The organism is Nocardia sp. MDA0666, from assembly GCF_003023875.1.
GTDB lineage: Bacteria > Actinomycetota > Actinomycetes > Mycobacteriales > Mycobacteriaceae > Nocardia > Nocardia aobensis.
In genome coordinates, this window is the sequence record NZ_PYHT01000004.1 from 287,159 (window position 1) to 344,429 (window position 57,271).

Annotated in this window: 52 protein-coding genes (1 of these 52 only partly in view); 27 read left to right on the plus strand and 25 right to left on the minus strand. The window is 69.6% G+C overall.

Translation table 11 applies throughout. The features are described from left to right. Positions 1-523 precede the first annotated feature (523 nt). Positions 524-757 carry a WhiB family transcriptional regulator gene (locus C8258_RS09495; protein WP_036504657.1) on the plus strand — a complete coding sequence of 78 codons (234 nt, stop codon included), beginning with the start codon at positions 524-526 and terminating at the stop codon, positions 755-757. A gap of 311 nt (positions 758-1,068) precedes the next feature. Here C8258_RS09495 and C8258_RS09500 read toward each other — a convergent pair whose 3' ends face one another. Further along, on the minus strand, positions 1,069-1,545 hold the full coding sequence (locus tag C8258_RS09500; protein WP_167331878.1) for a metallopeptidase family protein: 477 nt from the start codon (positions 1,543-1,545) through the stop codon (positions 1,069-1,071). Between the two features lie 149 nt (positions 1,546-1,694). Here C8258_RS09500 and C8258_RS09505 point away from each other — a divergent pair, with 149 nt between their 5' ends. From C8258_RS09505 to C8258_RS09525, 5 genes are all read left to right on the plus strand, one after another. Then, positions 1,695-2,084: a DUF3499 domain-containing protein gene (locus C8258_RS09505; protein ID WP_036504562.1), complete on the plus strand. Its 390-nt coding sequence runs from the start codon at positions 1,695-1,697 to the stop codon at positions 2,082-2,084. A 75-nt stretch (positions 2,085-2,159) separates the two neighbouring features. Then, positions 2,160-3,542, plus strand: a complete 1,383-nt coding sequence (locus C8258_RS09510; protein ID WP_106954914.1) for a phosphomannomutase/phosphoglucomutase — start codon at positions 2,160-2,162, stop codon at positions 3,540-3,542. Between the two features lie 92 nt (positions 3,543-3,634). Continuing rightward, a complete protein-coding gene (locus tag C8258_RS09515) occupies positions 3,635-4,834 on the plus strand; it encodes a tobH protein (protein WP_106954828.1) in 1,200 nt (399 codons plus the stop codon). Further along, on the plus strand, positions 4,834-6,069 hold the full coding sequence (gene manA, locus C8258_RS09520) for a mannose-6-phosphate isomerase, class I (protein WP_106954829.1): 1,236 nt from the start codon (positions 4,834-4,836) through the stop codon (positions 6,067-6,069). The genes C8258_RS09515 and manA overlap by 1 nt, the downstream gene beginning before the upstream one ends. Before the next feature lie 92 nt (positions 6,070-6,161). Next, complete coding sequence (locus tag C8258_RS09525; RefSeq protein WP_106954915.1) at positions 6,162-7,082, plus strand: cation diffusion facilitator family transporter; 921 nt, start codon at positions 6,162-6,164, stop codon at positions 7,080-7,082. 70 nt (positions 7,083-7,152) lie between these two features. On the opposite strand, the gene C8258_RS09530 is transcribed toward C8258_RS09525, so the two are convergent. Further along, on the minus strand, positions 7,153-8,604 hold the full coding sequence (locus tag C8258_RS09530; protein WP_106954916.1) for an NAD(P)/FAD-dependent oxidoreductase: 1,452 nt from the start codon (positions 8,602-8,604) through the stop codon (positions 7,153-7,155). Positions 8,605-8,645: 41 nt separating this feature from the next. Then, positions 8,646-9,218, minus strand: a complete 573-nt coding sequence (locus C8258_RS09535) for a TetR/AcrR family transcriptional regulator (protein ID WP_106954830.1) — start codon at positions 9,216-9,218, stop codon at positions 8,646-8,648. Between the two features lie 88 nt (positions 9,219-9,306). Here C8258_RS09535 and C8258_RS09540 point away from each other — a divergent pair, with 88 nt between their 5' ends. Further along, positions 9,307-9,747 (plus strand): DUF4267 domain-containing protein, encoded by a 441-nt coding sequence (locus tag C8258_RS09540; RefSeq protein ID WP_106954831.1) that lies wholly within the window; start codon positions 9,307-9,309, stop codon positions 9,745-9,747. Between the two features lie 134 nt (positions 9,748-9,881). On the opposite strand, the gene C8258_RS09545 is transcribed toward C8258_RS09540, so the two are convergent. The 3 genes from C8258_RS09545 to rfbD all read right to left on the minus strand — a co-directional run bounded on the left by C8258_RS09545 (position 9,882) and on the right by rfbD (position 12,923). After that, positions 9,882-10,955, minus strand: coding sequence for a sugar phosphate nucleotidyltransferase (locus C8258_RS09545; protein WP_062995279.1), 1,074 nt, complete (start codon positions 10,953-10,955; stop codon positions 9,882-9,884). A gap of 75 nt (positions 10,956-11,030) precedes the next feature. After that, complete coding sequence (locus C8258_RS09550; RefSeq protein ID WP_106954832.1) at positions 11,031-11,930, minus strand: glycosyltransferase family 2 protein; 900 nt, start codon at positions 11,928-11,930, stop codon at positions 11,031-11,033. Positions 11,931-12,059: 129 nt separating this feature from the next. Continuing rightward, positions 12,060-12,923: a dTDP-4-dehydrorhamnose reductase gene (gene rfbD, locus C8258_RS09555; protein ID WP_106954833.1), complete on the minus strand. Its 864-nt coding sequence runs from the start codon at positions 12,921-12,923 to the stop codon at positions 12,060-12,062. A gap of 275 nt (positions 12,924-13,198) precedes the next feature. Here rfbD and C8258_RS09560 point away from each other — a divergent pair, with 275 nt between their 5' ends. From C8258_RS09560 to C8258_RS09570, 3 genes are all read left to right on the plus strand, one after another. Next, positions 13,199-14,644, plus strand: coding sequence for an LCP family protein (locus C8258_RS09560; protein ID WP_199195648.1), 1,446 nt, complete (start codon positions 13,199-13,201; stop codon positions 14,642-14,644). Next, positions 14,632-15,348, plus strand: coding sequence for a TIGR03089 family protein (locus C8258_RS09565; RefSeq protein WP_106954918.1), 717 nt, complete (start codon positions 14,632-14,634; stop codon positions 15,346-15,348). The genes C8258_RS09560 and C8258_RS09565 overlap by 13 nt, the downstream gene beginning before the upstream one ends. A 106-nt stretch (positions 15,349-15,454) precedes the next feature. Beyond that, complete coding sequence (locus C8258_RS09570; RefSeq protein ID WP_106954919.1) at positions 15,455-16,753, plus strand: cytochrome P450; 1,299 nt, start codon at positions 15,455-15,457, stop codon at positions 16,751-16,753. Positions 16,754-16,759: 6 nt separating this feature from the next. On the opposite strand, the gene C8258_RS09575 is transcribed toward C8258_RS09570, so the two are convergent. The 5 genes from C8258_RS09575 to C8258_RS09595 all read right to left on the minus strand — a co-directional run bounded on the left by C8258_RS09575 (position 16,760) and on the right by C8258_RS09595 (position 22,050). Further along, on the minus strand, positions 16,760-18,328 hold the full coding sequence (locus tag C8258_RS09575) for a carboxylesterase/lipase family protein (RefSeq protein WP_106954834.1): 1,569 nt from the start codon (positions 18,326-18,328) through the stop codon (positions 16,760-16,762). A gap of 58 nt (positions 18,329-18,386) precedes the next feature. Beyond that, positions 18,387-18,659 (minus strand): SelT/SelW/SelH family protein, encoded by a 273-nt coding sequence (locus C8258_RS09580; protein WP_106954835.1) that lies wholly within the window; start codon positions 18,657-18,659, stop codon positions 18,387-18,389. 143 nt (positions 18,660-18,802) lie between these two features. After that, positions 18,803-19,216: a YchJ family protein gene (locus C8258_RS09585; RefSeq protein WP_106954836.1), complete on the minus strand. Its 414-nt coding sequence runs from the start codon at positions 19,214-19,216 to the stop codon at positions 18,803-18,805. Positions 19,217-19,240: 24 nt separating this feature from the next. Beyond that, positions 19,241-19,660: a hypothetical protein gene (locus C8258_RS09590; RefSeq protein ID WP_106954837.1), complete on the minus strand. Its 420-nt coding sequence runs from the start codon at positions 19,658-19,660 to the stop codon at positions 19,241-19,243. Further along, positions 19,645-22,050, minus strand: coding sequence for an AAA family ATPase (locus C8258_RS09595; RefSeq protein ID WP_233224969.1), 2,406 nt, complete (start codon positions 22,048-22,050; stop codon positions 19,645-19,647). The genes C8258_RS09590 and C8258_RS09595 overlap by 16 nt, the downstream gene beginning before the upstream one ends. A gap of 370 nt (positions 22,051-22,420) precedes the next feature. Here C8258_RS09595 and C8258_RS09600 point away from each other — a divergent pair, with 370 nt between their 5' ends. The 5 genes from C8258_RS09600 (at position 22,421) to C8258_RS09620 (ending at position 30,690) form a co-directional block, all read left to right on the plus strand. Further along, positions 22,421-25,285, plus strand: coding sequence for an SWIM zinc finger family protein (locus C8258_RS09600; RefSeq protein WP_106954838.1), 2,865 nt, complete (start codon positions 22,421-22,423; stop codon positions 25,283-25,285). Further along, positions 25,282-26,385, plus strand: a complete 1,104-nt coding sequence (locus tag C8258_RS09605; protein ID WP_106954839.1) for an AAA family ATPase — start codon at positions 25,282-25,284, stop codon at positions 26,383-26,385. The genes C8258_RS09600 and C8258_RS09605 overlap by 4 nt, the downstream gene beginning before the upstream one ends. Next, a complete protein-coding gene (locus C8258_RS09610) occupies positions 26,382-28,709 on the plus strand; it encodes a DUF5682 family protein (RefSeq protein WP_106954840.1) in 2,328 nt (775 codons plus the stop codon). The genes C8258_RS09605 and C8258_RS09610 overlap by 4 nt, the downstream gene beginning before the upstream one ends. Positions 28,710-28,731: 22 nt before the next feature. Then, positions 28,732-29,901: a VWA domain-containing protein gene (locus C8258_RS09615; RefSeq protein WP_106954841.1), complete on the plus strand. Its 1,170-nt coding sequence runs from the start codon at positions 28,732-28,734 to the stop codon at positions 29,899-29,901. 246 nt (positions 29,902-30,147) lie between these two features. Then, on the plus strand, positions 30,148-30,690 hold the full coding sequence (locus C8258_RS09620) for a hypothetical protein (protein ID WP_063065676.1): 543 nt from the start codon (positions 30,148-30,150) through the stop codon (positions 30,688-30,690). Between the two features lie 67 nt (positions 30,691-30,757). Here the strand turns inward: C8258_RS09620 and C8258_RS09625 are convergent, their stop codons facing one another. Together C8258_RS09625 and C8258_RS09630 are read right to left on the minus strand one after the other, a co-directional pair. After that, entirely contained in the window at positions 30,758-33,277 is a 2,520-nt protein-coding gene (locus C8258_RS09625; RefSeq protein WP_106954842.1) for an ABC transporter permease, read from the minus strand. Positions 33,278-33,280: 3 nt separating this feature from the next. Then, complete coding sequence (locus tag C8258_RS09630) at positions 33,281-34,045, minus strand: ABC transporter ATP-binding protein (RefSeq protein WP_106954843.1); 765 nt, start codon at positions 34,043-34,045, stop codon at positions 33,281-33,283. Between the two features lie 124 nt (positions 34,046-34,169). Between C8258_RS09630 and C8258_RS09635 the strand changes: the two genes are divergently transcribed. Continuing rightward, on the plus strand, positions 34,170-34,928 hold the full coding sequence (locus tag C8258_RS09635) for a phosphatase PAP2 family protein (RefSeq protein ID WP_158271240.1): 759 nt from the start codon (positions 34,170-34,172) through the stop codon (positions 34,926-34,928). On the opposite strand, the gene C8258_RS09640 is transcribed toward C8258_RS09635, so the two are convergent. Then, positions 34,864-36,105 carry a serine/threonine-protein kinase gene (locus C8258_RS09640; RefSeq protein WP_106954845.1) on the minus strand — a complete coding sequence of 414 codons (1,242 nt, stop codon included), beginning with the start codon at positions 36,103-36,105 and terminating at the stop codon, positions 34,864-34,866. The genes C8258_RS09635 and C8258_RS09640 overlap by 65 nt on opposite strands. A gap of 151 nt (positions 36,106-36,256) precedes the next feature. Between C8258_RS09640 and C8258_RS09645 the strand changes: the two genes are divergently transcribed. The 4 genes from C8258_RS09645 to C8258_RS09660 all read left to right on the plus strand — a co-directional run bounded on the left by C8258_RS09645 (position 36,257) and on the right by C8258_RS09660 (position 40,329). Then, positions 36,257-37,027, plus strand: a complete 771-nt coding sequence (locus C8258_RS09645; protein WP_039780394.1) for a deoxyribonuclease IV — start codon at positions 36,257-36,259, stop codon at positions 37,025-37,027. Between the two features lie 121 nt (positions 37,028-37,148). Beyond that, the gene (locus C8258_RS09650; protein WP_106954846.1) at positions 37,149-38,078 is read left to right on the plus strand and encodes a TauD/TfdA family dioxygenase; all 930 of its coding nucleotides are present in this window, start codon (positions 37,149-37,151) and stop codon (positions 38,076-38,078) included. Between the two features lie 33 nt (positions 38,079-38,111). Continuing rightward, a complete protein-coding gene (locus tag C8258_RS09655) occupies positions 38,112-39,320 on the plus strand; it encodes a CaiB/BaiF CoA-transferase family protein (RefSeq protein ID WP_106954847.1) in 1,209 nt (402 codons plus the stop codon). 70 nt (positions 39,321-39,390) lie between these two features. Next, positions 39,391-40,329, plus strand: a complete 939-nt coding sequence (locus tag C8258_RS09660) for a hydroxymethylglutaryl-CoA lyase (RefSeq protein ID WP_106954848.1) — start codon at positions 39,391-39,393, stop codon at positions 40,327-40,329. 16 nt (positions 40,330-40,345) lie between these two features. On the opposite strand, the gene C8258_RS09665 is transcribed toward C8258_RS09660, so the two are convergent. Then, positions 40,346-41,095, minus strand: a complete 750-nt coding sequence (locus tag C8258_RS09665; protein ID WP_233224970.1) for a TetR/AcrR family transcriptional regulator — start codon at positions 41,093-41,095, stop codon at positions 40,346-40,348. Between the two features lie 48 nt (positions 41,096-41,143). Here C8258_RS09665 and C8258_RS09670 point away from each other — a divergent pair, with 48 nt between their 5' ends. Together C8258_RS09670 and C8258_RS09675 are read left to right on the plus strand one after the other, a co-directional pair. Beyond that, positions 41,144-42,712, plus strand: a complete 1,569-nt coding sequence (locus C8258_RS09670) for an FAD-dependent monooxygenase (protein ID WP_233224971.1) — start codon at positions 41,144-41,146, stop codon at positions 42,710-42,712. Positions 42,713-42,766: 54 nt separating this feature from the next. Continuing rightward, a complete protein-coding gene (locus C8258_RS09675; RefSeq protein ID WP_036504610.1) occupies positions 42,767-43,201 on the plus strand; it encodes an SgcJ/EcaC family oxidoreductase in 435 nt (144 codons plus the stop codon). A 5-nt stretch (positions 43,202-43,206) separates the two neighbouring features. Here C8258_RS09675 and C8258_RS09680 read toward each other — a convergent pair whose 3' ends face one another. Next, entirely contained in the window at positions 43,207-44,031 is an 825-nt protein-coding gene (locus C8258_RS09680; protein WP_146161203.1) for a GNAT family N-acetyltransferase, read from the minus strand. Positions 44,032-44,093: 62 nt separating this feature from the next. Then, on the minus strand, positions 44,094-44,345 hold the full coding sequence (locus tag C8258_RS09685) for a hypothetical protein (RefSeq protein WP_146161204.1): 252 nt from the start codon (positions 44,343-44,345) through the stop codon (positions 44,094-44,096). A 285-nt stretch (positions 44,346-44,630) separates the two neighbouring features. Here C8258_RS09685 and C8258_RS09690 point away from each other — a divergent pair, with 285 nt between their 5' ends. Next, the gene (locus C8258_RS09690; RefSeq protein WP_106954851.1) at positions 44,631-45,170 is read left to right on the plus strand and encodes a hypothetical protein; all 540 of its coding nucleotides are present in this window, start codon (positions 44,631-44,633) and stop codon (positions 45,168-45,170) included. A 75-nt stretch (positions 45,171-45,245) separates the two neighbouring features. Here the strand turns inward: C8258_RS09690 and C8258_RS09695 are convergent, their stop codons facing one another. Beyond that, entirely contained in the window at positions 45,246-46,379 is a 1,134-nt protein-coding gene (locus tag C8258_RS09695; RefSeq protein WP_106954852.1) for an acyl-CoA dehydrogenase family protein, read from the minus strand. 9 nt (positions 46,380-46,388) lie between these two features. Further along, positions 46,389-47,561, minus strand: coding sequence for an acyl-CoA dehydrogenase family protein (locus C8258_RS09700; protein WP_106954853.1), 1,173 nt, complete (start codon positions 47,559-47,561; stop codon positions 46,389-46,391). A 373-nt stretch (positions 47,562-47,934) separates the two neighbouring features. Here C8258_RS09700 and C8258_RS09705 point away from each other — a divergent pair, with 373 nt between their 5' ends. Further along, positions 47,935-48,585 (plus strand): bifunctional 2-polyprenyl-6-hydroxyphenol methylase/3-demethylubiquinol 3-O-methyltransferase UbiG, encoded by a 651-nt coding sequence (locus tag C8258_RS09705; protein WP_106954854.1) that lies wholly within the window; start codon positions 47,935-47,937, stop codon positions 48,583-48,585. On the opposite strand, the gene C8258_RS09710 is transcribed toward C8258_RS09705, so the two are convergent. Beyond that, positions 48,582-50,432, minus strand: a complete 1,851-nt coding sequence (locus C8258_RS09710) for a DEAD/DEAH box helicase (protein WP_106954855.1) — start codon at positions 50,430-50,432, stop codon at positions 48,582-48,584. The genes C8258_RS09705 and C8258_RS09710 overlap by 4 nt on opposite strands. Before the next feature lie 391 nt (positions 50,433-50,823). Between C8258_RS09710 and C8258_RS09715 the strand changes: the two genes are divergently transcribed. Continuing rightward, complete coding sequence (locus C8258_RS09715) at positions 50,824-51,615, plus strand: carbon-nitrogen hydrolase family protein (RefSeq protein ID WP_233224984.1); 792 nt, start codon at positions 50,824-50,826, stop codon at positions 51,613-51,615. A 12-nt stretch (positions 51,616-51,627) separates the two neighbouring features. Further along, a complete protein-coding gene (locus tag C8258_RS09720) occupies positions 51,628-52,272 on the plus strand; it encodes a phosphoribosyltransferase (protein ID WP_106954856.1) in 645 nt (214 codons plus the stop codon). Positions 52,273-52,291: 19 nt separating this feature from the next. Here the strand turns inward: C8258_RS09720 and C8258_RS09725 are convergent, their stop codons facing one another. Genes C8258_RS09725 through C8258_RS09745 form a run of 5 tightly spaced genes read right to left on the minus strand, consistent with a single transcriptional unit; the run spans position 52,292 to position 56,081 of the window. Beyond that, the gene (locus C8258_RS09725; protein WP_036504621.1) at positions 52,292-52,831 is read right to left on the minus strand and encodes a gamma carbonic anhydrase family protein; all 540 of its coding nucleotides are present in this window, start codon (positions 52,829-52,831) and stop codon (positions 52,292-52,294) included. A gap of 6 nt (positions 52,832-52,837) precedes the next feature. After that, positions 52,838-53,593, minus strand: coding sequence for an ESX secretion-associated protein EspG (locus C8258_RS09730; protein WP_106954857.1), 756 nt, complete (start codon positions 53,591-53,593; stop codon positions 52,838-52,840). A 39-nt stretch (positions 53,594-53,632) separates the two neighbouring features. Further along, a complete protein-coding gene (locus C8258_RS09735; protein WP_106954858.1) occupies positions 53,633-54,994 on the minus strand; it encodes a WXG100 family type VII secretion target in 1,362 nt (453 codons plus the stop codon). Further along, entirely contained in the window at positions 54,987-55,421 is a 435-nt protein-coding gene (locus C8258_RS09740; RefSeq protein WP_106954859.1) for a hypothetical protein, read from the minus strand. The genes C8258_RS09735 and C8258_RS09740 overlap by 8 nt, the downstream gene beginning before the upstream one ends. A gap of 15 nt (positions 55,422-55,436) precedes the next feature. Then, positions 55,437-56,081 carry an alpha/beta hydrolase gene (locus C8258_RS09745; RefSeq protein WP_106954860.1) on the minus strand — a complete coding sequence of 215 codons (645 nt, stop codon included), beginning with the start codon at positions 56,079-56,081 and terminating at the stop codon, positions 55,437-55,439. Between the two features lie 204 nt (positions 56,082-56,285). On the opposite strand from C8258_RS09745, the gene C8258_RS09750 reads away from it, so the two are divergent. Beyond that, positions 56,286-57,271: the start of a bifunctional RecB family nuclease/DEAD/DEAH box helicase gene (locus C8258_RS09750; RefSeq protein WP_233224972.1), read on the plus strand. 2,350 nt of this gene lie beyond the right edge of the window; only the first 986 of its 3,336 coding nucleotides appear in the window; the start codon lies at positions 56,286-56,288; the stop codon falls past the right edge of the window.

Sequence of the window (57,271 nt, forward strand, 5' to 3'; positions counted from 1 at the left end):
TTGCTACTTCGAGGTTACCGAACCGCGTCGAAGGCGGCCTCGGATAGTAACGGAATTGTGTCGGCAGCTTGACCATCGACGCGTCCGGCGTGTCTAATCACAGACATGTCATTCCGGGTCCGCGCGAGAGCCTTTGGCGGAGACCGCGTTTCGAACGCATGTTCGCATCGGAACGACAAGCTCGGGGATGTCCGCGGGACTACGTCGCGGTGTGGGACCGTCGGTGGGCACGTCCGGTCCGACGGAAAAATCATTCTGCGCTAACACACAGTGAGGAGGCGGAGCGATGGCCGAGGAGCTGGCCCCGTCGGGCATTCCGGGCGGTGTATCGCAAACCGATTCCACAGCATGCGCAGCACCAAGCGACTGCGCTGACAGCCGGAACGACGAACGAGAGGGGGGCAGCACGGTGAACAACGAATCGGGATCGCTCGACAGAACTCCGCAGGGAGGGCAGTGGGCGCGCACTCAGCGCAAACCCGAACCACCGCAGCTGAGTCTCATCGTCACCGACTTCGATGCGATGTTCGACACCATCGAAGAACAGTGGCAGGAACGGGCGCTGTGCGCCCAAACCGATCCGGAAGCCTTCTTCCCCGAAAAAGGCGGCTCCACAAGGGAAGCCAAACGGATCTGCCTGGGCTGCGAGGTCCGCGACGAGTGCCTGGAATACGCACTCGCCCACGACGAGCGGTTCGGTATCTGGGGCGGTCTGTCCGAACGCGAACGCCGCCGCCTCAAGCGCGGCATCTCGTAGCCGCCTCGCTCCCCCGCCTCTCCGGGAATCTTGCGTGCCGTGAGAGCCGGGTGAGTGTCGCTTCGGGCCGGCGGTCGCGGGGCTGGTCGGGTTCTGGGCGTACCCGGTGAGTTACCCATGTGCTCGCGAAATCTGTTGTTCGGGTTCCCCGTTCGCCTCGCTTCGCTTCGGCGGGGCGGGGCGGGCGACGGAAAGCGGGTCGCCCGGCACTAGTTCATGGCCGCTTGGCACTCGTTCTTGGTTACCCGTTGTTCATGGTCGCCCGCGTTCGTCTTCACCGGCGAACGCGGTGACCGGCAGTTCTTGCGCGCCTACTCCCCTGTCGGGTCGATGATCTCCGGGTCTACGCCCAAGTAGGTGGCTATCTGCTGGACCAAAACTTCACGCAACAGGTCCAGGAGGTCTTCCGGGTCGTGGGCGCGGAGTTCGAGGGGTTTGCGGAACAGGACCACTCGGGCTCGGGTGGCTACGTTGTGGCGGTCGACTCCGGCCGGGATCAGGCGGGAGAGCGGGACCGGGCCGTCGGCGACCACCTCGTCGGGCCAGGTGACCGAATCCGGATGCAGCGGACGGATCTTGGGGACGTCGTCGACCGCGATGTCGAGTTTGGTCAGGCGATCGTGCCAGCGGGCGTCCAGTGGGGCGAACGCCTCCAGCACCAGGCGGTCGAACTGCTGGCCGCGGGTGCGGCGCGCGGGCGCCGACGGCGGCAGCATCGGTCCGCGCACGCCGCGGCCGCGGCGAACCACCGAACGGGTCGTCACCGGCCGCCTCTTCGATCGGGTCATACCTTGCGACAGTAGTCACCGCGCCGGCGGCGGGGCCACGTGATCTCCCCGGAGCCGGAGCCCCGCGCGACCCGAAGTGGCCGGGGACCGGCCCGCGTGTCTGTCTGCGACACACGGCGTGGGGGGTTAGTCTGCTGGATGTGATTCCCATGCGTCGTTGCTGCCGCCCAGGCTGCAAGAATCCGGCCGTCGCGACGCTCACCTATGTCTACTCGGACTCCACCGCAGTCGTCGGCCCCCTCGCCACCGTCGCCGAACCGCACTCCTGGGATCTGTGCGAAACCCACGGCTCCCGCATCACCGCCCCCAAGGGCTGGGAACTGGTCCGGCACGAAGGTGGATTCTCCTCCAGCACACCGGACGACGACGACCTGACCGCACTGGCCGAGGCCGTCCGAGAAGCCGGGATGCGACGCCGCGCACCGGAACCCGAACAGCGCGGCTACAGCGAGTACGCCCCGCCCCCGGCGCGACCCCAGCGGCCCGGCCGCACCGGCCGTCGCGGCCATCTACGGGTGCTACCCGATCCCCCGAACTGAGCCCGCACCACGCGCCGCACACGCGCGACCGGCCTGAAGCCCGGACGGGCCGGCGGCCCTATTAGGGTGTTGGTCATGACAGTCGCCCGGTCTGCCGAGTCCGTTCACGCAGTTGTCAAGGCATACGACGTTCGCGGGGTTGTCGGGGAGCAGATCGACGCGGAATTCGTCCGCGATGTCGGCGCGGCCTTCGCCCGGCTGATGCGCACCGACGCCGCCCCCGCCACGCGCATCGTCATCGGTCACGATATGCGCGACTCCTCCCCGGAACTGGCCGCCGCCTTCGCCGACGGCGTCCTCGATCAGGGCCTCGACGTGGTTCACATCGGGCTCGCCTCCACCGACGAGCTCTACTTCGCCTCCGGCCATCTGCGGTGCCCCGGGGCCATGTTCACCGCCAGCCACAACCCCGCGCGCTACAACGGCATCAAGCTGTGCCGGGCCAACGCGCTGCCGGTCGGCCAGGAGACCGGGCTCGCGATCATCGCCGAGGAACTCGTCGAGGGCGTGCCGGCCGGACCGGGCACCCGCGGCACCGCGACCGAACAGAACTTGCTCGAGGCCTATGCCGAATACCTGCGCGGGCTGGTCGATCTCGGCGCGATCCGGCCGCTGAAGATCGCCGTGGACGCCGGTAACGGGATGGGCGGCTATACGGTCCCCGCCGTGCTCGGTGCGGTGCCGCAGCTGACCATCGCCCCGCTCTACTTCGAACTCGACGGATCGTTCCCCAATCACGAGGCGAACCCGCTGGACCCGAAGAATCTGGTCGACCTGCAGAAGTACGTCCGCGAGACCGGCGCCGACATCGGCCTGGCGTTCGACGGTGACGCCGACCGCTGCTTCGTCGTCGACGAGCGCGGCGAACCGGTCTCCCCCTCGGCGATCACCGCATTGGTCGCGGAGCGCGAACTGGCGAAAGAGCCGGGCGCCACGATCATTCACAACCTGATCACCTCGCAGGCCGTGCCCGAACTGGTCACCGAACTCGGCGGCACGCCCGTGCGCACCCGCGTCGGCCATTCCTTCATCAAGCAGCAGATGGCCTCGACCGGCGCGATCTTCGGCGGCGAGCATTCCGCCCACTACTACTTCCGCGACTTCTGGGGTGCCGACTCCGGTATGCTGGCCGCTCTGCACGTACTGGCTGCCCTGGGCGAGAAGGACCGGCCGATGTCGGAGCTCGCGTCCTCGTACGCGACGTACGCGGCCTCCGGGGAGATCAACTCCACAGTAGCGGATGCGCAGGAGCGAACCCTGGCGGTGGTCACCGCATTCGAAGGGCGCGCGCAATCGGTGGACCGGCTCGACGGCGTGACCGTGCGACTGCCCGGCCAGGCGTGGTTCAATCTGCGCGCATCCAACACCGAGCCGTTGTTGCGACTCAACGTCGAGGCCCGTTCGCAGGAGGAAGTAGACGCACTCGTGACCGAGATTCTGAGCATCGTGCGCGGCTGACTGGAATAGTGGAATCACAGGGCTTGGATTCGCCCGGGGACAACGACATCCCCCGGCGTGGTGACCCGATTGAGGGGAGGTGGCAACGCCCGATGATCGCAGGGACACCCGTACTCGACCTCGATGACGTCGCCTCGTTGGAGGCCGCGGATTCCGGGGGAATTTTGCGTTCGGCCGCCTCCGGGGGCGCCCAGGTGCGTGCCACCGCGGCCGCCGTCGCCGAAAACGCGCTCGGCCGGCTCGAGGGTCTGCGGCCGCGAAGTCTGGTGCTGGTCTCCGGCACCGGGCGCGCGGCCCGCGCGGCCACTCTGCTGCAGGCCGCGTTCGGCGACCGCGCGGGGCTGCCCATCATCAGCGCCACCACGATTCCGCAGTGGGTCGGCTCGCTGGACGTGGTGGTCGTCGCCGGTGACGACTCGGCCGATCCGCGCCTGACCGGCGCCGTCGACCGGGCGCTGCGCCGCGGCGCCGAAGTCGTGGTCGCCGCGCCCGACGAGGGCCCGATGCGAGCCGCGGCCGCCGGACGGGCGGCCATGCTGCCGCCGCGGATCCGGGTGCTCGACCACAACCGGATGCTGCGATTCGTCGCCGTCGGCATCGCGGTGCTGCAGGCCGTCGATCCGATGCATATCGGACCGCTGGTCCCGAACCTCGACGAACTCGCCGATGTGCTCGATGCCGAGGCACTGCGCGACGGCCCGCACCACGAGGTCTTCCACAACCCCGCCAAAACCCTCGCCGCGCGGATGCGGGAACGGCGGCTGGTGCTGACCGGCGATTCCCCCGCTGCCGCGGTGGTGGCCGAGCACGGCGCCGAGGTGCTGTTGCAGACCGCGGGACAGATCGCGGCCGCCGTCGACCTCACCGAGGCCGTGGCCGCGAACGCGCGGCTGATCGAATCCGCGGAGGTGACCGCGCCCGGTTACGATCCGCTGTTCCACGACGAGCAACTGGACGGACCGGCCCCGGTCGATCGGGCCCGGGTGTTCGTGGTGAGCGCCGACGGCGATCAGGTCGCGGCCCGGCGCCGGCTGGCCGTCTTCGGCGCGGGCGCGGGCATCGTCGACGCCGATCTGGTCAACGTCGACATCGAGCTGATGCGCACCGAGGCGAGTGTGCCGCGCGATACCGGTGCGGGCGAATCCCAGGCGCCGGCGGCCGGTCGCGGCAGCGAGCTCGAACAACTGGCGGTGCTGGTGCTGCGGCTGGAAATGGCCGCCGCCTATCTGCGTCTGCTCGGCGGCCCCCCAGCCGCGAGCCGTCCCGCCCACTACGACGGGGGCCACTACTAGTGCACGAACTCGTTGGTGCGTTGCGTTCCTATGCCTGGGGATCTCGCACCGCACTCGCTCAGCTGTGCGGCCGGGAGGTTCCCTCCCCCCATCCCGAGGCCGAATTGTGGTTCGGCGCCCACCCCGCCGACCCGGCGAAGGTCCTCGCCGACGGCGCCGGCCGCTCGCTGCTGGAACTGCTGGAGGCCGAGCCGAACCGGGAGTTGGGCGCGGTCGCATCGGCGTTCGGTGGCCGCCTGCCGTTCCTGCTGAAGATCCTGGCCGCCGAGGAACCGCTGTCGCTGCAGGCGCATCCCAGCGCCGATCAGGCCCGCTACGGATTCGAACGGGAGAACCACACGCGGGTGCCGCTGGATTCCCCCATGCGCAACTACCGCGACGACTCCCACAAGCCCGAGCTGGTGGTGGCACTCGACCGCTTCGAGGCGCTGGCCGGTTTCCGCGACCCGCTGCGCACCGTCGACCTGCTGAACTCGCTGGCGGTGCCGGAACTGGTGCAGTACACCGAACTGCTTGCCGCCCAGCCGGATTCGGGCGGCCTGCGCACCCTGTTCACCACCTGGATCACCCTGCCGCAGGCCATGCTGGGTACCCTGCTGCCGAAGGTCCTCGACGGATGTGTGCGCTACCTCAAACAGGTCGACCCGCTCGAATATCCCAGGCAGGCCAAGGAATTCGCGGCCGAAGCGCGCACCACCCTGGAGCTGGCCGAGGCGTACCCCGGTGATGCCGGGGTGCTGGCGGCTCTGCTGCTGAACCGGTTGACGCTGGAACCCGGACAGGGCCTGTTCCTGGCCGCCGGCAGCCTGCACGCCTATCTGCGCGGTATGGGCGTCGAGATCATGGCCAATTCGGACAATGTGCTGCGCGGCGGGCTCACTCCCAAGCACGTCGACGTGCCCGAGCTGCTGCGGGTGCTGGATTTCGAACCGCTGCGCACGCCGATCATCGATCCCGAACCGGTCGATGAGAACTCGTTCCGGTACCCCACGCCCGCCCCGGAATTCGCGCTGCGACGCTTCGAATTGACCGAGGACGCCGCCGCGGTCGACATTCCGCGGGTCGGACCCGGCATCATGCTGGTGACGGCCGGCACCGTGGCGCTGTCGCAGGCCGGGAACGAATTGCCGATCGCCGCCGGCAGCGCCGCGTGGATCTCGGCCACCGATACCGATATCCGGGCGCGAGCTCTCGGCGGCCCCGCGCAGCTGTTCTGCGCGTGTGTGGGCGAGTGAGCGCACGGCCGATTCGGCCGCTTTAGTAGATTGATCGAACAAATCGGACATCTACCGGCGTGCGCCGGGGACGAAAGGACCGGGGCTGCACCATGTCTGCTGGTGGCGGGAAGAAGGCGATCTTCGCGGCGTTGAGCGCGAATGCCGGTATCGCGGTGGCGAAATTCGTCGGCGCCGCGATCACCGGTTCCGGATCGATGCTGGCCGAGGCCGTGCACTCGGTGGCCGACACCGGTAATCAGGGTTTGCTGTTGCTCGGGCAGAAGCGTGCCGAGCAGGAGGCCGATGATCTGCATCCGTTCGGCTACGGACGTAACCGCTACTTCTACTCGTTCGTCGTGGCGCTGGTGCTGTTCTCCCTCGGCTCGATGTACGCGATCTACGAAGGTGTGCACAAGATCCAGCATCCGGAGGAATTGACCTCCCCCCTGGTGGCGATCGTGATCCTGGCCATCGCGGCGGCGCTCGAGGGCTACAGCTTCATGACCGCGATGCGGGAGTCCGCACCGCTGCGCGAGGGTGCGAGCTGGTGGCGGTTCATCCGCAACTCGCGCAGCCCGGAACTGCCCGTGGTGCTGCTCGAGGACACCGGCGCCCTCATCGGTCTGCTGATCGCGCTGGCCGCGGTGGTTCTGACGGTGGTGACCGACAACGCCATCTGGGACGGCATCGGCACCCTCGGCATCGGCCTGCTGCTCGGTGCCATCGCGGTCGTGCTGATCGTGGAGATGAAGAGCCTGCTGATCGGTGAGGGCGCGACCCCCGCACAGGACGCGGCGATCCGCGCGAAGCTGGTCGACGGCGAGCGCATCGACCGGGTCATCCACCTGCGCACCGAATACCTCGGCCCGGAGGAGATGCTCGTGGCGGCGAAGGTGTCGATCGTGCCCGGACTGGAGATCGCCGATATCGCCGCCGCGATCGACGACGCCGAAGCCCGGGTGCGGGCGGCCGTCCCCGCCGCCCGGGTCATGTACATCGAGCCTGATTTGTACCGCACCCAGCCGGTGTAGACCGCGGCGGCGGATGCCCGAGCACTGAGGATCGCCGCTCCGGTCCGATGGCGGCGCGCGGGATTCCGGTTCAGGACAGCGCGCCGAGCAGGACGGCCGGGTCGATGCGGATGCCGAACTGCTCGCGCAGGGCACGGGTCGCGGCGTGCATGCCGCACATGCCGTGCACGCCGGGACCCGGCGGCGTCGCCGCGGAGCACAGGTACACACCGGGAATCGGGGTGGCATAAGGGTTCCAGCGCGGAGTCGGGCGGAAGATCGTCTGCGCCAGGGTCATCGCACCGGCCGCGATATCGCCGCCGACGTAGTTGGCGTTGTGCGCGGGCATGCGTGCTGCCGGACGCAGGTGGGTGGCCTGGATCAGATCGCGGAAGCCGGGGGCGAAGCGTTCGAGTTGCGCGATGACGTCGGGACTCACGTCGCGGCCGGACCCGTTGGGTACGTGGGCATAGGCGTAGAGCGTATGGTTGCCGCCGGGAGCCCGGGACGAGTCGACGACGCCCGGCTGGATCACCAGAACGTACGGCCGCTCGGCGTGCCGGCCCGACGCGACGACACGTTCGACGGCCATCGCCTCGGCTCGCGTGCCGACGACATGTACGGTGCCCGCGGCCGCCAGCTCCGTCGCCTGCCACGGCACCGGGCCGGACAGAGCGAAATCCACCTTGCATGCCGCGCCGCCGAATCGATAGCGCTGCAACCGGTTTCGATACGCCGTGGGCACTCGCGCGATCCGCAGCAGTTCCGTGGGCGCGGTGTCGAGCAGAACCGTTCGCACACCGGCGAATTCGTCCAGTGAATCGACGCGGTGCCCGGTGTGGACTTGCCCGCCGTGGCTTTCCAGATCGGCGATCAGCGCATCGACGATCGCCTGCGAGCCGCCACGCGGAATCGGCCAGCCACCCACATGGCCGAGGGTGCCCAGCAGCAACGCCACACCAGCCGCCGAGAACTGCCGCGGCGGCATGATGGCGTGCGCGCTCACCCCGGTGAACAGTGCCGCCGCACGTTCCTCGCGAAAACGCAGGTCCCACAGCGGAGATGCCTGCTCGAGCAGTCGGCGGCCGAAGCGCAGCGCGGACAACGGATCACGAGGAATACGGCGCAGGTCCGACATTCCCAGCTCCACCACCGCCTCCCACTCTCGCACCAGCGGGGCGAACAGGCGCCGCCACGTCGCACCGTCGCGGCCCAGCCCCTCAGCCGTCCGGTCCAGATCCCGCCAGGCCGACGCGGCCACCCCGCCGTCGAGCGGATGTCCGTAGGAGATCGCGGGAGTCGCCAATTCGACGCCGTGCGCACCGAGATCGAAGGCGCGGAAGAACGGGGATGCCAGCGCCATCGGATGCGCGCCCGCGCACACGTCGTGGTGATATCCGGGCAGGGTGAGCTCCGCGGTACGGCAGCCGCCCCCGGCGCTATCCGCGGCTTCGAACACCTCCACCTCGAGTCCCGCGCGGGCCAGTAGCACCGCCGCGGCCAGACCGTTGGGCCCGGAGCCGACCACCACCGCATCCGCCATGATCACCACTGTAGGGTCCGAAAACCGAGGGGCTCAGGGCATCAACTCCGGGTGGCCCAGCGGATGAGCACGTCCATGCGCTGTTCCCACAGGTCCGGGCGGAGGCGATGACTGCGGTCCAGCGCCGCCATCCCGTGCAGCGTGCTCCAGAACACCTCGGTGTAGGCCCCGGTGTCGGCTTCGGGGACCAGCGGGCGGAACAACCGCTCGAGCTCCTCGAAGCAGTCGCGCAGGGTCTGGGGTGCGTCGAGACCGAAGGGCAGTTCGGTGTCGAGGACGAACATGGCGTCGTAGAGGGCGGCGTTGTCGGCCGCGAAATTCAGATAGGCCCGGGCGACCGCCTCCATCGCGGCACCGGGGCCGTCGGCCTGCTCGTGGGCGGCGCGGAGCACATCCCGCAACTGGCCGATCCCCTCCTCGGCCACGGCCGAGACGATTGCCCGTTTTCCCGAGAAGTGGCTGTAGAGCACGGGCTGGCTGTATTCGATGCGCTCGGCGAGCCGGCGCACGGTCACCGCATCCCAGCCGTCGGATTCGGCCAGTTCACGCGCACTGTCGATGATCGCCTGCCGGCGCTGGGCGCGTTCGCGTTCCTTGCGTTCCTGAACCGTCATACCTAAATTCTAGCAACGCTAGACAAGTTAGCGATTGCCGCTTACGCTTATCTCATCGGTTAGCAACGCTAGATTTTGGAGCAAGACAATGACGCGCACTCGCCTCGCCACCGCCCTCGTCCTGATCGGCGTCGCCTTCATCCTGTACATCGGCCTCGGCTACGTCCTCACACCGAACTCCATGGCACCCGGCTTCGGGCTTCCGGCCTGGCCGCAGGGAGAGTCGGCGGCCTTCATGACACTGAAGGGGGTCCGCGATATCAGCTCCGGCGTGGTGCTCCTGGCGCTGCTGCTGACGCGGCAGCGCTTCGCGCTCGGCGTCGCGATGCTCGCCACCGCGGTGACCCCGGTCGGCGACATGCTCACGGTGTTGAACAATCACGGCTCGGTGACCACCGCGCTGAGTGTGCACGGTCTGACCGCAGCCCTGGTCGCCGCGACCGGTGTGCTGCTCATCCGCGAGCGTTCGGCGGCGACGGCGTCCCGGAACGCCGTGGCAACGGTCCCGGCCGCCGCCGTCCCGCAATAGTCAGCGGTACCAGTGTTCGACATCCTTCCGGCAGCTACGACAAGGCCGCCCGCGCGAATGCACGGGCGGCCTTGTCGATCCACAGCACAGGCCGATTCACAGCACGGGCCGGCAGCGTCCGGCGATCGCCGGGCCTAGACGTCGGTGGAGAAGCGGATCCCGCCGTCGGGCAGATCCACGCCCGGCCAGATGCGGGCACCACGCAGCAGCTCACAGCGGGCGCCGACGCTGGCGCCGTCACCGATCACCGCATCGCGGACCAGCGCCCGCGGCCCGATGCGCGCACCGAATCCGATGATCGAGCGCTCCACGGTGGCGCCGGCCTCGACCCGGGCGCCGTCGAACAGCACCGCACCGTCGAGTCGCGCACCGGCGCCGACCTCGGCGCCGCGTCCCACGACCGTGCCGCCGATCAGCAGCGCACCCGGCGCGACACCGGCACCGGGGTGGACCAGCGATTCCCCGCGCTGACCCGGCAGCGCCGGCGAGGGGGCGATCCCGCGCACCAGATCGGCGGACCCGCGCACGAAGTCCTCCGGCGTTCCCATATCCCGCCAGTACGAGGCGTCGACATGCCCCTGGATGTGGGCGCCCTCGGCCAGCAGCGACGGGAACACCTCGCGCTCGACCGAGACCGGGCGGCCACTCGGGATCTTCTCGATGTACTCGCGACGGAAGACGTAGCAGCCGGCGTTGATCTGGTCGGTCGGCGGATCCTGGGTCTTCTCCAGGAAGGCGGTGACCCGGCCGGTCTCGTCGGTGGGCACGCATCCGAAGGCGCGCGGATCACCGACGCGGACCAGATGCAGCGTCACATCGGCGCGGGTCGAGGCGTGCGTGTCGAGGACGGCCCCCAGATCGGCGCCGCCGAGGACGTCACCGTTGAAGACCATCACGTTGTCGGCGCGCAGCTTCGGCAGCACGTTGCGGATACCGCCGCCGGTCCCCAGCGGTTCGGTCTCGGTGACGTATTCGAGGTCGAGGCCGAGTTCGGCGCCGTCGCCGAAATGTTCCTCGAAGACCTCCGCCTTGAACGATGTGCCCAGCACCACATGGGTGATGCCGGCATCGGCGATCCGGGCCAGCAGGTGGTGCAGGAACGGCAGACCGGCGACCGGCAGCATGGGTTTCGGCGCCGAGAGCGTCAGTGGGCGCAGCCGCGTGCCCTGGCCACCGACCAGGATCACGGCGTCAGTTGCGGTGTCCACGCCCGCGCTCCCTCCCGAATTGTCCGGCATCAGTCTTCCCCTTTTTCAGGTTCGGTCCACGCGTTATCGCTGCGCTTAGCGGTCGCGCTCGCGCAGCGCAGATCGAACCGCAAGTTTGCAGCGAATCGCAAGTCCGGCCCGCAACGCCCATCGCAGCGGGGCCTGCCACCAGTGCGGATGGCGGTCGGCCTGGAAACGATAGGCGGAGGCGTGATGGGCGGGCAACATGGTCTCCGGATGCCGCCCGGCCGCGTGGCCCTTGGCATGGGTGACCTCGGCGGTCGGCACGAAGACGTTGTGCCAGCCGGCCTTGCCCATCCGGTCGCCGAAGTCGACATCCTCCATGTACATGAAGTAGCGCGAGTCGAAGCCGTCGATGCTGTCGAACGCGTCGCGCCGGACCAGCAGGCACGAGCCCGACAACCAGCCGACAGTGCGCTCGGCGATCTCCTCGTTCTCCTGCCGGTACCGCCGGGTCCAGGGGTTACCCGGCCAGATCGTGCCGAGGATCGCGTGGCCGGCGCCGTCGAGCAGGCCGGGCACCCGGCGCGCGGAGGGATAGATACTGCCGTCCGGCTCGTGGATCAGCGGCCCGAGCGCACCCGCGCGCGGCCAGCGCCGGGCAGCGGCCAGCAGGTGATCGATGGAATCGGTGCCCCAGCGCACGTCCGGATTGGCGATGATCACGTATTCGATATCGGGATCGAGTTCGGCGACCGCCCGGTTCACCGCGCCGCCGTAGCCGATGTTGCCACCGGTGCGCAGCAGTGTGACGTGTTCGTTGGACTCCGCGGCCAGCTCGGGAGCGCCGTCGGTCGAGCCGTTGTCGGCGAGGATCACCTGCGGTTTCTCCGCGGTGGCGGTCGCGAGTGTGCTGATGAAGTGGTCGAGATGCTCGCCCGGCGAATAGGTTACGGTGACCACCGCCAGCTGAGGGGTACGGTCCGCGGAAGGGGCTGAATCCGAAGCGCTCACGGAAGGCCAGCCTAATGGGTGAGAGGCCGGAGTAGGCACCCGAGCACAACCACCCACAGGGCCTTATCAGTCTGACGGCCGGCGTCGCGGCTCACGGGCGCCGGTTCACGCGGCGGCGAGCAGCAACGATCACGGTTGCGTCCGATCCGACAGGCGAGTCAGCGCATCGGCCAACGCCGCCCGCCATTCCCGCAACGGCGTGAGACCGGCCTGCGCCCATGCTCGATTCGACAGCACCGAATATGCCGGGCGCCGCGCAGGACTCGAGAAGTCGGCGGTACCGCACGGCCGCACCCGCTCGGGATCGGCCCCGAGTTCGGCGAACACCGCCCGCGCCAGCCCGAAGCGGCTGACCGCGCCCGCATTACTCGCGTGCAGCACCCCCGGAATCGGCTGCCGCGCAACGAGTTCCAGCAGGCCACGCGCCAGATCGGGTGCGTAGGTGGGCGATCCGATCTGGTCGTCGACGACCGATATCGTCTCGCGTTCGGCCTCGAGCCGTCGCATCGTCGCCACGAAGTCGCCGCGGTCGCCGGTGTACACCCATGCCGTGCGGACGATCGTGGCCTGCGGATATTCGCCGAGCACGGCCTGCTCACCGGCCAGTTTGGTACGGCCGTACACACTTGCCGGGCCGGTCGGATCGTCCGGCTCGTACGGATCCGACGCGGTGCCGTCGAAGACGTAATCGGTGGAGATGTGGATCAGGCGCGCGCCGGCCACGCGGCAGGCGGCCGCGAGTACCGCGGGCCCGGTGACATTGCCCGCGTACGCCGCGTCGTGCTCGGACTCGGCGGCGTCGACGGCGGTATAGGCGGCACAGTTGAGCACCACATCGCCCGGGCGAACGACGGCGCGCACGGCTTCGGGATCGGTGATGTCGAGATCGGCACGGCCCAGGGCGAGTGCCGCAGGCGCCGCCGTGCGCAGCGCCCGGCCGAGCTGTCCGCCGGCGCCGGTGATCACGAGCCGGGACTGGGAATCGGGACTCATCCGGCAAGTCTGGCACGCCACGCCAACAGCGGTTCAGCGGTGCGGGCGCACTGGTTGGATAGCCTCGAATCCGGGAACTCCCCGGTACGCCACCGGTATCGGAGGCGGTGGGCTACGCGGGCAGATTCTCGAACGGGGGTCGATCGAGCGTGGAAAAGGAATACGGAGTGCCGCAGAACAGAAGTGCGTCGTCGCCGCCCCGCGGCGCCGGAGCACCACTGCCCGGCGGCCGCATCCCGCGAGCTCGCGGCGTCCGCCCGAGTTCGAGCCCCGGGGTGAATCGTCCCGGGCGGCTGCTCGCCGTGGCCGCGGCGGCGGTGGTGTTCATCGTCACCGGCTTCGGCTGGCACAGCGTGGATTCCCTGATCTCCGGCATCGAGCGGATCGGCAACCTGGGACTCGGCGGCGGCCACGACGGTGCGGTCGACATCCTCATGGTCGGTATCGATAGCCGCACCGACGCGCACGGCAATCCGCTCAGCGATCAGGAACGGGCGATGTTGCACGCCGGCGACGAGGTGGGCACCAACACCGACACCATCGTGCTGGTCCGGGTGCCCAACGACGGCCGGTCGGCGACCGCGATCTCGATTCCCCGCGACTCCTATGTCGACATCCCCGGTATCGGCAAGGGCAAGATCAACTCCGCCTACGGCGCGACCAAGGAGAACGCGCGGCAGAAATTCGCCGCGCAGGGCCTCTCGGATTCCCAGATCGAGCAGAAGTCCACCCAGGCCGGCCGGCAGGCACTCATCAAATCGGTCGCCAATCTCACCGGAGTCACCGTCGACCATTACGCCGAGGTGGGCCTGCTCGGATTCGTGCTGCTCACCAATGCCGTCGGCGGGGTGGACGTCTGCCTGAACAACGCGGTCGACGAACCGCTCTCGGGTGCGGATTTCCCCGCCGGACAGCAACGGCTCGACGGGGCGCAGGCATTGAGTTTCGTGCGTCAGCGCCACGATCTGCCACGCGGCGACCTGGATCGCATCGTGCGCCAGCAGGTGTTCATGGCCTCGCTGGTGAACAAGGCCCTCAACGCCCGAATCCTCGCCAATCCCGGGAAGTTGCGCGAACTCGCCGATGCCGTCGGGCGCACGATCGTGCTCGACGAGGACTGGGATGTGGTGGCGTTCATGCATCAGCTGCAGGATCTGTCCGGCGGAAAGGTGAATTTCGAGACCGTTCCGGTGCAGGATCTCGACGGAACCACCGCCGACGGCGAATCGGTGGTGAAGGTCGACCCGAAATCGGTGAAGTCCTACGTCGCGGCGGCGGTCGGCGCCACCACCGACGATCACGACGACGACCGCGCGGCGGCGCCGAGTTCGGTCACCGCCGACGTCTACAACGCCGGCAGCACCGGCGGTCTGGCCGGTCAGGTCGCACAGGCGCTGACCGGGAAGGGTTTTCACACCGGAACCGTCGGGAACTGGCCGGGTGCGCCGGTGCGCAGCAGCCGGGTGCTCGCCGCCGCGAGTTCCGACCCCAAGGCCAAGGCGGTCGCCGAGGCACTCGGCGGCCTGACCGTGGTCGCCGAACAGGATGTGCCCGAGGGTGCGGTGCGCGTGGTGCTCGCCGATGACTACTCTGGTCCGGGCTCGGCGGCCGGCAGTCTGTTCGACATGTCCGGAACCTCGCCGGCCTCGGGCACCGCGACACCGGTGCCGCCCGCGCCTCCCATCGACGCCGGCCAGAACGGACCGAAATGCGTGAACTGAACGACACTCTCACCGATGCCCTGCTCGGCCCGATCCTCGCCCGCGACGCCGCGGCGCCGCGGATCACCCACTACGACGACAGCACCGGCGCCCGCATCGAACTGTCCGGGCTGACGCTGGCGAACTGGGCGGCCAAGACCGCCAATATGATTCGCGACGAATTCGGCCTCGCCCCGGGCGCGCGGGTATCGGTGTTGCTGCCCGCGCACTGGCAGACGGCCGCGGTCCTGCTGGGCTGCTGGTGGGCCGGCACCGAGGTGGTGCTGCGACCGGACACCGACGCCGAACTCGCGCTGGTCTCGGCCGCGCGCATCGACGAGGCCGGCGATATCGCCGAGGTGGCCGCGCTGTCGCTGGATCCGATGGGTATGCCGGTCGCCGATCTGCCGGTCGGCATCACCGACTACGCCACGTCGGTGCGTGGGCACGGTGACCAGTTCCACCCGGCGGGCGCGGGCGCCGCCCTCGACGGCGCCACGGTCGCCGAGACCGTGACAGCGGCCCGGGCCTCGGCCGAACGGCAGGGATTCGGCGCGAGCGACCGGGTGCTGTCGACCACCGACTGGGACACCACCGCCCACCTGATCGACGGGCTGCTCGCGGTATACGCGGCCGGAGCCTCACTGGTGCAGGTGACCGCCCCCGATCCGGCTCGGCTCGAGCACCGGATCGGCACCGAACGCGTCACCGTGCGCCGGTCCTGATCTCCTACCCCGGTAGGGCACGGCGATCCACCCGCAGTCCGTTTTCGGGACGCCCGCCACTCCGTAGTGTGGGTGTCAGCGAACCGGACGACGAACGGGGATGGCGATGAAGCCGCAGTACTGGTTTCGGTGGTTGGTGGTACAGGGCACGCCCCGGCTGGCCTTGAAGACCTATGCCCGCCGCGGCGAGACCCTGGCGAAACTGATGTCGAGCCCCGAGGCGCTCCAGGATCCGATACCGCTGCTGGAATCCCTGCGCGCCCAGGGACGGCTGGTGCACTCTCCCTTGGGCTGGGCAACCGCCGACTACGAGCTGGTCCGTACCGTACTGCGCGACACCACGTTCAAGGTCGCGGCGGCCGAGGGTTTCGTGCCCGGACCGCTGCGGCCGCTGATGGATCTGGCGACGCTGCCACCCAATCCGGTGCAGCCGCCGTCGATGCTGGTGATCGACCCGCCCGACCACACCCGGATGCGTAAACCGGTGGCCTCGGCATTCACGCCGCGCGCGATCGCCCGGCTGCGCGACCGCGTCGAATCGGTGACCACGGAACTGCTCGACGCCCTGCCCTCCGGCGGTTCGGCGGATCTGGTGGCCGACTTCGCCTCGCAGGTGCCGATCGCGATCATCTCCGAGATGCTGGGCTTCCCCGATGCCGACCGCGACCGCTTCCTGGCCTGGGGTGACGCCGTCTCGCCGATGCTCGATATCGGCATCAGCTGGCGCACCACCCGCGGCGCGTCGGCGGCGATCGTGGAGATGGACCACTACCTCGACCAGCACATCGCGCGGCTACGCCGCGAGCCGGGCGAGGACATCCTGTCCGGTCTGGTGAGCTCCGGCACGCTGGACGACACCGAACTGAAGGCCTCCGCGACACTGCTGATGGGCGCCGGATTCGAGACCACGGTCAATCTGATCAGCAACGGCATCGTCCAGCTCGTGACCCATCGCGATCAGCTGGACCGGCTGCGCGAGGATCCGCAGCTGTGGCCCAACGCGATCGAGGAGATTCTGCGCTTCGACGCACCGGTGCAGAACACCGGCCGCATCGCCGGGCGCGAGGTGGAGCTGGCCGGTATCACGGTGCACGAGGGCAGCACCGTGGTGTTGTCGCTGTCCGGCGCCAATCGCGACCCGAAGGTGTTCGCCGAACCGCACCGCTTCGACGTCACGCGCGCCAACGCCAAGGATCACCTGACGTTCTCCAGCGGTATCCACGCCTGCCTGGGCGCCAGCCTGGCCCGGATGGAGGGCACCTACGCGCTGCGGTCGCTGTTCGAACGTTTCCCGAATCTCGTGCTGGCCGGTCGCCCGCAGCGTCGGCCGCTGTTCACCCTGCACGGCTACAGCCGGTTGCCGGTGCTGCTCGGTCAGCGCGCCGAACAGCCCAGCGGCGTCTGAGCCGGCTCAGCTGAAGCCGACCGCCTGGTCACCCCAGGCGGTGTGCAGATCGTGGTCGGGATCGTCGAGCACCCGGTCCGCGGCGTCGACGACCAGTGTCGTGCGGGTGGATTCGCGGTAGGGCGGCCAATGTTTCGAGCCGTCCAGCGCCGCGGGCACCCCGTGTTCGGCGAAGGCCAGCCAGCGCCGCATCATCCGGCCCGACACCTCGCTCGCGACCTTGCGACCGCCCAGCCAGAAGGTCGGATCGTGATCGAAGGAGCCGAAATTGCCGAAGATGTACGGCAATTCGGTGGCGTGACCCGCGCCGACGCGCGCCGCCTTCAGCATCGGCGTGGCCTGATCGAAGCGATACATCCAGGTGCGGCTGTGCCGGGAATGCGCGTCGGCGACCCAGTGCGCCGGCATCCGGAACGCCGCATCGGTCGACATCGCCAGCGCACCGCGCGTCTTGGCCAGATCCGGGTAGGCGGAGGTGATCTCGGCGATGCGCTCGTGCGAGAGCCCGGGATGTTCTCCGGCGACCGCATTGAGCATCGCGTTCACCGCATCGGGTGTCACCGGCATGATCGGCGAGCGGAACAGGCGGAACAGCGACGCCTCGTCCTTGTTGGTGCCGATGATCAGCGGTACGCGATGCGAGCGGCCCTGCTGGAAGCGGTCGGTCGGATAGGTGGGCAGCAGATCGCCGTCCACCACCGGCGCCGCGGCCAGCCGTCCCGGCGACTGCAGGGGCACCTCGTCGAGCAGGACACCGGCCGCGTCCACGATCCGCTCGATGGGGCATTCCAGCAGTTCCCGGGCACGTTCGGGCGGCAGGTCCATCAATTCCAGGAAGCGGCTCGCCACCCCGGCGGCCCGGTCGGGACCGAAGACGGTGGTGGCCGGCGGACTCTGCGCGATGGCGCGGTGGAACAGGCCCGCGGCCCGCGGCGAAGTCAGCAGCGCCGTCACGCATCCCGCGCCGGAGGATTCGCCGAAGACGGTGACGTTACCCGGATCACCACCGAAGGCGGCGGCATTGTCGCGCACCCATTCCAGTGCCGCGATCTGGTCGTGCAGGCCGAGATTGGCGACGAACCCGTCGCCCAGTGAGGACAGATCGAGGAAGCCGAGCGCGCCGAGCCGATAGTTGACCGCGACGATCACCACGTCGCCCGTCTCGACCATCCGGCGGCCGTCGTAGATCGCCTGCGCGGCCGTGCCCAGACAGTAGGCGCCGCCGTGCAACCAGACCATCACCGGACGCGGCTGCACCGGTTCGGCGGCCGGTGCCCAGACATTGACCCACAGGCAGTCCTCACCCATGCGCAGCCCCGAGTCCACGGGCACCATATCGCCCATGGTCTGCGGTGCGATCTCGCCGAATTCGGTGCAGTCACGCACTCCCGACCAGGCTTCGGGCGGTTCCGGCCGCGCGAACCGCTTCGGGCCCGCCGGCGCCGCGGCATACGGGATGCTGCGCCACACGTGAACGGATCCCGTACGCAATCCGCGGACCGCACCGCTGGTCGTGTGGGCGACGGGTCCGGCAGTGTCCTCGACCGGAGTCGCCTCGAAGAATTGAGTGCTCATCTCGCACCTCCTCGTACTCCCTGTAACCGAGAGTACGTCCGAGATCATTCGTACCGCGTCAGCCTCGATCGATGTGGCCGAGGTCGCGGTCGGGATCGATGCGGTCGCGCACGCGCTGTTTCAGTCCGGCGATATCCGGGAAGCCACCGTCGGCTCTGCGCTCCCAGATCTGCTCACCGTCGACGGTGATCCGGAAGACTCCGCCGCTTCCGGGGATCAGTGCCACCTCGTCGAGGTCGGTGCCGAAGGTGTTCAGCAACTCCTGAGCCATCCATCCGGCCCGCAGTAACCACCGGCATTGCGTGCAATATTCGATCGCGATTCGTGCCATGCGGTGACCCTAGTGAGGGACCGGGTTCCCGGTAGTCACCGCGCGGCCGTCCACTTTGAGGCAACTCCTTCGCTATCTGTTCTAATCGGAAATGTATTGCCGTAATGGTAGTAGGAGAGCACTGGCGACTCTTTACGAGCCGATTACGATTCGATATCTCCATCGACGTAGACCCACTGACCGTCGACACGAGCAAATCTGCTGCACTCGGAAAGTACGCCGCGCCTGCCGTCGTATCGATAGGTGGCGCGGAACTCGACCACTCCGGCGTCGTCGAACAGGCCACCCGCCTCGGTGCCGAAGACCTGCAGCGATATCCAGCGCTGCGCCGGATCCAGGGCCAGGCGCCGCGGCCGGGTCCGTGGATGCCACGTCCGCAGCAGATAGTCGCGATCGCCGACGGCGAAGGCGGTATAGCGCGACCGCATCAGCGCTTCGGCGGTCGGCGCCGGGCGGGTGCCGTCCAGGCGCGGGCCGCAGCACTGCCCGAACTGTTCGCCGCTGCCGCACGGACAGCGGTCGGTGTCGTCCGGGCGCTCAGGAAAGGTGTCGGCCATCGCACGATTATCGCCGCCCGGAATTCACCGGTTCCGGCCGCGGCCGAACACGGCGGGTACATCCGCGCGGCCGATGCGGTCGAGTTCCTCGGCCAGCCGGGTGGTTTCGTCGTACCAGTCGCGCAGTTCGTGCAGGGTCGGCGCGGGTTCGGAGTCGAGGTGATGACCGGCCCGCGACAGCGTCGCCCACAGTCCGCCGACGCGGCCCGCGAGTTCGGGACCGGCGCAGCTGTCCAGCGCCAGCAGTTGCGCACGCATGCTGCATCGGGCCAGCGGCGGAGACACCCGCGCCCACAGCCGGTCCACCGACTGTTCCAGCGCGATCCGCAGGATCCACACCGTCGCCCGGGACCACAGGCCACCCGCATCGGTGACCGTGCCGTCGAGCAGTTCCGCGGCCGCCGCCAAGCGCTGTGCCACGGTCGGCCTCACGGATTCAGCCATGTCACGAATCTCTTCGTCCCCGAGATCAGATCGCCCGAGCGGCGCTGGATGCGGATGTGCGCACCGGCCGTGGCATCACGCACCACCGCGCGGGCCCACGGCGCCTCCCGATCGAGATAGTCGTTCAGATCGTCGACCCGGTCCGGTACACCGAAGACCGCCAGGGCGACCGTCTCCCACGTGGTGCGTGCCCGATCGACGCGGCGCTGCACCTCGCGATGGTCGATGCCGGCGGCCAGCAGTTCACGCCGGGCGCGGGCCAATGCGGCCGCCTCGATCGCCGATCGGCAGCAGGTGATGACCAGTTCGGTCGCGATCGCCTTCGGCAGCTGCCTGGTGCGCAGCAGGGCCCGCGCGTCGCCGAGGTAGCGCTGCACCGGATCCTCGACCGCGCGCACCTCCACCCGCGAATGCTCGCGCCGCTGTACCTCGAGAACCGTTGCGTCCAAACGCAATCGGCGCACCGCCTCGGCCAGCCGCTCGTCGTGGGTGAACACGATCACCTGGCGTCCGCTGCGCGCCACCGCCGCCAGCACCCGGGCGAGTCCGTCGACCTTCGCCGGATCCATCGCCTGCACCGGGTCGTCGATCATGACGAATCCGAACGGGCTTTCGGCCACCGTGGCTCGCGGCAGGAACAGGGCCAGGCCCAGCGCATGCAATTCGCCCTGACTCATCACTCCGAGAGCGGCGGCGCCCGAGTCGTCCACGGTGACGTCGAGCAGCACCTTGCGACTGGCTCCGGCGTTGCCCTGCAAGCGAATCGCGCCGAGATCCACATTGCTGCGCTGACGCAACCCGCCCCAGATGCGCCGGGCGTGCTCGGCCAGCGGGGCGAGGCGTTCGTCGCGCAGGCCGGCCGCGGCCGACTTCAGCCAGTCCTCGGCGCGGCGGACGGTACGCAGCTCGGCCTCGGCCGCGGCGACCAGCCGGGCCTCGTGCAGCCAGGTCGCGATGCGCGGGACCAGCGGCGTCCAGACCGCGTCGATGCGATCGAGTTCCTTGTGCACGGCCCGCTGCAACACCTCCAGCCGCACCGCGAGTTCGGCGTGCGCGCCGCGCATCCGGGCGGCCAGGGTGGCGCCCGCTTCGACCTCGAGCAGGGCGGACCAGCTCGACCAGGCTCGACGGGTGTCCGCGGGATCGATATTGGGCGCGGCGATGGTCGATTCCAGTTCCGGCGGAACGGGTTCGATCAGCGACCGGGCCGCGGCGATCGCCTCACCCAGCGCCGCCCGGGCGGTGGTGAGCACTGCGGCGCGCCGCTCGACGGCCTCGATCCGGGCTGTCGCCTCGCGCTGCCATCGCACGTCGAGACGACCGTGGCCGCAGACCGGGCACGGACATTCACCGCCCTCCGCGTGTTCACGAGCGCCACGCAGCAGGTCGACCACGCGGAGTTCGGCGTCCAGATCTCCGGTCGCCAGCTCCAGCAGTTCGGCGGTGCCGCGCTCGACCGCCTCGGTGGCCGACTCGACCTGCGCGGAAGCCGGTATGCGCAGGCGTGCGACAGCCTGCAGTGCCGCGACACCGCCGGGGTCGTGGCGGGCGCCGGCGAGTTCGCGGGCGACCGCGGACAGATCCGGCGCGGGCGCGCGCAACATCTCGGCGACGCGCTCGGCACGCTCGTCGGCGACGGTGAGCAGTTCGTCCAGCAGGGCCTGCCGGCCGTCCCGGGACTGTTTCGCGGCGCGTTCCAATTCGATTCGGCGCGTGCGGGTCCGATCCAGTGCGGCGCTGATGTCGTCGAGCCCGAGCAGCCGGTGAAGGGCGTCGAACAGATCGCTGGGACGGCCGTCGACCACCGCGCCGAGTTCGCTGTAGGACAGGAACGGCCGATACAGCTCCAGAGCCCGGGCCCAGTCCTCGGGGCGGAATTCGGCACTGTCGCTGTCGTTTTCGCGCTCCGTCCAGCTACCGGCCGAGAGTTCGTCGCCCTCGGCCCACGTACGCGTGATCGTGAACGGGCCTCGTTCCTGTGCGACGAGGTCGACGGCGATCCGAGGGGTCTCGTCGCAGTGCAAATTTCGCCAGCCGTCGCGCCAGACCGCGGATCTGCCTTCCCAGCGCCGATTGACGCCGGTGAGTGCCAGTTCCGCGGCCTCGGCGAAACTCGACTTGCCCGACCCGTTGCGACCGACCACGAGCGTCAGACCGGGACCGGGCGCGATCCGCAGGACCGCCTCGCCGCCGATCCCGCGGAAGCCGCGAACACGGATGGCGCTCAGGAACACTCCGGACCGCGGCCCGGCGTCGCTCTCCTCGGCGGACTCCCCCAACGCCGCCAGCACCGTCTGCGCTACCTCCGGGCTCACCGCCGGATCTGCCTGCAGCCGTGCCGAAACCAGTTCACGCAGGCGTGGCGCGACCTCCCCCTGCTCTTGCCCCACTGCCCCTCCCGGCCCTCGCGCACGACTCGTCGTGGCGAACGCTACCGGAGAACCGGCCCGGGCGGGACGCATGGCCATCGAACGGTCGAACCGCCCGATGGCCACCCCTCGGCCGTCCCGGCCGGGCAGTTCCACGGGTTACACCCCTCACGGGTGGCTCGGTTCAACCGAACAGATCAGAATGCCAGAGATCACGATCAACCACAACAGTGCTTGATTCTGCAATGACATTCCGCGCCAGGGGAATTCGTTCGCAACCGACGAGCGAACCCGGGCGCCGTCGTTCGGCCGATGGCCCGGAAGAGCGCCCGCGCGATCTTGTCGGTGGGCTCGGGTACAAATCCGGGGTACCGAACGAACGGGGGAACACGTGACGACCTCTCCGGCCGCGACCTACGCCGTCACCGCCGACAATGTGCTGGCCCTGGCGCCCGACACCGCATCGGTGAGCGCCGCGCGCAAGCTCACCGCCGCGTGGGTGGGCACCGGCACCCACGGCGGTGCGCTGTGGGGGCGGTGCAAGGGCAGCGGCGCCACGCCGTACCAGACGATCGTCGACCTGTCGGGCCCCGCCTACCGCTGTTCGTGCCCCAGCCGGAAATTTCCCTGCAAACATGCGTTGTCGCTGTTGCTGCTGTGGTCGCAGGGCACGGTCCCGGCGGCCGACACGCCCGCCGACTTCGCGGCCGAATGGCTGGCGAGCCGGGTCGCGCGCGCCGCGAAACCGGCCGAACCGGCGGCCCGCGGCACGAAACAGGCGACGCTCGACCAGCGGCGGGCGCGGGTCACCACCGGACTCGACGATCTCGACATCTGGCTCGGCGACCAGATCCGCACCGGCCTGGCCCAGGCCGACCATTCCGCCGCGGCGCTGGAGGCGGTGGCCGCCCGGATGGTCGACTCCCAAGCGCCGGGGGTGGCGGCAGCCCTGCGGCAACTGCCGCGCCGCATGCTCGGCGTCGAACAGTGGCCGGCGATTCTGCTCAGCGAATACGCCCGGTTGCACCTGCTGATCGGCGCGCACCGGCGGCTCGACGAACTGCCGCCCGCGCTGGCCGCCGGGGTGCGCGCCCATATCGGCTATCCGGCCAAGGCCGAGGAGGTCCGCGGCGGCGAGCCCGCGATCCGCGACCGGTGGATGGTGCTGGGGGTGCGCATCACCGAGGAGGAACGGGTCTTCACCCGCCGCACTCTGCTGCTCGGGCGAGCCACCCAACGCTGGGCGCATGTGCTCGATCACAGCTTCGGCAGTGCGAGTTTCCCGGGCGAGCTGCCGATTCCCGGCACCATGGTCGAGGCGGACCTGCACTTCTATCCGGGGGCGATGCCGCTGCGCGCGGTCCGGGGCATCCGCCACGGCGAACCCGAACCATTCACCACCATCGTGTCGGAATCGGCGTCCATCGCCGGCCAACTCGAGGCCCACGCGCGGGCGCTGGGCGCCGACCCGTGGCTGCGGGGATGGCCGATGCTGCTGGCGGATGTGGTCCCCAGCCCGGGTTCGGCCGGCTGGTTTCTCGCCGAACCGGACGGCACGGCGGTGCCGCTCGCCGCGACCGCCGAGGTGCCGTGGCAGTTGATCGGCTTGTCGGGCGGTCATCCCGTGACGGTGGTCGGTGAGTGGACCGCGGCCGGATTGATCCCCGTCTCCGCGCTGGTGGCCGGCGAGCTCGTCGGAGTCGAGACGGAATCGCTCACCGATGTGCCGACCCCCGGCACCGCGGTCCCGGCATCGTCGGAGACGGTGGTGCCGGTCGCGCTGCTGGGCACCGCCCGACGCACCCTCGATCCCGCCGGCCTGGCCGATGCGGTGACCGCGGCCGCTCGCGCCGACACTCCGGAACACGCCGTGCTGGGTGCGGTAGCGCTCCAGGAGCTGTACCACCGCGGCGGGGTGCGACCGGCCCGCACCGAGTTGCTCGCCCCGGCCGCCGACGACGATCGCGACCGGTTGCCGCGGGCGGCGGCGCAGCGGCTGCGACATCTGCTGGCGGACGGCTCGCCGATGCTCGCGGAATGGTTCGAGGCCGCACTGCCCGGCGATCCGCGCGCGCCCGACGCACTCTGCGCCACACTGCTCGAGACCGCGAGAAGCCAAGCCGCTCTCCGAGGTCCGTTGCTGCGCCTGGCGGGCGCCCGGGGTCGCTGGCTGGCGGCGCTGCATCCACGCTGGCGACCGCTGCTGCGGACCGGCGACGACGATCCCGAGGTGTGGACGCACGGCCGGCCCGCCGAACGCCGGAGCTGGCTGGCCGCCCTGCGCGCCCGCGACGCCGCGGCGGCCCGGCGAGCTCTGGCCGACACCTGGAGCCGGGAACCGGCACGCGGCCGAGCCGAACTGCTGGCGGTCCTGGCCGCCGGAGTCGGGCCCGACGACGAGCCACTGCTCGAATCCGCCCTCGACGACGCGCGGCCCGAGGTTCGCCGTACCGCCGCCGATCTCCTTGCGCACCTGCCGGATTCGGCCTTCGCGGAACGGATGCGCGAACGCGCGAGCCGGTGGCTGATCATCCGCTCCGGCGCGCTCGAGGCGCACCTGCCGCACGATCTCGACGACGCGGCCCGCCGCGACGGACTCGGCGACCGGCTCGACCCGGTGGCCTACCGCCGCGACGGCGGGGCCGACGTGGATGCCGAACGGCTGCGCCGCCTGATGGCCGCCACCCCGCTGCGCCATTGGGAACAACTGTGCGGCTCTGCGGAGGCGGCCACCGCGCTGCGGCTGCCCGACGACATCCTCGGACCGGTCGCCGCAGGCTGGTCGGAAGCGGCTCTCGCACAAGGTGATTCCCGCTGGGCGACGCCGCTGTTCGAGGTGCTGACCACCACGCCGACCCTGGGCGCGGATCCGCGGTTGCGGCAGCAGTTGTTCGCGCTGCTGCCGGTCGACCGGCGCGTACGGTACCTGTGCGGTCTGGACAGCAGTTGGCTGGCCGAACTGGAACTGCTGGTCTCGGCGTTACCGCGGCCGTGGCCCCAGCCGCTGGCCGAACATCTGGTCCGGCTGCTGCTCGATCGGGCCCATCTGGCCGCCGCCCGTCCCGGAGCGGCCGGGCTGTCGCCCGCCTCCTATCGCACGCTGCTGCGCAGTGCCGCGATCAATTTCCCGGTCCGCGCGGTCGCGGCGGTGTCCGTCGCCGCCCGCCGCTGCGCGGACCCATCCTGGCAGAGCGCCTTCGACCGCCTCGCCGACGATCTGACCCAACGCACCCTGATGCTCGAGGAGCTGGCATGACCACGACCCAGAACCCGCCCGCCGACCTGCTGCGCCCCCATGCCGAACAGGCCTACGCCGACGAACTGCGAGCCCTCGCCGCCGTCGACGACCGTCCGCGTCCACCGTCATGGCGCCTGTCGCCCTGGGCGGTGGTCACCTACCTGCTCGGCGGCACCCTGCCCGACGGCACGGTGATCACCCCGAAGTACGTCGGGCCGCGACGCCTGATGGAGGTGGCGGTGGCGACGCTGGCGACCGATCGCGCGCTGCTGCTGCTCGGCGTACCGGGCACCGCGAAAACCTGGGTGTCGGAACATCTTTCGGCGGCAGTCAGCGGCGCATCCACGCTGTTGGTGCAGGGCACGTCCGGAACCGCCGAAGAGGCGATCCGATACGGCTGGAACTATGCGCGCCTGCTCGCGGAAGGACCCAGCGACGGCGCGCTGGTGCCCTCGCCGGTCATGACCGCGATGCGCACCGGTGCGATCGCCCGGGTCGAGGAGCTCACCCGCATTCCCTCCGATGTGCAGGACGCACTGATCACCGTGCTGTCGGAGAAGACGCTGCCGGTACCGGAACTCGGTATCGAGGTGCAGGCGGCCAAGGGCTTCAACGTCATCGCGACCGCGAACGACCGCGACCGCGGCGTCAACGAACTCTCCTCCGCGCTGCGCCGCCGGTTCAACACCGTGGTGCTGCCGCTGCCCGCCGGCGAGGACGACGAGGTCGCGATCGTCACCCGGCGGGTCGAACAACTCGGCGCCGCACTGCAATTGCCGCCGATTCCGGCCGCCGCCGAGGAAGTGCGGCGCGTGGTGCGGGTCTTCCGTGAACTGCGTTCCGGCATCACCGAGGACGGCCGGACCAAATTGAAGTCGCCGTCGGGCACATTGTCTACGGCGGAAGCGATTTCGGTGCTCACCAACGGCATCGCGCTCGCCGCTCATTTCGGGGACGGGGTGCTGCGCGCGAGCGATGTCGCCGGCGCGGTACTCGGCGCGGTGATCAAGGATCCGGTCGCCGACGCCGTCGTGTGGACCGAGTACCTCGAGGCCGTGGTCCGCGAACGCCCGGAGTGGTCCGATTTCTACCGCGCCTGCCGTGAGGTGCACGGATGAGCGGCGAAGCCGTCGCGCTCGACGAGCCGCGAACGCAGATCTTCGGGATCCGCCATCACGGCCCCGGGTCGGCGCGCTCGCTGTCGTGGGCGCTGGAGCGTTTCCGTCCGGATGCGATCCTGATCGAAGGCCCGGCCGACGCCGATCCGCTGGTCGCGTACGTCGCCGCCGAGGGAATGGCACCACCGGTGGCACTGCTGGCCTATGCTCCGAACGAGCCGTCGCGGGCGGCGTTCTGGCCGTTCGCGGTGTTCTCCCCGGAATGGCAGGCGCTACGGTACGCGTCCGAACACGCTGTGCCCGTGAGCTTCTGTGATCTCCCGGCCGCCACCACCCTCGCCCTCGACACCGAACCGGGTGACAGCGGTGATCCGCTGGCCGCGCTGGCCGCCGCGGGCGGATACGACGATCCGGAGCGGTGGTGGGACGCCGTCATCGAATCGTCGTCGACTCCCACCGGGGACGGCACCGAGATCTTCGATGCCATCACCGAGGCCATGGCCGCACTCCGGGCAGCCGAGGCGCCCGCACCGTCCACCCCGGATCGGGACGACGCAGGCACGATCGACGACGCGGGAGATGCTGCGCCACAACAGGATTCATTCACACGGGCCGAGCTCCTGCCCGGCGGTATCGACCTGCGTACCCTGCAGCGCGAGGCGTACATGCGACAGGTCATCCGCCGGACGCTCAAGAGCGGTGCGCGCCGGATCGCGGTGGTCTGCGGGGCATGGCATGCCCCGGCGTTGGCGGGCAAACTCGGTCCGGCGGCGGCCGATTCCCGTCTGCTCAAGGGCCTGCCGAAGGTGAAGGCCACACTGACCTGGGTACCGTGGACCCACTCCCGGCTGGCCGGCTCGTCCGGATACGGCGCCGGTATCACCTCACCCGGCTGGTATCACCACCTGTTCACCCGGACCGACGAACCGATCGCGCGCTGGTTCACCCGGGTGGCCGGTGCGCTGCGTGCCCGCGACCTGCCGGTGTCCAGTGCGCACATCATCGAATCGGTACGACTGGCCGAGACGCTGGCCGCATTGCGCGGGCGCCCCGCACCGGGATTGTCCGAGGTCACCGATGCCACGCGGTCGGTGCTCTGCGAAGGCGACGAGTCGATGCTGCGGTTCGTCAGCAGCGAACTGGTCGTCGGCGAGGCGCTCGGTTCGGTGCCCGAGAGCACGCCGACCGTCCCGCTGGATGCCGACCTGCGCGCGCAGTCGCGCACCCTCCGGCTCAAACAGCAGGCCTTGGCCCAGCAGGTGGACCTGGATCTGCGCAAGGACCGCGATGTGGCACGGTCGCATCTGCTGCATCGGCTGCGACTGCTCGGAATCGACTGGGGCACACCGATGACCGGCGAGGTGCGCAATACCGGCACCTTCCGCGAATCCTGGGCGCTGCGGTGGGAACCCGGCCTCTCGGTCGCGGTCATCGAGGCGTCGCGCTGGGGTACCACCATCCGCACCGCGGCCGAGGCGAAGATCCTCGACCGAGCCGGCGCCGCCGACGCCACGGTCGCCGATATCAGCGCGGCCCTGGAAACCGCGCTGCTGGCCGACCTCGGCGGCGCGGTGGACGGTCTGGTCGCTCGCCTGGAAGCGGTGGCCGCGCTGGATCACGACGTCACCCACCTGCTCGCCGCGCTGCCCGGGTTGATCCGCGCACTGCGCTACGGCGACGTCCGCAGCACCGATGTGGGCGCACTGGCGCGGGTAGCCGACGGCCTGCTCCTGCGCATCTGTGCCGGATTGCCCGGCGCCGTCACCGGTCTCGACACCGATGCCGCCACGCAGCTGCGCGGCCTGATCGATGCCACCCACGTCGCCATCGCGACCCGCGACGAGGCGCACGCCACCCGGTCCTGGCTCGCGGCACTGGGCCTGCTGGCCGACCGCGACGATGTGCACGGGGCGCTGGTGGGTCGCGCGGTCCGATTGCTCTGCGACGCGGGAATCATCGCCGATGCCGAGGCCGCGCGCCGGCTGTCGGCGGCGCTGTCGATCGGCCACAGCCCGGCGGAGAAGGCCGCGTGGATCGACGGTTTCCTGGGCGGACGCGGCCTGCTGCTCGTCCACGACCGAGACCTGTTGCGGCGCATCGACTCCTGGCTGCGGGAGCTGGACGAGGAGCAGTTCGTCGCGACGCTGCCGCTGTTGCGGCGGACCTTCGGCGCCTTCGAGGCGGGAGAACGCCAGGCCATCGCCCGCGCCGTCCGGGACGGGACGCCGGTGGCCGCACCGCAGCGCGACCGCCCCGGGCCGGACGCCGCTCGCGGCATCCTGGCTCTGCACGCGGCGACCGAAATCCTGGTAGGCGCACGATGATTCGAGCGAAGAGGAGCCGACGATGACACGGATCGAATCGGACGAGGCGCAGGCCCGGCGCTGGCGGCTGGTTCTCGGCGCTCCCGCCGAGGAAGGGCTCGGCGGGCTCGCCGCGGCCGAGGACGCGGCGATGGACCGGGCGTTGTCGGCGCTCTACAACGGCGACGAACACACCCCGTCGGACAAGCGCGCCGCCGGCCTGGGCGGTTCGGCGCCGAAGGTCGCCAGGTGGCTGGGTGATATCCGCACCTACTTCCCGTCGACGGTGGTCGAGGTCATGCAGCGCGACGCCATCGACCGTCTGCAACTCACACAACTGCTGCTCGAGCCCGAACTGCTCGAGGCGGTCGAACCCGACGTCCAGCTCGTCGGCACCCTGCTCAGCCTGAACCGCATGATGCCCGAAACCACCCGCGCCACAGCACGAGTCGTGGTGGAGAAGGTGGTGCGCGATATCGAACGCCGGCTCGCCGCGCGCACCGTCGCGGCGGTGTCCGGTGCGCTCAACCGCGCGGCCCGGGTGTCTCGTCCTCGGCTGCGCGATATCGACTGGAACCGGACCATCCGCCGCAACCTCGCCCACTACCTGCCCGAACACCGCACGGTGGTGCCGCAGCAGCTGGTCGGTTACGGGCGTAAGGCGCAGGCGGTGCGGCGGGAGGTGGTGCTCGCGATCGACCAATCGGGATCCATGGCGGCCAGCGTCGTCTACGCCTCCGTCTTCGGTGCGGTGCTCGCGTCGATGCGCTCACTGAAGACCTCACTGGTGGTCTTCGACACGGCGGTGGTGGATCTCACCGAGCAACTGTCGGATCCGGTGGATGTGCTGTTCGGCACACAACTCGGTGGCGGGACCGATATCAACCGGGCCATCGCCTACTGCGGGCAACTGATCACCCGGCCCGCCGACACCCTGTTCGTCCTGATCTCCGACCTGTACGAGGGCGGCATCCGCGACGAGATGTTGCGACGGGTCTCGGCCATGAAGGAGGCCGGCGTCCAGGTCCTGGTGCTGCTGGCGCTCTCCGACGAGGGCGCACCCGCCTACGACCACGACAACGCCGCCGCCCTCGCCGCACTGGGAGTCCCCGCCTTCGCGTGCACTCCCGACCGCTTTCCCGATCTACTGTCGGTGGCCCTCGACCGCGGCGATGTGGCGACGTGGGCCCGCTCGCACGCCGGCGGCCGATGACCACCCGAGGCACGCCCGCATGTGCGGGCATCGAAAGGGGTTGCCGGGCCGTGGTTCTCACGGCCCGCAGGACCGCGGCGCGACTACCTGCTGTTCTCGGCGCGGGGCGGGCTTTCGCGCCCGCGCGGGCCGCGTCGATCGGCGGGCCGCGCGCCGGCGCGGAAATCGACGCGATAACTTGGACCGGTGTTGAAGAATTCCGTGGCCACGACGGCAGGAGCATGGCGGGTAGGTGACGGCACTGCGGTGTCATTTCGCGAGGCGGCGGTGGCCTGGGCATTGGCCGCACATGCCGAACTGGCCGAAACCGCGACCGGATACGGGCATTTCATCACTGTGAACGAGTTGGCCGAACGGATTCAGGACGTGTCCGGTGTGCACACCGAGGCGCCAACGCGCACCTGGATGGCCGCGATTCTGCGGAAGGTCGCGCGGCGCTGCCACGGCGCCGGCGAGCCGCCGCTGACCGCGCTGTGCGTACGCCAGAACCACACCGTCGGCGACGACTACAAATACGTGCTCGAACTCGCCGGCCTGCCGATTCCCGACGACCTCGAACTCCACGCGGCCTACGCCCGCTGGCAGTGCTATCAGCACTACGGTGCGGAGATGCCCGCGGAGGTCGGCGTTCCGCCGCTGACGCCGAAGGTGGACGCGCGCCGCCGCGGTCGCGGCGTGACGAAAACGGCGGTGGCACAGGAGGACAAATTCTCCGAGCCGCGACCGGCGGTCTGCTCGCAGTGCTTCATCCAGCTGCCCGCCGGCGGCGTCTGCCAGTACTGCGTCTGATCCCCCTCCGGGCCGGCCGCTGAACGCACCTGCGCCCAGCGGCCGTGCCCGCACGGATCGACGTCTCTCACAGATCGGCGATAGCCGCCAGCGGTGGTGTGCGGGCGGCACGTACGCCCGGCCACAGCGCCGCCAGCACACCGACCACGGCCGAGCCGATCAGCATGCCCACGATCTGGCCCCACGGCACGGTGATCGTGCTCAAACCCAGATCCGACAGCGTGCGCAGGAATCCGACGCCGAGTCCCAGTCCCAGGACCACCCCGACCACGGCGCCGAAGATCGCTATCAGCATGGATTCGAGATAGATCGTGCGCCGGACCTGTGGTCGCTGCATGCCCACGGCGCGGAGCATGCCGATCTCGCGCCGCCGCTCGACGACCGAGAGGGCGAGCGTGTTCACGATGCCCAGAATCGCGATCACCACCGCCAATGCCAGCAACCCGTACAGGATGGCGAGCATGGTGTTGATCTGTTTGCCCTGCGCGCCTTTGAATTCCTCGCGGTCCTGCACCTGCACCACCACGTAGGAGGCGGTCGCCTTCTCCAGATTGCCCCGCATCGCGGCGACGTCGGCGCCCGGCGCGGCCTTGACCAACACGATCAGGTCGGTGCGAAACGCCACCGGCATCACTTGGTTGTAGAGGTCCGGCGCCACCACCAGGGGGCCGAGCAGCTGGCTGTCGGCATAGATGCCGGCGACGGTCACCGAGAACTTCTTGTTGTCCACACTGGTGACCTCGACACGGTCGCCCGCGTGCCAATGACGGTCGCCCGCTTCGGTTTCCGAAACCAGCAGAGACTCGCCGGTGAGGTTGTCGGTGCCCTGGCGGATGTCGTAGTGCAGGACCTGTCCCATCGGCGCGTCCGGCGAGGTGCCGGTGACCTGGTCGTCGCCTACGCGCAGCGCGACGCCGCGGAAGGCCACCACATCGGACACGTCCGGCACCGAGCGCGCTGCCTCCGCGGCACCCAGCGGCACCCCGATCATCTGCGGCCCGGCCAGCACGTAGTCGGCGTTGACACCCTTGTCGACGAGTTCGCCGACGCTGGCCTTCGCCGAGGCGCCGAGCATGCCGATCGCCGAGACCAGCATCAGTCCCAGGGTGAGCGCGAACGCGGTGGCGGCGGTGCGGCGTGGATTGCGCACGGCGTTGTTGCGCGCCATCGCGCCGATCGCGCCGAACGGACGCACCAGCAGACCCAATGCCCCGACCACCGGCCGCGACAGCGCGGGTGAGGCGAAGAGCACCGCGAAAATCAGTGCCGCGGCGCCGACTCCGACCGTGGCCGCGGCGTTGCCGCCGGTGTTGCGCGCCCCGAGCACCACCAGGACCACCCCGATCACGGCCAGCACCGCACCGATCACCGTGCGCACGCGCAGCGATTCACCGACCGAGGCGAACTCCTCTCGCATCGCCTCCACCGGCGGAATCTTGGCCGCCCGCCGCGCGGGTGCGTAGGCGCTGGCCACGGTCACCACCAGGCCGATGCCGATCGCCGCCAGCACGGTCCGCGGCAATACCTGCATGGTTCCGGTGGGCAGTCCGAGGTCGAAGGCGTTGAGCAGCGCGGAAAGTCCGAAAGCCAGCCCGATGCCGCCGGCCAGTCCGAGCAGGCTGCCGATGAGGCCGATCACGAAGGCCTCCGCCACCACCGACAATCCGACCTGGCGCCGCCCGGCTCCGACCGCCCGCAACAGCGCCAGCTCCCGCAACCGCTGCGCCACGATCATCGAGAAGGTGTTGTAGATGATGAACGTGCCGACCAGCAGCGCGATCGCACCGAAGGCGAGCAGGAAGTAGTTGACGAATTTCAGCGCGTTGCCGACCTGCGCCTTCAGGTCGGCGCGTACCTGATCGCCGTCCATGACCTTGTAGTCCGGCGCCACCTTCGCGATCCGGTCGCGCAACGTATCCGGCGAAACTCCGGGCACGGCGGCCACATCCACGTAGGCGACATGCGCGCCGTCGGTGAACAGTTCCCGGGCCTGCGCGTCGTCCAGGAGCAGCCCGATGAATCCGCCGGTGTCCGAGGACACGGTGTAGATGCCGCTGACGGTCATATCGATCGTGCCGCGGGAGGGAATCAGCACCTTGGCCTTGTCCCCCACGTGCAATCCGGCTCGATCGGCCCCGCCGGAATTGATCGCGATCTGCCCCGGTGTCACCGGCGCGACGCCGTCGATGAAATGCTCCGGGTCGGCGATCGCCTTGTCGGGCGGCAGATACGACCGCCCCCAGCTCGGCGCGCCGCCGGTCTGGACCGCATGCCCGTCCTTCAGCAGGACCACGGGCCCCTGTACCGCCGGCGCGACCGCGCGCACGCCGTCGGTCGTGGCGACCTTCGCGACGAGTTCGTTCGGAACACCCAGCGACTGTGTGTGTTTCGGCTCCACCCGCACGTCGACACCCTTCGCCTGGTCGGCGAAGATGCCGTCGAAGGTGCGCTGCAGGGTGTCGGTGAAGACGAAAGAGCCTGCGACGAAAGCGGTTCCGAGCACGACCGACAGCAACGTCAGCACCAGCCGCACCTTGTGCGCGGCCAGATTGCGCAAGGCCACCTTGCGCATCGGCGATCCGGCCATGACCTATCCCTCCAGGGACTTCATGCGGTCCAGCACCGAATCCGCTGTCGGATCGCGCAATTCGTCGACGATGCGCCCGTCGGCGAGGAAGATCACGCGGTCGGCGTAGGAGGCGGCATGCGGTTCGTGGGTCACGATCACGACCGTCTGACCGAATTCGTCGACCGCCGCCCGCAGAATCGACAGCACCTCACCGGAGGAGCGGGAATCGAGATTGCCGGTCGGCTCGTCGCCGAAGATGATGTCGGGCCGGCCGACCAGCGCCCGCGCGCATGCGACGCGCTGCTGCTGCCCGCCCGACAGCTCACTCGGCCGATGGTCGAGGCGATCTCCCAGACCGAGCCGCCCGATCACGGTGTCCAGCCACTCCTGATCGGGTTTGCGGCCCGCGATATCCAGCGGCAGGGTGATGTTCTCGAGCGCGGTCAGCGTCGGCACCAGGTTGAATGCCTGGAAGACGAAGCCGATGCGGTCGCGGCGCAGGCGCGTCATCTGTTTGTCCGACAGTCCGGTCAGCGCGGTGTCGCCGATGTGCACCGTGCCGGACGTGGCGCTGTCGAGCCCGGCCAGGCAGTGCATCAACGTCGATTTTCCGGAGCCGGACGGGCCCATGATCGCGGTGAACTCCCGCTGGGCGAAGTCGGCCGAAACCCCGTCGAGGGCGCGGACCTGGGTGTCTCCGGATCCGTACAGTTTCATCAGGTCGGTGGCGCGGGCCGCGAGCGTGGTCGCCGCGGCGCGTTCGGTGCCCAGGGCATCGGCAGTCATGGTCTCCAGTCTGGCCAAACCGGCGTGCGGGCGCCATCAGGATTTCCCCCCAATACCTGGGGCGCACACCCCCGGCCCGCCGGGATGCCGCAGTGCCGGGCGGCGACGCACATATCCTCGTGCCATGGCTGCGCTCACCCCGGTCCTGCTGATGCTCGTCGGTGGGATCGCGCTGGTGCAGCAGGGCATTCTGCGAGGGATGCCGGTGTCGGCGTTGCTCGTGCCGGCCGCGGCGCTCGGTGGCGCCGCGCAACTGAGCCACGACGTGGTCGACGGCGGCGGCGTCACCCGCATCGACCAGCCGATCACCGACTGGGTGGTCGGCCATCGCATCGGCTGGTTGAATCCGGCGATCAGCATCTTCACCGATGCCGGCGGCGTCGCGGCGATGACGACCCTGACCATCGTGGCCTGCGCCTGGTTCGGCGTGCGGCGGCAGTGGGCGCGACTGCTGACCACGGCCGCGGTGGGTATCGGGGTGGCTGTGATCGGTTCCGTGCTGAAGTCGGCGATCGGACGGCACCGGCCACCCGCGGTCGATCAGCTGGTCACCGAGACCAGTCCCTCGTTCCCGTCCGGTCACACGCTGGGCAGCACCGCCGTGGTCGGGGCGCTCGCCGCCATGGTCGTGCTGTCGTCGCGCGGGCGCGCGGTGCGCGTCGCGGCCGTCGCGGTCGCGGCGTTGTTCGCCGTGGTGATCGGCCTGACCCGGATCTATCTCGGCGTGCACTGGGTCACCGATGTGCTGGCGGGATGGGCGATCGGCCTGGTCTGGCTCGCGCTGTGCCTCGGCCCCTACCTGTGGTGGCGGGCCCGGGTCAGCTCGACAGTGCGGCCAGCAGCACCAGAACCACCAGCAGCAGCACCACCGCGCCGACGATGATGCCGATGATCACCCCGGTATTGGATTTCGGCGCCTGGTTCTGCCGGATCTGATTCATCGGCGGCAGCGGCGGCCGGTGTCCGTAGGGCTGGTTGTACTGGTTGAACTGGCCGGACGCACCGTAGGGCTGCGGCTGATTCACCGGCCGCGCGGCGGTGGCGGGGTACGGCTGGGGGACGGCGCCGTGCGGCGGCATCGGTTGCGGCCGGGCCGCATGCGGCACCGACGGACCGGTCGCGGGCCGGTGCACGACCGGCTGTCCCGGCCCGGTCCCCGGCCGGCCGGCCGTCGGCATCGGTGGACCGGTGTAGGGGCGGCCGACCGTCGGCATGCGCGGCGCACTGGCCGGGGAGACCGCCTGGCGGGCGGCGGCGGCGAAGTCCGCACAGCTACCGAATCGGTCGCTCGCGCGCTTCGCCATCGCCTTCAGCAGGACCGCGTCCAGGCTTGCGGGCAGGCCGGGGCGCACACTGCTCAGCGCCGGCGGCGGGCCCTGCAGATGGCCGCGGATCACCGCCGCCGGATTGGGCGCGTTGAACGGTCCCCGGCCGGTGAACAGCCAGAACAGGCTGCACGCCAGCGAATACTGGTCCGAACTGCCGTCCAGCGGCGCGCCGGTGAGCTGTTCGGGTGAGGCATAGGCCAGGGTCGCGGTGAAGGTTCCGGTCTGGGTGAGATGACCGCCGTCGTCGCGCAGGCGGGCGATGCCGAAGTCGGTCAGATACACCCGCTCGCCCTTGCCGCCGGTGGAGCGCGCGAGCAACATGTTGCCCGGCTTCACATCCCGATGCATGACCCCGGCGCCGTGCGCGTAGTCCAGCGCCTCGGCCACCTCGGCGATGATCTGCACGGCCCGCTCCGGCGGCAGCTTCTTCGGATCCACGCTGGCGGCGTCGATACCGTCGATGTACTGCATCGAGATCCAGAGCTGGCCGTCCTCGAGGCCGCGATCGTAGACCGTGACGACCTTGGGATGATCGAGTTGCGCGACCAGATCGGCCTCGCGCTCGAAGCGGGCCCGGATCTCCGGATCGGCGACCATCTCGCGGTTGAGCAGCTTCAGCGCGGTCATCCGCGGCAATCGCGGATGTTTGGCCAGATAGACCTGCCCCATACCGCCGCGGCCCAACAGTCGTTCGATGACGTAGCCCGCGAACACATCACCGTTGGCCAGCATGCCCCGCTCCCACTTCCCGTGCCGGAATCACCGAAACCATAGCAGTCCACCGGAACCGGCATTCTCGATCGATCGGGCCGCCGGCCCGCGTGAACGCCCGGTCCCCGCCTGTCGCTGCGGGCTGTCGGTGCCTACCGATACGCTCTCTGCCATGCGTATTGGAGCACACGTCCGCCAAGACAGTGATCCGATCGGCTTCGGCGAGCGATTGGGTGCCGACGTCATCCAGATGTTCGTGGTGGATCCGCAGGGCTGGGACAAACCACAGCCGCATCCGCGCACGGAGGAGATCAAATCCAGCCCGATCGACGTGGTGGTGCATTCCTCCTATCAGATCAACGTGGCCAGCACGAACAACCGGTTGCGCATGCCCTCGCGCAACGCGGTCGCGCAGCAGGCGCAGGCCGCGGCCGATCTGGGGGCGTTCGGCCTGGTCGTGCACGGCGGGCACGTGCGCTCGGATGCCGAGATCGAGGCCGGAATCGTCAACTGGCGCAAGCTGTTCGAGCGTCAGCAGGACAAGGGCGGCTTCGCGGTGCCGATTCTCATCGAGAACACCGCCGGCGGTAATCACGCCATGGCGCGCCATTTCGATTCGATCGCCCGGCTGTGGGATGCGGTCGGCGACTTCGGCGCCGGCTTCTGCCTCGACACCTGCCACGCCTGGGCGGGCGGCGAGGAGCTGATCGGCGTCGTCGACCGGATCCGCGCGATCACCGGCCGCATCGATCTGGTGCATCTGAACTCCTCGCGAGACGACTTCAACTCCGGCGCCGACCGGCACGCCAACTTCGCCGACGGCACCATCGACCCGCAGTTGCTCGCCGAGGTGTGCCGCACCGCGGATGCACCCGTGGTGCTGGAAACCCCGGCCGAAGGTGTCGCCGAGGACCTCGCCTACCTGCGCGAACACGTCGGCTGAGCCACGTCGGCCGGGCGCAGCGCCGGCGCCGTCTTTGTGATCGCGCTGACCGTAAACCTGGTCGCGCGCGGGCCTCGATGGTGTGCTCGGAACGTAGCTAGTTCCGAGCGAAAGGCCCTCCATGTCAAGCGATCACGCAGCAGAGTCCGTGTCCGTGGTGAAACTCGGAACCCACATCGGCGCACGCATCGACGGCGTCCGGCTCGGCGGGGATCTCACTCCGGAGACCGTGGCGGCCATCCGCGCGGCCCTCAACGAGCACAAGGTGATCTTCTTCCGTGATCAGCACCATCTCACCGAGGACGGTCAGCACGAATTCGCGCAGCTGCTCGGCAGCCCGACCACCCCGCATCCGACGGTCACATCCAAGGGTGTGAAGAGCCTGGCGATCGATTCCCACCACGGCCGCGCCAACAGCTGGCACAGCGATGTCACCTTCGTCGACCGCATTCCGAAGGCCTCGATCCTGCGGGCGGTGACCCTGCCCAGCTACGGCGGCTCGACGACCTGGGCCTCGACCGTGGCCGCCTACGCCTCGCTGCCGGAGCCGCTGAAGCGGCTGGCCGAGGAGCTGCGCGCGGTGCACACCAACAAGTACGACTACGCCGCGAGCCACGAGGAGCAGCCGGACCCCAACGCGCAGGCCTACCGCGAGGAATTCCAGTCGACCTACTACGAGACCGAGCATCCGGTGGTGCGGGTTCACCCCGAGACGGGTGAGCGCGCTCTGCTGCTCGGACATTTCGTCAAGCAGTTCGTCGGTCTGTCCACCAACGAGTCGCAGGCCCTGTTCCGCCTGCTCCAGGATCGGGTGACCCGGCTCGAGCACACCACCCGGTGGAACTGGTCGCTCGGCGACGTGGCGATCTGGGACAACCGTGCCACTCAGCACTACGCGATCGACGACTACGACGGCGCCGAGCACCGTCAGCTCACCCGCATCACACTGGCCGGAGACATCCCGGTGGGCGTGGACGGCCGGACCAGCCTCAGCATCGCCGGTAACGCCGACCACTACTCGATCATCGAGGATCTGGCCGAGGTGGCCTGATCCGCCGGCGCCGGCCGGTGGTTGAATCGGTACATGGAGATTCGACCGCTGGCCGGCGTTCGGGTACTGGAACTGGGCAACTACATCGCGGCGCCGACCGCGGGGCGCATCCTCGGCGACTTCGGCGCCGAGGTGATCAAGGTCGAGCGCCCGAAAACCGGTGACGAGCTGCGCAATTGGCGGCTCTACGGCGGTGACACCTCGATGCTGTATCGCACGGTGAATCGCAACAAGAAGTCGATCACCCTCGATCTGCGCACCGACGCGGGCCGCGCGATCGTGCTGGATCTGATCCGGCACTGCGATGTGCTGCTGGAGAATTTCCGGCCCGGGATGCTGGAGAAGTGGGGGCTGGGTCCGGAGGTGCTCGACGAGGCCAATCCGGACCTGGTCATCACCCGCATCTCCGCCTACGGGCAGACCGGACCGCTCTCGCAGCGGCCGGGTTTCGCCGCGGTCGCGGAGGCGATCGGCGGGCTGCGCGAGCTGGTCGGCGATCCGGATCGGCCGCCGGTGCGGGTGGGCGTGTCGATCGGGGATTCCATCGCGGGGATCTACGCCGCCTTCGGCACGGTGCTGGCACTGTTCCAGCGCAGGGGGGCCGAGGAGCGAATCCCGTTGCCGCAGCGCATTGTCGATGTGGCGCTGAACGAATCGATTCTCTCCGTGATGGAATCGCTGGTCCCCGACTACGAGGCGTACGGCATCAACCGGCAGCGCGTCGGCGGGCGGATGGAAGGGATCGCACCGAGTAACGCCTACCCGTGTGCCGACGGCACCAGCATCATCATCGGCGGTAACGGCGACGCGATCTTCCGCCGCTATATGCAGGTGATCGAGCGTCCCGATCTCGCCGAGGATCCGGAATTACAGGACAACGCGGGCCGCTGGCGCCACCGCGACCGCCTCGACGCCGCGATCGGCGAATGGAGTGTGCGCCACACCCGCGACGAGGCGCTGGCGATCCTCGAACAGGCGGCCATTCCGTGCGGCCCGATCTACACCGCCGCCGATATCGTCGCCGACGAACAGTATCGCGCGCGCAACATGATTCAGCACTTCCCGGTCGACGTCGGCGCCGCCGAACCGAAACAGGTCGCCTTCACCGGCATCGTCCCGGTGATCGGCGAGCGTTCGCTCCCCATCCGCACGGTAGGCCCCGACTTGGGCGAACACACCCGCGAGGTCCTTTCGGAACTGCTGGGAATGTCGGACGCCGACATCGATGGCCTGGAGGCGTGATGAGCGACAATCGCGAAGCGGCTCGTCTCGCCGACCGGGTGCGGGTGTCCCGCAAGACACTGGAGGCGTGATGAGCGACTTTGTGACCACAGCGGGCACGCTGCGGGACGTGACTCTGCGGGACGGACTTCAGTTGACCGGCAAGGTGTTGCCGACCGAGCACAAGGTGGAGATCGCTCGCACCCTGCTCACCCTGGGCGTGCCGGAACTCGAGATCGGCTCGATGGCACGCCCGGATCTGGTGCCGCCCATGGCCAACTCCATGGAGGTCGTGGCCGCGCTGACTCCCGAAGAGCTGCAACGGTGTTGGGTGTGGGTGGCGACGCCGCGACAGGTCGCGCGCGCCGCCGAGGCGGGGGTGCGGAAGTTCCAGTACTGCCTGTCGGTGTCGGATGCCCACAACAAGGCCAATATCGGCCGCACGGCAGAGGACAGCGTGGCCGCGATGCCCGAGGCGATCCGGCTCACCGAGGAGGTCGGCGGGTCGATCCAGCTCTGTCTGGCAACGTCTTTCACCTGCCCGTTCGACGGGCCGGTGGATCCGGAGCGGGTGCTGGCGATCGCCGCCGATCCGCGCACCGACGGCGCCGCCGACATCGTGGTCGCCGATACGCTGGGCCAGGCGTATCCGGCGCAGGTGCACGCCCTGATCGCGGCCGTGCGATCGGGAACTCCGCAGCGCCGCATCCTCTTTCACGGCCACGACACCTGGGGTATGGGTGTCGCCAACTCACTCGCGGCACTGGCCGCCGGCGCGGATACTGTGGATGGTTCCCTGGGCGGTCTGGGTGGCTGCCCCTTCGCGCCGGGGGCGAGTGGCAACACCGCCAGCGAGGACATCCTGTTCGCCACCCGCCCCGGCTGGTTCACACCCGCGGCCCTGGCGACCATGGTCGACCTCACCGAACGGCTGCTGACCGACCTGGGCGAACCCAATCGCTCCCGCACCGCCGAAGGCGCTCGCTCCGAGGCTCGCGCCTTCGAATGGGTTGTGCCCCCGCCGGATTAGGCGGCGCTTTCCAGCCCTATCGGCCACCCGGTTCGTCGAGCCCCATGCGGGCGATGATGCCGTCGAGCAGGCACCGCAGTGTCCACTCCACCGGGTCGGCGGGGCCGGAGCCGGTGCGGCCGTGGAACCACCGGCTGAAGGCGGGATAGCGGCCCTCTTCCACGAGCGGTTCCACCAGTGGTTGCGCGGCCCGGGCGAGCTGGTCGTCGGTGGCCAGCCCCACGCGGGTTCGCATGCGATGCTCCTCCGCCGCTTGCAGGGCGGCGCCGAACAGATGGCCGTCCACCGCACCGGTCAGCAATGACAGGTCGTCGGCCGACAGGCCCAGCGGTTCGAGCATGGCGAAGCGAAAGTCGAAGTAGCGCAGCGCGTTGGGCCCCAGCGGTGGGCGGGTGTGGACGAGTTCGCCGAACCACAAGTGCCGTCGGATCACGGCCCAGGTGTCCAGCGCCAGACGCTCCAGCGCGTCGCGCCAGTGCGCGGTCCTCGCCGAGTCCGGGCCCGCCGACAGTGGTACTTCGCCGTAGACGGCGTCGATCATCAGATCGACCAGCCCGTCCTTGCTGCCCACGTAGCGATACAGCGACATCGGCGTGGAGGCGCCGACGGCCTGGGCCACCCGGCGCATCGTCAGCGCCCGCGCGCCCTCGGCATCGGCGATCGCCATCCCCGCGCGCAGAATCTCGGCCCGGCTCAGATTCGTCGTCGGCCGGCCGGGCGGTTCCGGCAGGGACCAGATGAGCGGTCCGGGCACTTCCTCGGTCACCGTGCACACCTCCTTGCCGGAATTCAACCACCGGTGTACAACGTACACATGATGTACGACGTACACGCAGACCCGGTGCTGATCGTCGGCGGCGGATTGACCGGCCTGACCGCCGCACTGTTCCTGAAGCATCAGGGCGTGCCGGTGATATTGGTCGAACGCCGGACCACCACCTCGGCCCAGCCGAAGGCACGCCGGATCAATATCCGCACGATGGAACTGTTCCGCCGGATCGGCATCGCCGCGGCGGTCGAGGACGCGGCCCGTGGACTCTCGGCGCATCAGGCGATGGCGGCGGGGCCCACACTGGCCCGGGCGCAGCGGCTGCCGTTCACCTTCCCGGGCGGTCTGCCGGACTGGGATGCGATCACGCCCGCGTCGGCCTGCCTGTGCGCGCAGGATCGGCTGGAGCCCGTCCTGCGCGAACTGGCGCAGGCACGCGGCTGCGATATCCGCTTCGGGGTCGAATGCGTCGACATCGCCGAGGACTCCACGGGGCTCACCGCGACACTGCGCACGGGTCCGGAACGCGTCGACACCGTGCGAGCGTCGTACCTCGTCGCCGCGGACGGCGCGCACAGCCCGATCCGCGAGCGGCTGAACATCGGCCGCCAGGGCCGCGGCACCCTCGGCCGCGCGGTGAACGTGTATTTCCGCGCGGATCTGGCGGAATCGGTACGCGGGCGCGAATTCAACCTCTGCCAGATCGAGAACGACCGCATCCCCGGCGCTTTCGCCTCGGTGGACGGTGCACAGCGATGGATCTTCACCAGTTCGGCAGAGGTCGACCGCCCCGCCGACCGCTGGCCCGAACTGCTGCGAGAGGCCATCGGCGTCCCCGATATCGACGTGGAGGTGCTGAGCGTCCTGCCCTGGGAGCCGGGCATGTTCATCGCCGACACCTTCCGATCGGGCCGGGTGTTCCTCGCCGGCGACGCGGCGCACGTGATGCCGCCGTACGCGGCCGCGGGCGCCAATACCGGTATCCAGGACGGCCACAATCTGGCCTGGAAACTGGCGCTGGTGCTGCGTGGCGCGGCATCACCACACCTGCTCGACAGCTACGACAGCGAGCGCCGCCCCCTCGGCCGATACATTGCCGATCAATCCAGTATCCGAACCGCGAACCTGCGCACCATGACTCGCGAATCCACCGATGGCACACCGCTCGCCGACCCGATCGCCCTCGTTCTGGGCACTCGCTATCCCGCGGGCGCGTTCGTCGACGACGACAGTCCGCACACCATGGACCACCTGGATCTGAGCGGGCAGCCGGGCACCCGGCTGCCCCACCGTTACCTCGCCGACGGCCGCTCCACTCTCGACCTGATCGGAACGACGTTCACACTGCTGATCGGACCGGATTCGCCGGACTGGCAACTCGATGATCAGACCGTCGACATCGTCCGCATGGACCGCACATGGTGCGACACCGTCGGTTCGACACCGACGGGCGCGCTTCTGGTCCGCCCGGACCAGGTGATCGCGTGGCGGATCCCGGCCGCACCGGACGATCCCGCCGCCGCCTTGCGCCGTGCTCTGTCCCGAATCCTGAACGGCACCGGCCACGCCATCGATCCGGCAGCGGTCCGCGCGGCCGACTTGACCTCGAGTTGAGTTGAGCTTCTAGGTTGGCTGTAGCCCGAGCGCCCGAAGACACAGGAGCCAGCCATGACACAGCGTCCCACCCTCGACGACCCCGCCGCCCGCACCACCGCACAGCGGGTGGCCGCCGATTTCGCCGCGGAGCTGCAACGCGCGGGCGAGACCGGCGATGCCGATCTCTACGACCACTCCTTCGCCGCGGATGTGCTGTGGGGCAGCCCGTTCGGCGCCACCGTCGTCGGCTACGACCAGCTCAACCCGATCCATCACCGCCTGATGGCCGGACAGGTGGCACCGCCCTCGACCTTCGAGGTCGTCGCCGCGACCACGCCGGCGCCGGGCGTGGTGGTGGCCCAGATCCGCAGGCAGGCAGCCGATCCCGCAGGCTTCTCCGAGACGGCCATGTACGTGCTGGTGGAACGCGACGGGCGGTGGTGGCTCGCGGCCGCTCAGAACACCCCGTTCGAGCCGGAGAAGTCGGCACTGCGGCGCACCGCCTAGCCGCCTTATTGCGACGCGTCGAATACGAACCGCGGGAAATCGCCGACCGGCTCGAAGCCGATGTCCCGATAGATCTTGTTCGAGGTCGGGTTGGCGAGGTCGGCGAACAGGCATACCTGGGAGCCGCTGTCGCGCAGCGCTTTCGACACCTGCGCGGTGGCGGCCGCCGCATACCCACGGCGGCGGAATTCGGGCGGAGTGTAGACCGGCCCGATGCGGGTCCAGCCGTATGCGCGCCGCTGATGCGCGACCACGGATACCGGCGCACCCGCGACCTCCCACAGCCACCACTGCCCCGCGGCGATCCGATCGGGGACCGCATGCGGGTCGGGACCGATGTCCTCCTCGCGCCGCATGCGCTCGGCCCAGCGAACACACTGATCGATGTCGGAGTCGCCGGCGCGGCGGGCGATGCCGGGTACTTCGGGGACGCGCAGTTCCCCGAGTCGATAGAGCCGCGTCGTCCACTGCAGCCGAAAGGCATTGCCGGACAGTCGTTGCCAATGGAGGGCGAATTCCGACGCGGAGTGCGGATCTCCCTCGACCGCGACGACGGCGGGATCGCGGTCGAACAGGGCCGCGGCCACCCCCGGCAGCGCCGGGGCGGGTATGTCACCCAGATACGCACCGTGCCCAGGCGTATCGATGGCGACGCCCACCACCGTATCGCCGTCGCAGACCATGGCGAACACCGGTTCGATCGTCATCGCCCCGGCCACGCCGTTGCGGACCATCGTGGCGATGACGGTGTGCCGCAGGGGCTCTCGCGCCAGGCAGTGCCCGGCGCGGGCCTGGAGCTCGAACGGGTCCGTGGTCAGCTCGATCCGCATGCCGACCAACGGTAGGCCCGTCGGAGCACGTCTCCCACCGATTTTTCACGACGGGGCGATTCTCAGGCCGATTGGTGCCCGTCGGCGCGAAGTTTCAGCAGGACCAGACCGGCGGTGCAGGCCAGAATCAGTCCGGCGACAGTGATTTCGACACGAAGGCCCGCGATGCCGAGCACCGCACCGACCAATCCGCCGAGGAAGATCAACCAGGCCGCGATGCGGGAGGTGATCGTCCAGGCGCTGCGTCCGGATTCGGCGGCAGCCGAATCACCCTGTGACACCGCGCGCGTGGGGGATGTCGAATAAGCTCCCATCACTACTCCTCGATGACGCCCACCGAGACTGTCGAAACGTCCGTTTCGCCCGGCAAATAACATGCGTCTCACATGTAACTTCGCTCACACGTTACGTGGCCGCCGCCGAAACTCCACGCGACACGTGCCCGCGACACGCCGAACGTATCTACTTCGTTATGTGAAGTGTTGGCTTTTCACGTTACCGTCCGGTATTTTGCGGACCAACCGGCATGCCTGGCCCCGGGTTGCGGCTCTCGGTTACTGTGAGGCCACTCGGAAACAGTTTGAGGGAGCACCACATCCATGGACGACAGGGCGAGCACGGGGGATCGCGCCGATGAGGAGACCCCGGGCCGTCTGAACATGAAGGTCGCGGGTCCCGCAATGGCCGCCGGTGCGGTATCGCTGGGTTTGGTGTTGATCGGGGCGTGCGGGATCGGTCACAAGGACGTCTATGTCGCACCGCCGCCGCTCGCCGCGGATCTGCAGGTGGCCACCACCCCGATCACACGCAGCGGCACCACCACAGCTCCCGCGGTGATCATTCCCCCCTCCCCCTCCTGGCGGGTCGCGGCGAATACGCCGGCGCGGCGCACCACCTCCGCGACGGCGACCGGCACCACGCCCGAGGCCGAGCCGAGCTACACGGCGTTCGCACCGCCCGCGCCGACCACCACCACGCAGGCTCCCACCCCGACCACGGAACCGTCCGTCAGCGATCCCTACACCGATTCCGACAGCCCGACGACCACCCGGCCGCATCACGCGCCGCGCACCGTCGAGGAATCCGAACCGACGACCGGCCTCCAGCCCGCACCGACGAGCGAGGACAGCGGCAACTGACCCGCACACCGAAAAGGGTGGCGGTCGCGCGGATTCGCGACGACCACCACCCTCACCGGTCCACCGGCGTGCGGATCAGAGTTCGACCAGGCCGTAGTCCCCGACCCGGCTGCTCAGCACGCCCAGATGTTCGCGCCGGCCACCGAAGGTCTGGTCCACGGCGGTGAGCCGGGCGACGTAGTGGCTGACCGGATATTCGGTGGTGATACCGATTCCACCGTGCATCTGCACCGCTTCCTGCGCGACGTGGCGGGCGCCCCGGCCGACCTGGAGGCGGGCCCGCGACAGCGCGATCGGATCGACCGTGCCCTCGGCCAGCGAGGCGGTCGCGTAGAAGCTCATGCTGCGAGCCAGTTCCATCGCGACGTACATATCCGCGGCACGCTGGGTCAGGGTCTGGAACTTCGAGAGCGTGACCCCGAACTGTTTGCGCGTCTTGAGATATTCGGTGGTCAGCCGCAGCGCCTCACCCATCGCGCCGATCGATTCCGCGCACAGGCTCGCCTGGGCGGTCGCGATGGCGGTGGCGACGGCCTCGGTGACATCGCCGGCCTCGGCGGCGCCGAGCAGTTCGGCCGGAGCCGAGGCGAATTCGATCTGCGCACCCCGGCGTTCGTCGAACGTGCGGTAGGCGGTGCGGGACACGCCCTCGGCATCGGCGGCCACCAGGAACAGCCGCAGCACCCCGTCGGGTCCGAGAGCGCTGACGACCAGCTCGTCGGCGCAATCGCCGTGCGGCACCCGGCTTTTCACACCGGAGAGCCGGTAGCCGTCGCCGTCGGCGGCGGCCGTGGTCGAGACCGTGATCTCCGGCCAGCGCGAACCGGCCTCCTCGTGCGCGAAGGCCAGCAGCCGGGATCCGCCGGCCACCTCCGGCAGAATCCGCTGCCGCTGGTCGGCGGTCCCGAGGGAGGCGATCAGCCCCCCGGGCAACAGGACCGCGTCCAGCAGCGGTTCCGGGGCGAGGCGGCGGCCGACCTCCTCCATGACGACCATCGTCTCCACGGGTCCGGCGCCGACGCCGCCGTCCTCCTCGCTGAAAGACAGTCCGAGGACGCCCAATTCGGCCAGCTGCGACCAGACGTCGCGACTCCAGCCGAGTTCGGTGTCGAGTACCTTCAGCCGGCTCTCCGGGTCGTAGGCACGGGCCAGCAGATCACGCACCGTCTCGCCCAGCATGACCTGTTCATCGGTCAGTTCGAAATCCATGGCAGCGCCTCACAATCCGAGGATGGTGGAGGCGATGATGGTGCGCTGCACCTCGTTCGAGCCTCCGTAGATGCTGGTCTTGCGGTAGTTCAGATAGGTGGGTCCGGTGCGCTGCGCCCAGTCCGGCGCGGCGATGTCGTCGGCGCCGACCGGCACGGCGTCCGGGCCCGCCACATCGAGCATCAGCTCGGTGGCCGCCTGCTGCAATTCGGTACCGCGCAACTTCAGCACCGACGACACCGGATTCGGTTTGCCCTCGGCGGAATTGGCCACCACCCGCAACAGCGTCAGTTCGAGCGCCAGCAGTTCGTTCTCCAACTCGGCGACACGGGTAGCGAAAACCGGATCCTCCAGCAGTGTGCCGGAGCCCGTCGGAATCTGTGCCGCATGCTTTTTCGCGGTGGCGATCACGACTTTGGTGCGACCCACGCCGGCAATACCCGTGCGCTCGTTGCCGAGCAGGAATTTCGCGTAGGTCCAGCCCGCATTTTCCTCACCGACCAGTTGATCGGCGGGTACCCGCACGTTTTCGAAGAAGACCTCGTTGACCTCGTGCCGGCCGTCGATCAATTTGATCGGCCGCACGGTGACGCCCGGCGAATTCATATCGAAGAGCAGCATCGAAATACCGGCCTGCTTCTTCGGCGCATTCGGATCGGTGCGCACCAGGCAGAAGATCCAGTCGGCGTACTGGGCCAGCGTCGTCCAGATCTTCTGGCCGTTGACGATGTAGGAATCACCGTCACGCACCGCGGTGGTGCGCAGCGAGGCGAGATCGGATCCGGCGTCGGGCTCGGAGAAGCCCTGGCACCACCAGATGTCGAGGGCGGCGGTCGGCGGCAGGAAGCGCTGCTTGAGTTCCTCCGAGCCGAACTGCGCGATGACCGGGCCGATCATGTTCGCGTTGAAGGTCAGCGGCTCGGGCACGCAGGCCAGCTGCATCTCGTCTTCCCAGATGTGGCGCTGCATCGAGGTCCAGTCCTGGCCGCCCCACTCCACCGGCCACTTCGGCACCGCGATGCCCTTGGCGTGCAGGAGTTTGTGGGCGGTGACGATGTCCTCGCGGGAGAGTTCCCGGCCGTTTTCGACCTTGTCCCGGATCTCGGCCGGTATCTCGGTCTGAAAGAACGTGCGTAGTTCGTCCCGGAAGGCCACCTCGTCGGGTGACAGGGCAAGTTTCATGGGCATCTCCCACCGTATTTCGTAGGTCCGAATCGAATCTACGCCTCGAATCGAACCGCTCGTCGACCGGATCATAAACGACGAATCGCGCCCGGTGCCGCGATCCCGAACGGCCCGCTGCCGCGGCCGGCGCGAAGGAACCTTTAGGTTGTGGCGAAATGGCCATACCCTGCGCAATTCGCGAGGTGCGGATTAAGTTAATCGCAATTCGCATGCGTTCCGACGATTTCCCCGCCACGGTAAACGCGCGGGGCGATCGACGCCGGGATGCGGGCCGGTTTGCCGTTTCGGCAAGATTCCTTGCCGGCGTTCCGGCGCTCCGGCGATTCTGGGTGCAGGCGCCGACGGGGCGCCCCGAACGACGAGGAGTCTCATGTCCGCCACATCACCCACCGAGCCCGCGGTGTTCTGGGAGCAGCGGTATCGCGACAGCGACCGGGTCTGGAGCGGGAATCCGAATCCGTTGCTGGTGCGCGAGACCGCGGATCTGCGGCCGGGCCGCGCCCTGGATCTGGGCTGCGGCGAAGGCGCCGACGCGGTCTGGCTGGCCGGGCAGGGCTGGCAGGTGACCGGTGTGGACATCTCGCAAACCGCGCTGGAACGCGCCGCGGCCCATGCCGAGCAGGCCGGCCTGGGCGAGCACATCTCGTGGCAGCGCCACGAACTCGGGCGCACCTTCCCGGACGGCAGCTACGACCTGATCAACGCCCAGTTCCTGCAGTCACCGGTGGCCCTGGACCAGGACGGTGTGCTCCAGCGCGCGGCCGACGCGGTGGCGCCCGGCGGCACCCTGCTCATCGTCATGCACGCCGGCTGGCCGACCTGGATGACGCCCGAGGAACATCCGTTCGACGCCATCTTCCCCACCCTCGACGGCGTCCTGCACGCCCTGCGCCTCGGCGAGGAATGGACCGTTCGCACCTGCGAACCGGTCGAACGCGCGCTGACCTCCCCCGACGGCCGCTCCGGCACCCGGGTCGACAACGTCTGGCGTCTCTCCCGCGCCGGCGCGGCCGGTGACTAACTGCGCGGCTTGCGGCGGTCGTATTTGCGCGGGCCCTCGCGGCGCGGGCCGCGACTCAGGGAACGATGCGACGGCGGGCCCTGGTCCAGCTGCAACTGGATCAGGACGCCGCTGATCCTGGTGCGGCGCAACGCATCCAGGGTCTCCGACGACAGATCGGCGGGAAGCTCGACCAGGCTGTGGTCGGGGCGGATGCTGATATGGCCGAAGTCGCTGCGACGCAGACCGCCCTCGTTGGCGATGGCGCCGACGATCGCGCCGGGAACGACACGGTGCCGTTTGCCGACCGCGATGCGATAGGTGGCCATCTCCGCGTCGGTGGCGCGATGGCGCTGCGGACCGCCCTCGGGACGACGCTCGCGGTCCTCGCGCGGGGCCCGTTCGCGGCGCGCCGGGCGGATCGGCTCGGGCTCGGCCTCCATGAAGAAGTTGTCGCCGTCGTGGCCACCCACCGCCAGAGCGGCGGCGATATCGGCGAGCGGGATGTTGTGCTCGGCCTCGTAATCCTCGATCAGCTTGCGGAACAGCGCGAGATTCGACGCCGACAGATTCTCCGTGATCGCGTCGTGGAATTTGACCACGCGCTGGGCGTTCACGTCGTCGACGCTGGGCAGCTGCATTTCGGTCAGCGGCTGGCGGGTGGCACGCTCGATCGCATCCAGCAGCCGGCGTTCGCGCGGGGCGACGAACAGCAGCGCCTCACCGGTGCGCCCGGCCCGGCCGGTGCGGCCGATGCGGTGCACATAGGACTCGGTGTCGTGCGGGATGTCGTAGTTGACCACATGCGAGATGCGGTCGACGTCGAGTCCGCGCGCGGCCACATCGGTGGCGACCAGGATGTCGAGGGTGCCGGACTTCAGCTGGCCGATGGTGCGTTCGCGCTGATTCTGCGCGATATCACCGTTGATCGCGGCGGCCGAATAACCACGCGCGCGCAGTTTCTCGGCCAGCTCCTCGGTGGCCTGCTTGGTGCGCACGAAGATGATCATCGCCTCGAACGGCTCGACCTCGAGGATTCGAGTCAGGGCGTCGAGTTTGCGCTGATGGGAGACATGCACCCAGCGCTGCGAGATGTTGGTGTTGGTCGAGGTCTTGGACTTGACCGTGATCTCGACCGGATCCTTGAGGTACTGCTTGGAGATCTTGCGGATCACCGACGGCATGGTGGCCGAGAACAGCGCGACCTGCTTCTCCGCGGGAGTGTCGCGCAGAATGCGTTCGACGTCCTCCTGGAATCCCATCTTCAGCATCTCGTCGGCCTCGTCGAGCACGAGATACCGCAGCTGGGTGAGATCGAGGGTGCCGCGTTCCAGGTGGTCGATGACCCGGCCCGGAGTGCCGACGACGACCTGCGCCCCGCGCCGCAGACCCTGCAGCTGGACCGCGTAGTTCTGACCGCCGTAGATCGGCAGCACGTGGATACCCGGCAGATGTGACGAGTAGCGGCCGAACGCCTCGGCCACCTGGATCGCCAGCTCGCGGGTCGGCGCGAGCACCAGCGCCTGCGGCGGCTTCGGGCGCTTGTCCAGGCCCATCAGAATCGGGATCGCGAAGGCCGCCGTCTTACCGGTGCCGGTCTGGGCCAGGCCGACGACGTCGGCGCCCGCGAGCAGCGGAGGAATGGTGGCCGCCTGGATCGGCGAGGGAGACTCGTAGCCGACATCGGCGATCGCCGCGAGCAGCCGATCGTCGATGCCGAGGTCGGCGAACGACGGCTCGGTCACGTCGCCGCTATCGCCGGGGTACCCGGTGGCGGCGTCCGCGGGCCCTTCGTGGATGCGCTCGTCTGCGCCTTCGGGCCTGTCGCCCTCGCCGCCGGGCACGCTGTCGACCGATGAGTTGTTCATATTGACCAGCAGTTTAATGCCTTGCGGTGGCCGCCCGGACCATCGGGCCAATACGGTGAGACCTATGCACCCGCAGCAGCCGCCCTTGCGCGACGTTCCGGAATCCGCCGAACCCCTGCGGCCCACCGCATCTGCGCCCGCCGAGCCGAATTCTCGCGACGACGCCGGCGCACTCGTGAGTGACGAATCCGACACTGCGGACGCACCCGGAACCGCCCGCCCCGACGCCGGAATCTCCACCGCCGACGCGATCGGCAGTCCCGTCCCGATCGTGATCACCTACTCGACCACCGCGGAGGCCGGGCGGCCCGCTCCGGCGGTGGGCGGTGGACTCGAACCCCGGCCCGCCGCCCGACCGGTACCCGCCCCGGCTCCGGCGCAGGCGGTCGATATCGCGGTCGTGCAATTCGGGCCGTACACCGACAAGTCCGCCAATCTCGCCGCGTTGCGCGACCATGTTCGCGCCGCCGCCGAGCACGGCGCGAAAGTGGTTGTCGCACCGGAATATTCGATGTTCGCGGTGAAGCGGCTGGACGAACGGGTGGTGGCGGCGGCCGAGCCGATCACCGGCCCGTGGGCGAGCGAATTGCGCGGGCTCGCCGCCGAATTCGGGGTGCACGTGGTCGCCGGCGTCGTCGAGGCGCCGGGCGGGCAGATCACCGACCGCATCTACAACACGCTGATCGCGGCCGGTCCCGATGCCGAGTTCGCGGCGGTCTACCGCAAGGTGCACCTCTACGACGCGTTCGGATTCCGCGAATCGGATGTGGTCGCTCCCGGCCCGATCGAGGATCCCGCCACCTTCACCGTCGAGGGCGTCACCTTCGGCCTGCAGACGTGCTTCGACCTGCGCTTCCCGGAGGGCTGCCGCCGGGTGGCCGCCGCGGGGGCGCAGGTGTTGTTACTTCCCGCGCAATGGATTCCGGGCCCGGGCAAGCTGGATCAGTGGACCACGCTGTTGCGCGCCCGGGCCATCGAGAACACGGTCTACGTGGCCGCCGCGGACCACTGCGCCCCGCGCGGCGCGGGCGCGTCGATGATCGTCGATCCCTCCGGCAATCTGCTCGCCGAACTCGGTGATGCCCCCGGTATCGCCACCAGTCGCATCGACCTCGATCACCTGCGGCAGATCCGCACCACCAACCCGAGCCTGAGCCTGCGCCGATTCACCGTCGAGCCATAGACTGGTGGCACCATGATCTATCCGGATCGTCGGTCGGCCGGTCGCACGCTGGGTGAATCGCTGTCGCACCTGCGGGCGTGGCATCCCCTGGTGCTGGGACTGCCGCGCGGTGGGGTGCCGGTCGCGGCCGCGGTGCGCGAGATCATCGGCGGGGATCTGGATGTGCTGCTCGTCCGGAAGCTCGGCGTGCCCTGGCAACCCGAGCTGGCGATGGGCGCCATCGGCGAGGACGGGGTCCGGGTTCTCAACGACGACGTGCTGCGGCAGACCGGTGTGCGAACCGAACAGATCGCCGCCGTGGAGGAGACCGAGCGCGCGGAACTGTCGCGCCGGCAGCGCATGGTGCGCGCGCAGGTGCCGCGGGTGCCGATCGGCGATCGCACGGTGGTGATCGTCGACGACGGGATGGCCACGGGCGCGACGGTCGCTGCGGCGTGCCGTGTGGCGCAGTCGCACCGGCCGCGATGGATCACGGTGGCGGTGCCGGTGTCCTCGATCGAGGCGATGGAGCGGGTGCGCGGCCTGGCCCGGGAGACGGTGTGCCCGCTGATTCCACGCTCCCTCGGTGGAGTCGGCGGGGCGTATCGCGATTTCCATCAACTCGACGACGAGGAGATGCTGGACCTGCTGCCGACCGCGCACCACCCCGGCGGCTGAGGAACCGCGCCGGCACGAATCACTCGCTCTCCGAGTCGATCTCGCGCACCCCTTTCCGATGCCGCTGCGCGAGGTCGGCGTAGTAGCCGGGGTTGATCTTGACCCAGCCTTCGGCCTGGGTGCCGGCGATGGGGCGTTTGACCTGGGCCGGCGCTCCCGCGGCCAGGACCCCCTCGGGGATCTCGGTGCCGGGCTGGACCAGCGAGTGCGCGGCGATCATCGAACCGGCGCCGATCGTGGCCATATCGAGGACCGTGCTGCCGTTGCCGACGATCGCCTCCGCGCCGACGCTCGCGCCGTGCAGCACCACGCTGTGCGCGATCGTGGCGCCGGGCCCCACCTCGACGGGCACGTCGGGCGGGGTGTGAATCACGGTGTTGTCCTGCACATTCGCCCGTTCGCGGACGATGATCGGCGCGAGGTCGGCGCGCAGCACGGCCCCGTACCAGACCGACGCGTTCGCCTCCACGCGCACATCACCGATCAGGGTGGCGGTCGGCGCGATGAACGCGGTCGGATCCACCTGGGGGCGTTTACCTTCGAATTCGTAGCAGGGCATGCGTTCTCACCATTCGTTGTCGTCGGCGACCACTCGTTCCGCGGCCGCGACCATCGGGCGCAAGTGCGCGGCAAAGGTTTCCGCGGTGACACCGACGATATCCACCTCCGCACGGGTGCGGACCGCGTAGCGGCCGTCGCCGGCGACGTCGATCCAGCACAGCACGCCGAGCGGGCGCATGCTGTCGTCGGCGCGGCGCGCGGAGACCACGATCTGACCGATGCCGTCGCGAGGCTGTTTGAGCAACCGCCGCATCCGCGCGGTCGTGGAGGGACCGGCGACCGGCACCGTCACCAGATCACGACTGTCCTCACGCACCCGGTCCAGTGACGCCGTGCGGCGCGGTTCGCTTCCGGCCGGATACTCCGGCAGCAACGAGACCACCCGCGCCGCGAGGGAGGCGGAATTTCCGACGAACAGCCGCACGTCGCCGCCGCGATCGGCCGCGTCGCCGTGGCGCTGAGCCGCGACCACCGTGATGTGGCCGGCGGCCGCGCCGAGCACCCGTACGGGCCGAGCCTCCTGCGCGCCGCATTCGCCGAAGACCTCGACGCATACGGTGGGCCGGGCGAGCAGCCGCAGCGCCGCCTCCAGATCGGGGTCCACGGTGCGGTCGCACCACTCGGTCAGCTCCGGCAGCTGCGCGGCCCGTTCGGCGCTGTCGCGGGCGGACGACCGCACCCCGAGCGGATACGGGATCCGGTCACCGTCGATCCGTTGCCATGCCATCGCGAACTGATCGGGTGTCAGCGTCCATTTCACCGCCGCCGGCCCGCCTCGTCCTCCGCCGTCACCGCGCGGTCAGTCATCCTCGGACCATTCGCCCAGCACGGGCGGGGTGGTCGGGTCGAGGATTCCGACCAGTTCGCCACCCGGCTCGGCCGGTTCGAGGAAGGTCGGCTCGTCGTCGAATTCGGAGTAGTAGTCCTCGTCCTCGTCCTCGTCGCGGCGGATCGGCTTCGCCGCCACCGGAGTCGGCGGGCCCTGCCGCACCGCATCGCCCGCGGCGAACGCGCCCCCGGCCAGGCCGCCCACGATGCCCGCACCCATTCCCGACATCGAGTCGGCGCCGGGGTTGTGGTCCTGGTCGTGGTCGTCGCGCTTGGCCGAATCGGAGTTCTGCGCGGTCGACGCCGGGGTGGTGGCCGCCCCGGCGGGACCGACGGCGGCGGGGACCACTCCGGGAGTGCCTCCCGGTGCCGCTGCCGCCGGGGCGGGTTGCGCGGTGTTCGACGGTTTCGGTTGTGTGACAACCGGGTTCGCGGTCGCGGCCACCGGCGTCTCGGGTACCGCGGCGGCCGCAAGCGTGCTGTGCACCGGGGTGGGGGGCTCCACGAGCGTCGGTGCGGCCGCGGCGGGTGTAACAGCCGCGGGACGATCGGTTGCCTGCTGATCACCGCCGGGCCGATCACCGTCGGCCGGGTCGTCGGCGGGTGCGGCGGGCCGATCCGCCGGAGCCGCTTCCGGGCCCTGCGGTCCGTCCACCGTCGGCGTCACCGGTGCGCCCGTCGCTCGCCCGATCAGATCCGCACTGCCGCCACCCGGCGCGGTCGCCTCGTCACCCGGTTGTACGACAGCGGGATTCGGATACATGCCGCCGTCGGGAAACGCCGGCACACTGTCGCCGGTGCGCAGGAAGACACCGGCGTAAACCGAATCCATCACCCGCACGGCGTCCTGGCGCAGGTTCTCGGCACTCTTCTGCACGGCGACGTTGGCGGTGGCCTGTTTCGGATCCAGCAGTGCCGCTTCCAGATCCGGATGGGCAGTCACCTGTTGCGAGACCGAGGCGCGCAATGTCTCGGCTGCGTCGTTGGCCTGCGCGAGTCGTTGTCCGACAACCGCCATCACATCGGACAGCTCTTGGCCCAGTCGTTCGAAGGCGGTCACCGCGTCGGCGGCCAGCTGCGCGGCGCCACCGCGCCAGCCGTCGGCGATGGCGCCGCGAATTTCGGTGTGCGCGGACTGGACCGCGTCGGCCATGGCGGCCGCCGAACTCTGCCAGGCCTGGCGGCCCGCGGTGATGATCTCGGGATTCAATTCCTGCACCCCACGCTGGATATCGCCATGGGTGAGGTGGTCGAACATCTCGACCGTCGGGGCGTAATCCGGATCGGTATGCCCCTGCGCCGGCGGTGTCCCGTTGCCGCTGACCCTATGCATGTCCCACCCCCACCGGCTGCGACGGCGTTACGACCACCGGGGGTGGTGCGGCCTTGCCGATCGCCGCGGCGGCATCGGCATCGTGCTGGGCGTAGGCGGCCGCGGCCGCGCGCAGGGTCTGCGCCAATTGCCGTGCGGCATCGGCGTATTCGCGTAACCGATCAACCGCGTCGGCGGCCTTGCTCTCGAAGCCGCGGCGCAGCGAGTGTCCCGACTCGAAACCGCCGAAGCCCGGCAGGGACGCGGCCGCGCCGAGTGTCCGGATCTGCTGCTCCACCTGGTCGGCCAGCGACTCGTAGCGGCGTGCGCAGCGCTCGTGGGTGCCGTCACCGACGAGTACGCCGTCGATCCACAGCTCTCCGTCGTCGACCGCCTGGGCCAGCGCACCGACATCGTTGCGCAGATCCCCGGCCTCTTGTGACTGCATCGCGGTCCCCCTTTCTCAACCCACTTCCGCGGCGCCGTGACGACGGTCCGCGACCTCGCGGATCCACTCCGCGATATCGGCGGTGACCGCCGCATGCACCGGCTCGTGCAGCAAATCGTGCCCGGCATCGGTGTACTCGTGCAACCCCACCGACGGGTGCCGGGCCGCCCACGCACGCGCGGAGTCGATCGGTGCGCGGCGGTCGTCGACGCCGTGCAGCGCCAGCATCGGCAGTCCGGGCGGGAGGGCGGCGGGCGATTCGACGGCCCGCTTCGGCGTCCCGGTCAGCACCATGCCCGCGCACCCGGACATCTCCGGCAGCGACATCGATGCGAGACAGGTCGCCGCGCCGAGCGAGTGGCCCGCCAGGAACAGCGGCGGATCGGGCCGCTCGGCGCGCAGCACCCGGACCAGCGCGGCGGCGTCGCCCGCGAGTTCGGGCAGTGTTCCCGGCGCCGCCGGATCGCCTTCGCTCAACCCCTGGCCGGCGGTGTCCAGGCACCAGACTTCGATACCGCGCGCGCCCAGGCCCCGCCCGAGCCGATGGTAATGCCCACTGTGCTGGCCGGTTCCCGGCAGGAACGCCACCAGTGCCACCGGCCGCTCCACCGGCCACCGCCGGTAGTGCAGTCGACCGCGGGCACCCTGGAAGTACGGCATCAGCCCATTGTCACGGGCAGGCCGTCCGCGAGCCGTCCCGGCCCGGCGAAGTGAGACCGATATCCGACACGCCCCCCTCGCGCCACGCCGTACGACCTCGAATGATTACGCTGTTGCGCGACTCGGCACGCGAGCGGGCGCCGGCCGCGTGCGGGTGTCCGGAACTCAGGAGGGCCGCGATTGATTCTGTTCGGTGATCGTGTCGTGTGCAGCACCGATGACCTGGTGAGGGCAGCGCGCTGCGAATTCGCGCTGCTGCGCGCGCTCGATACCGAACTGGGCCTTGTCCTTTCGCCGGATGCGACCGACGCGGCGCACTTCCCGCTCGGCTCGGACGCACTGTCGGACGAGGTGTTCGACGATGTGTACGCCGCCCTCGGTGCGAGCGTGATCACCATCGATCCGCCGGCCGCCGCCACCGCCTCCGAGTTGCGCGGCGCACACGACCGCACCGTCGCCGCACTCGGCACCGACGCGCCCGCGATCTTCGGGGCGACATTCTTCGACGGGACCTTCGCGGCCGGATGCGCCGTTCTCGTCCGCCGCGACGACCCCGCACCGGTGCGCACGCGGCGGACCGCGGCGCCGCCGGACATCGTCGCGTCCGACGAGGCCGGGGCGGCGGACCGCGTCGACGAGGTCCGCGAAGCGCCGCCGATCCCGAATCCCGCCTTCGTCCTGTACGTCCGCTCGTCGTCGTCCGATGTCGCGGCGCTCATGGAGGCTGCCGCGTGTGCGCGCCTGGTGCGGGACAACGGGTTCGACGTCGATCCGTGGGTCCGGATCCGGGACGCCGCGGGGGCGGAGCGGATTCACGAACTCGGTCCGGCCGAGACCGTCTACGCGGCGCGCCGGATTCGGCTCGCCGCGATCCTCACCGCCAAACAGGACGAACTGCTGCCCGTGCAGTGGGGAGACCGCCGCTATCTCGCCTGCGGGCGATGCGCGAGCTGCACCGCCGAACTGGTGGCCGGGCGCGATCTGCTGCTGGTAGCCGGTATGCGGCCGTCGGTGCGGGCGCAGCTGCGTGATGCCGGCATCACCACGGTCGATCGCCTCGCCGCCGCGGATTCGTCGGTGACCGGCGTTGCGGTGCAGACCTTTTCGACGCTGCGACGGCAGGCCGAACTGCAGTTGCGCCGCGAGCGCACCGGACGCCCGGCCTACGCGGTCACGGATGCGGCCGCCTT

Coding starts and splice junctions, on each gene's coding strand:
- C8258_RS09495 (WP_036504657.1), top strand. CDS start 524: ATGTTCGACACCATCGAAGAACAGTGGCAGGAACGGGCGCTGTGCGCC.
- C8258_RS09500 (WP_167331878.1), bottom strand. CDS start 1,545: ATGACCCGATCGAAGAGGCGGCCGGTGACGACCCGTTCGGTGGTTCGC.
- C8258_RS09505 (WP_036504562.1), top strand. CDS start 1,695: ATGCGTCGTTGCTGCCGCCCAGGCTGCAAGAATCCGGCCGTCGCGACG.
- C8258_RS09510 (WP_106954914.1), top strand. CDS start 2,160: ATGACAGTCGCCCGGTCTGCCGAGTCCGTTCACGCAGTTGTCAAGGCA.
- C8258_RS09515 (WP_106954828.1), top strand. CDS start 3,635: ATGATCGCAGGGACACCCGTACTCGACCTCGATGACGTCGCCTCGTTG.
- C8258_RS09525 (WP_106954915.1), top strand. CDS start 6,162: ATGTCTGCTGGTGGCGGGAAGAAGGCGATCTTCGCGGCGTTGAGCGCG.
- C8258_RS09530 (WP_106954916.1), bottom strand. CDS start 8,604: ATGGCGGATGCGGTGGTGGTCGGCTCCGGGCCCAACGGTCTGGCCGCG.
- C8258_RS09535 (WP_106954830.1), bottom strand. CDS start 9,218: ATGACGGTTCAGGAACGCAAGGAACGCGAACGCGCCCAGCGCCGGCAG.
- C8258_RS09540 (WP_106954831.1), top strand. CDS start 9,307: ATGACGCGCACTCGCCTCGCCACCGCCCTCGTCCTGATCGGCGTCGCC.
- rfbD (WP_106954833.1), bottom strand. CDS start 12,923: ATGAGTCCCGATTCCCAGTCCCGGCTCGTGATCACCGGCGCCGGCGGA.
- C8258_RS09565 (WP_106954918.1), top strand. CDS start 14,632: ATGCGTGAACTGAACGACACTCTCACCGATGCCCTGCTCGGCCCGATC.
- C8258_RS09570 (WP_106954919.1), top strand. CDS start 15,455: ATGAAGCCGCAGTACTGGTTTCGGTGGTTGGTGGTACAGGGCACGCCC.
- C8258_RS09575 (WP_106954834.1), bottom strand. CDS start 18,328: ATGAGCACTCAATTCTTCGAGGCGACTCCGGTCGAGGACACTGCCGGA.
- C8258_RS09580 (WP_106954835.1), bottom strand. CDS start 18,659: ATGGCACGAATCGCGATCGAATATTGCACGCAATGCCGGTGGTTACTG.
- C8258_RS09585 (WP_106954836.1), bottom strand. CDS start 19,216: ATGGCCGACACCTTTCCTGAGCGCCCGGACGACACCGACCGCTGTCCG.
- C8258_RS09590 (WP_106954837.1), bottom strand. CDS start 19,660: ATGGCTGAATCCGTGAGGCCGACCGTGGCACAGCGCTTGGCGGCGGCC.
- C8258_RS09605 (WP_106954839.1), top strand. CDS start 25,282: ATGACCACGACCCAGAACCCGCCCGCCGACCTGCTGCGCCCCCATGCC.
- C8258_RS09610 (WP_106954840.1), top strand. CDS start 26,382: ATGAGCGGCGAAGCCGTCGCGCTCGACGAGCCGCGAACGCAGATCTTC.
- C8258_RS09615 (WP_106954841.1), top strand. CDS start 28,732: ATGACACGGATCGAATCGGACGAGGCGCAGGCCCGGCGCTGGCGGCTG.
- C8258_RS09625 (WP_106954842.1), bottom strand. CDS start 33,277: ATGGCCGGATCGCCGATGCGCAAGGTGGCCTTGCGCAATCTGGCCGCG.
- C8258_RS09630 (WP_106954843.1), bottom strand. CDS start 34,045: ATGACTGCCGATGCCCTGGGCACCGAACGCGCCGCGGCGACCACGCTC.
- C8258_RS09635 (WP_158271240.1), top strand. CDS start 34,170: ATGGCTGCGCTCACCCCGGTCCTGCTGATGCTCGTCGGTGGGATCGCG.
- C8258_RS09640 (WP_106954845.1), bottom strand. CDS start 36,105: ATGCTGGCCAACGGTGATGTGTTCGCGGGCTACGTCATCGAACGACTG.
- C8258_RS09645 (WP_039780394.1), top strand. CDS start 36,257: ATGCGTATTGGAGCACACGTCCGCCAAGACAGTGATCCGATCGGCTTC.
- C8258_RS09650 (WP_106954846.1), top strand. CDS start 37,149: ATGTCAAGCGATCACGCAGCAGAGTCCGTGTCCGTGGTGAAACTCGGA.
- C8258_RS09655 (WP_106954847.1), top strand. CDS start 38,112: ATGGAGATTCGACCGCTGGCCGGCGTTCGGGTACTGGAACTGGGCAAC.
- C8258_RS09660 (WP_106954848.1), top strand. CDS start 39,391: ATGAGCGACTTTGTGACCACAGCGGGCACGCTGCGGGACGTGACTCTG.
- C8258_RS09670 (WP_233224971.1), top strand. CDS start 41,144: ATGATGTACGACGTACACGCAGACCCGGTGCTGATCGTCGGCGGCGGA.
- C8258_RS09675 (WP_036504610.1), top strand. CDS start 42,767: ATGACACAGCGTCCCACCCTCGACGACCCCGCCGCCCGCACCACCGCA.
- C8258_RS09680 (WP_146161203.1), bottom strand. CDS start 44,031: ATGCGGATCGAGCTGACCACGGACCCGTTCGAGCTCCAGGCCCGCGCC.
- C8258_RS09685 (WP_146161204.1), bottom strand. CDS start 44,345: ATGGGAGCTTATTCGACATCCCCCACGCGCGCGGTGTCACAGGGTGAT.
- C8258_RS09690 (WP_106954851.1), top strand. CDS start 44,631: ATGGACGACAGGGCGAGCACGGGGGATCGCGCCGATGAGGAGACCCCG.
- C8258_RS09695 (WP_106954852.1), bottom strand. CDS start 46,379: ATGGATTTCGAACTGACCGATGAACAGGTCATGCTGGGCGAGACGGTG.
- C8258_RS09700 (WP_106954853.1), bottom strand. CDS start 47,561: ATGAAACTTGCCCTGTCACCCGACGAGGTGGCCTTCCGGGACGAACTA.
- C8258_RS09705 (WP_106954854.1), top strand. CDS start 47,935: ATGTCCGCCACATCACCCACCGAGCCCGCGGTGTTCTGGGAGCAGCGG.
- C8258_RS09710 (WP_106954855.1), bottom strand. CDS start 50,432: ATGAACAACTCATCGGTCGACAGCGTGCCCGGCGGCGAGGGCGACAGG.
- C8258_RS09720 (WP_106954856.1), top strand. CDS start 51,628: ATGATCTATCCGGATCGTCGGTCGGCCGGTCGCACGCTGGGTGAATCG.
- C8258_RS09725 (WP_036504621.1), bottom strand. CDS start 52,831: ATGCCCTGCTACGAATTCGAAGGTAAACGCCCCCAGGTGGATCCGACC.
- C8258_RS09735 (WP_106954858.1), bottom strand. CDS start 54,994: ATGCATAGGGTCAGCGGCAACGGGACACCGCCGGCGCAGGGGCATACC.
- C8258_RS09740 (WP_106954859.1), bottom strand. CDS start 55,421: ATGCAGTCACAAGAGGCCGGGGATCTGCGCAACGATGTCGGTGCGCTG.
- C8258_RS09745 (WP_106954860.1), bottom strand. CDS start 56,081: ATGCCGTACTTCCAGGGTGCCCGCGGTCGACTGCACTACCGGCGGTGG.